The organism is Sinomonas humi, assembly GCF_000802235.1.
In the GTDB taxonomy this organism is placed as follows: Bacteria; Actinomycetota; Actinomycetes; order Actinomycetales; family Micrococcaceae; genus Sinomonas; species Sinomonas humi.
Genome location: NZ_JTDL01000141.1, coordinates 57672 through 114157, shown reverse-complemented (window position 1 = coordinate 114157; position 56486 = coordinate 57672). Strand labels below are relative to the sequence as shown.

Here is a 56486-nt window from a genome sequence, read left to right as displayed (position 1 = left end):
CGTCGACGGCGAGAACGATCCGGAGGCGGACGCCGAAGAACTCGAGCGCGTCATCGGCCGTGTCGACGGCGCGATCATCTTCGCGCCGCGGATGGACGCCGACAGGCTGAGGGCGCTGGATGCGGTCTCTCCCGTCGTCCTCATCAACCACGTAGCGGAAGGGCTGCCAGCCGTCATCCTTTCCGCGCCGGAAGGCGCCCGGCAGGCGGTCGAGCACCTAGCAGCGCTCGGCCACCGCTCGATCGCGTACCTCGCAAGCCTCGAGGACAATTACTCGAGCCAGGTGCGCCTCGCCGCAGCCGAGGAGGCCGCCGATCACCTCGGCTGCACCCTCATCGTCCTCACCCACGCGGAGCCCACGTACGCCGCTGGGGTCCGGGCTGCAGACCTCGTTCTCGCCGAGCCCGTCACGGCGGTGATCGCCCACAACGACCTCCTGGCGTTCGGGTGCATGAACCGCCTCGCCGACCGCGGTGTCGCGGCCGGGACGGACATCAGCGTGATCGGCTTCGACGACATCTGGCTCGCTTCCGCATCGCGGCCCGCGCTGACGACGGTGAACACGCCGTACGAGCGCGGAGGCGCCGTCGCCCTCCGCCTCCTCACCGAGCGGATCGCGGACCCGGCACGGCCCGCCAACACAGTGCACCTTTCCGGGGACCTCATCGTGCGCAACAGCACCGCGCCCGCCCCGGTCTCCGTGTCCTGATCCCCCTCCACCCATCCACTCCACCGTTCGCACGAAAGGCGAGAGCCCATGGCCAAGTTCAGCGGGATGACTGATCCCGACGTCAGAACCCCTGAGGAGCAGGCACGCCGCCTCAAGCGCGCGAAGAAGGCAGCCCTCGCGGCCTTCCTCGGCGGCGCCCTCGAGTACTACGACTTCTTCGTCTACGCGACTGCGGCGTCGCTCGTGTTCTCGAAGATCTTCTTCCCCTCGGGCAACCCGACCGTCGCGCTCATCTCCTCGTTCGCGACGTTCGGCGTCGCCTACGTCGCGCGGCCGTTCGGCGCCGTCGTCTTCGGCCACCTCGGTGACCGCCTCGGGCGCAAGAACACCCTCGTGCTCACGCTCGTGCTCATGGGCGGCGCGACGTTCCTCATCGGCGTGCTCCCCGACTTCCACGCGGCCGGCTACCTCGCCCCGATCCTCCTCGTGGTGCTCCGCCTCTGCCAGGGCCTCTCGGCCGGCGCCGAGACCGCCGGCGCCTCGGCGCTGACCATGGAGGAATCGCCCGTCGGGCGCCGCGCCTTCTTCCCCTCGTTCTCGATGAGCGGCATCTCGACCGGCATCGTGCTCGCCTCGCTCGTGTTCCTCCCGGTCGCGGCGATGAGCGAGGCGGACCGCCTCGCGTGGGGCTGGCGCATCCCGTTCTGGTGCTCGATCGTGGTCCTCGTCGTCGCCTACCTCGTGCGCCGTTCGCTCGAGGAGCCGGAGGTCTTCGAGGAGAAGGCCGAGCACAACGACCTCGTCAAGCTGCCCGTCGCGGACATGTTCGCCACGCACACGCCGCAGTTCATCCAGGTCGCCCTCATGTCCTTCGAGACCGTGACGAACACGTTCATGCAGTCGTTCGGCCTGGCCTACGCCGTCTCGGTCGGCATCCCCGCCTCGACCATGCTGTGGGTGAGCATCGTGGGCAACGTCGTGGCGATCGGCACCCAGCCGCTCGCGGCCATGCTCTCCGACCGCTTCGGCCGCAAGCCGCTCTTCATCACGGGCATCATCGGCTCGGCGATCCTGATCTTCATCTACTTCTCGTCGATCTCCACGAAGAACGTACCCCTCGTCTTCCTCACGAGCACGCTCATCACCGCTGGCACGTACGCGATGTCGAACGCAATCTACCCGGCTTGGTTCGCTGAGCTGTTCAACGTCCGCGTCCGCTACTCCGGCATGGCGATCGGCCTCCAGATCGGCATCCTCTGTGCGGGCTTCACGCCGCTGCTCGGCACGGCGCTCGTGGGCGGCGTTCCCTCGAACTGGGGCCCGGCGGCCTGGATCGTGGCCGGTTCGTCCGTGCTCGCACTCATCGGCGCAATCTGGGGCCGCGAGACGTTCCGGACGCCGATCCACGAGCTCGGCAACAAGGTCCGCGGCTCGAAGTAGGGATCTGGCCACTCGTCAAGAAAGAGGTGGCCTCTCGTTGGTGATTCCAACGAGAGGCCACCTCTTTCACGTCCCGTGGCCACTTCTCGCCCTACCCGTGGCCACTTCCCGCCTCAGGAGTCCTCAGATACGAGTGGTCAGCGGCCGTGCCTGTGCAGGAAGGCCGCGACTCTCTTGGGGAACTCCTCCGGATCGGTCGCGAGCTCTGGGGGCATCTCGCGCACGGGCGCGATGAGCGGTTGCAGCCCCCTGTCCACCGCGGTCTTGGCTGCGCGGAGCGACCCCTGCGCGAGCCCCGCCCACGCCTCGAGGAGGCCGCCCAACTCAGCGTCCACCTCGCCGTCGGCGGCAAGCGTGGTGACGAGGCCGACGTCGTGCGCCTCCTTGCCCGTCAGGATCCGGCCGCCGTAGAGCAGGTCCTTCGCCCGGCTGGGCCCCACCCGCAACGAGATCCGGGCCGCAAACGAGGGCGGGACGAGGATTCCCAGGCGCGAGATCGGCATGCCGACGCGCGCCGAGGCGGCAGTAAGCTGCAGGTCGCAGGCCAGCGCGAGCTGGAATCCGCCCCCCGCTGCAACCCCTTCTACGACGGCGACAGTGGGCACGGGAAGGTCCTCGATCGCGCGAAGCGCCTGCTCCATCCGCCAGAAGCGCTGCGTCACCTCGTCAGGGTCGGCCGCTTCCCATTCGCGCAGGTCGGAGCCCGCGCTGAACACGCCTCCGCGGCCGCGGACGACGACGGCCCGCACCGAATCCGCGGACGCGAGCTCCCGCGCGGCTCGCCCGAGATCATCCCACTGCCCCATGCCCAGGGCGTTGAGTCGCTCTCCGCTGCCGAAGGAGACAGTTGCAACGGCATCCGCGACCTCGACTGAGACGCCCTCCATAACGTGCGCCCCATTCCCCGTCACTGGACCGCACCCTGGGCGTGGAGACGGCCGATATCCGTAGCGGAAAGCCCCGCTCCAGTCAGGATCTCGTCGCTGTGCTGCCCGAGCAGCGGCGGTGGCATGCGCACCGACGCAGGCGTGCGCGTGAGCCGCACCGGGCAGTTCACGACCTTCAATGTCCCGGCCTCGGGGTGCTCGACCTCCGCGACCATTCCCCGCGCGAGCACCTGGGGGTCCGCGAGCGCCTGGTCCACGGTCTGGATGGGCCCAACCGGCACCCCAGCCGCGTCGAGCCGCGCGACCCATTCCGCCGTCGTCGCCCCTTGGAATTCTTGCTCGAGCAGGGGGATGAGCTCGTCGCGGTGCGCGACACGCAAAGGGTTCGTCGTGAAGCGGTCGTCGTCCGCGAGTTCCGGCCTGCCGAGAGCGGCGGCGAATTTCCGCCACAGGCTGTCGTTTCCGACGGCGACCATCACGAACCCGTCCGAGGTGGGGAAGGCCTGGTAGGGCGCGATGGTCGGGTGGGCCGAGCCGTAGCGTCGGGGCGTCTCGCCGCTCGCGAAGAACCCGCTTGCCACGTAGGTCAACCACGAGACCGAGCCGTCGAGCAGGCTGATATCCACCCATTGGCCCTGCCCGGTTCGCGTCTTCTCGTGCAGGGCCGCGAGGATCCCGATGACCGCCCACGTGCCGGCCACGAGATCGGCGCTGCTCACGCCGACCCGAACCGGGGCGCCGTCGGTCTCGCCCGTGACGCTCATGATCCCGCTCCGCGCCTGGGCGATCGCGTCGTAGCCCGCCCTCCCCGATTCCGGGCCGGTCTGGCCGTACCCGCTGATCGAGGCGTAGACGAGCCCGGGGTTTGCGGCGGAGAGCTCTTCGTAGCCGAGGCCGAGGCGCTCGGCAGTTCCCGGCCGGAAGTTCTCCACGATGACGTCGGCCTTGAGCGCGAGCCGCCGCACGGCGGCGAGTCCTTCCGGCGATTTGAGGTCGACCGCGAGGCTGCGCTTGTTGCGGTTGACCGAGAGGAAGTAGGCCGCCTGGCCGCCTTGGAAAGGCGGCCCCCAGTGCCGGGTGTCGTCTCCTTGGCCGGGCTGCTCGATCTTGATGACGTCAGCCCCGAGGTCCGCGAGGGTCATCGTGGCGAAAGGTCCGGACAGGATTCGACTCAGGTCCAGGACGAGCAGGTCCCGCAGAGGCCCGCTCGCACCTGGGGCCTCGGGCTGCGGCGCGGGCGCCTGTTCGTGCGGCCCGCGCGCAGTCTCGCTCACCGTCATACCGTCGTCGCTCCCTTCCGGGAAGCCCGCGACGTCCGCATCGTCACGCCGCCGGCCGCCGTCGTCGAGCGCCGAAGCAGCAGGAGCGACGCCATGCTCACCACGGCGCAGAAGATGATGTAGACCGAGATCCACGTGGAGCTGCCCGTGCCCTGCAGGATCTCCGCCGCGATGAGCGGTGCCGGGCCGCCGGCGATCACGCTCGCGAGCTGGTACCCGAGACCTGCCCCGGTGTAGCGGATGTCGGCGTCGAAGCTCTCCGCGATGAGCGCCGCCTGCGGTCCGTACTGGATGTCGTGGAAGATGAGGCTGACCACGACAGCGATCCCGATGATCAGGGCGTTGCCCGTATTAAGGAGCCCGAAGTAGGGGAAGGCATACAGCCCGGTCAGGACGATGCCAATGCCGTAGATGAGCCTCCGCCCGAACTTGTCCGAGAGGATGCCGAACACCGGGATGCTGATGAGGCCGAGGGCGGCCGCGATCAGGGTGTCCACGAGGATGGCGTCGCTGTTGAACTTCACGTGCTTGGTGGCGTACGTGATCACGAACGTGATGAACAGGTAGAACGGGGCCTGCTCCGACATGCGGACGAGGGCCGAGAGGAGGATCTCCTTGGGCTGCCGGCGGATCGCCTCGATGATCGGCGCGACCACGACCTTCTCGGTCTTGCGGAGCAGCTGGAACTCGGGGCTCTCGACGACGCGGAGCCGGACGAAGAGCGCGACGCCGATCAGGACGATGCTGGCAAGGAACGGGATCCGCCAGCCATAGGTAGCGAAGTCGTGACCGGTCGCCGCCGTCGTGATCCGGACGAGTCCGGTCGAGAGGATGAGGCCGAGGGGAACGCCCAGCTGAGGCCAGCTTGCGGCGAGACCGCGACGGCGCTCGTGGCCCCACTCCATGGCGATGAGCACGGAGCCACCCCACTCGCCGCCGACGCCGATGCCCTGGATGACGCGCAGCACGGTCAGCAGGATCGGTGCCCACAGGCCGATTGACTGGTAGCTGGGGAGGACGCCGATGAGCACCGTGCCGATGGCCATGAGGAGCAGGGTTACCATGAGCGTCGTCTTGCGCCCGATCCGGTCACCGTAGTGGCCGAAGATCGCCGCGCCGATCGGCCGGGCGACGAACCCGACGAACTGGGTGCCGAAGGCCGCGATCGTTCCTGTGAGCGAGCCCTCCCCTCCCGGGAAGAACAGCTGGGGGAAGACCAGGGCGGCGGCCGTTCCGTACAGGAAGAAGTCGTACCACTCGATGGTGGTGCCGACCACGCTCGCGACCGTCGCGCGGCGGGCTGCCTGCTGACGGGTTACTTCTTGAACACTCATCATTCCTCCATTGGCCTGATGTTCGATCCCGCGGGATCCGGGTGCGTTGCGAGTGGCAAGTGCTAGTTGGTGACGAGCGCGCCGGCTAGGAGCTGGCCCGCCCCCTCGATGGCGGGGCTGTGGCCGAGCGCCTTGAGGATTTCGTAGGCCGTAGCCGTGGCCGCCGTGACGACGGGGAGGCCGAGTTCGTCCTCCACCTGCTGGACCGAGGCAAGCGAGGGCATCTAGACGCATGCCGAGAGGACGACGGCGTCCACGCCTTCCCGGTCAAGCCGCCGTGCGATCCCGGGCAGCTGGGCGGGATCCAGGCGGCCGACCTCGAGGTTGTCGGCAACCTCGAGTCCGATGACGTCTTGGACCTGGATGCCGGACCCCTCGATGTACTCGCTGACCATCTTCGTCAGCTCGGGCATGTAGGGCGTGACCATGACGACCTTCCGGGCGCGGAGGTCCCCGAGGGTTCGCACGAGCGCGCCCGCGCTGCTCACCACCGCTGCCGGGTGGCCGTTCGAGCGGGCAGCTTCCGCGATGACGGACTCGGACTCCGTGTGAGCGCCGGGCCCCTGTGCCATTACGGCGACGAGGCACGCGTAGGCGATGACATCGACGTCGGCATCGGAAACGGAGACGGCGCAATCCGCAGCCTTCGAGACCATCGCCGCGAGTTCCTCGCGCGTGACGTTCTTGAGCGCTGCCCGCGCCGAATGGAAGGTGTAGGAGTGGCCCGTCGCCTCGGCCTGACGGCGGAAGAGCTCTGGCAGTTCGGTTTCCATCGTGATGTTGGAGCTTGGGACGATCAGGCCGATTCTGGACCTGTTCCCGAGTGAAGCGTCTGGCTGAGGTTGGATCACTGATTTCCCCGCGTCCTTGTACAGACTTCTATGAACCCGCATCGTTCTTGAACCCATATCGTGAGTTCTCGACCCATAATCCGGGTGTTGGCGTAAGCTGTCAATGGGTAACGAAGCGGCCTTTTCGGCGGCCTCGAATAGCATTTGCCTCAAAGCGGTCCGCGGGAATGGACGGTGAGCAATCCCATGGCAAGAGAATCGAACGGCGCTGGGGCGCCGCTCCTCGTGCTGAGCAAGGTGAGCGACATCCTCGACTGCTTCTCAGTAGAAGACCCCGAACCCACCCTCCAGCAGATCGTCCGAAGCACGGGCTTGCCCGCGAGCACGTGCCAACGCCTTGTCCAGAACATGGTGCGCGAGGGCTTCCTCGACCGCGAGGGGGACAAGTACCGGATCGGCATCCGCCTCGTTCGCTGGTCCGCGCCCGGAACCATCGGGCTCGACATCGTCCGCAGCGTCCGGCCTATCCTGCACCGGCTGCGGGACGAGACCGGCGAGACGGCCTGCCTTTATGTGCGGGACGGGATTCACCGCACGGTGGTCGCGGTCGCGGAGACGCGGCACGTCGTCATGCGCCCCTTCCACGTCGGCCAGGTCATGCCGATCCACGCGGGGGCTCCGGGGAAGATCTTTCTCGCCTTCGATTCGGAAGCGCGGGCCGAGCTTCAGGGCCAGGAGCTGACGAGGTTCACCCCCTCGACGCCCGTCACCTGGGCTGAGCTCGATGAGCAGGCAGCCCAAGCACGCGAGCAAGGGTATTTCGCCGCCCTCGGCGAACGGAACATCGACGTCGGCTCGATCAGCGCCCCGGTGTTCGACCACACTGGCGAACTCGCCGCCGTGCTCGGTCTCGGCTTCCCGCTCCAGCGGGTCCACGCGGACGACGTCGCAAGGCTCGGTCCCGCCGTCGCCCTCGCCGCGCGCGAGGCGAGCGAGGCGATGGGGTACGACACCCGCGAGCGCGTGCCGGACGACGACGCTCCCCCCGCCCGGCCCCGGAAGCGGTCGGCCGCGGGTCCCAGCCGGGTGTCCTGAAGCCAAAGTCCCCGCAACGCAGGTGCGCGTTGCGGGGACTTTGGCTTCAGCGGATATCAGTACTTGATGACCACACGGCCGTCGATCTTGGCGTGGTGCATCTCGTCGAACACCTGATTGATTTCCTTGAGCTCGCGAGTATGGAACGTCGGGTGGATGAGGCCGCGCCCGTAGAAGTCGAGGGCCTCGATCATGTCCTGCCGCGTGCCGACGATCGAGCCGCGGATCGTGAGGCCCTTGAGCACGATGTCGAAGATCGGCGCGGGGAAATCGCCCGGCGGGAGGCCGTTGAAGACGATCGTGCCACCGCGGCGGGTCATGCTGATCGCCTGGCCGAAGGCGGCCGGGTGGACGGCCGTGACCAGGACGCCATGGGCGCCACCCGTTGCGTCCTGAATGGCCGACGCCGGGTCCTCGGCGAACGCGTTGACGGTCACCTCGGCGCCGTGCTTGCGTGCCAGGGCCAGCTTTTCATCCGCGACGTCAACGGCCGCAACGCGCATGCCCATCGCGACGGCGTACTGGACCGCGATGTGCCCCAAGCCGCCGATGCCCGAGATCACGACCCACTCCCCCGGCCGGACCTCGGTCTGCTTCAGGCCCTTGTACACCGTGACGCCCGCGCACAGGACTGGCGCGATCTCGTATGGATCGGCGCCTTCGGGGATCCGCGCCGCGAACTTGGCGTCGACGAGCATGTACTCGCCGAAGGAGCCGTCCACACTGTACCCGCCGTTCTGCTGAGACTCGCACAGGGTCTCCCAACCAGTGCGGCAGAACTCGCACGTTCCGCACGCGGTCCACAGCCACGCGTTGCCGATGAGGTCTCCGATCGCGAGATCGGTGACGCCCTCGCCAAGCGCGACGACGCTGCCCACGCCCTCGTGCCCCGGGACGAGCGGAAGCTTGGGCCTGACGGGCCAGTCACCTTGCGCGGCGTGGAGGTCCGTGTGGCAGACGCCGCTCGCGATGAGCTTCACGAGTACTTGGCCTGGGCCGGGCGTGGGGATCTCGAGCTCATCGACGCTGAGTTCGTCGCCGAAGCTGTGGACGACGGCGGCTTTGAAGGTTGTGCTCATGGCGATGCTCCTTTGTATGGGGGGTTGTCTTCCTCTTGAGTGCTGCTTCCCCGCTTATGTGCTGCGGGCCGGCAGCACATAAGCGGCCAAGCGGCACACAGGCGCGACGGACGACGGCGGCGCGCACCGCCGTCGTCCGTCCTGCCTTGGTTTGGGGTGGGTGAGCCGGGCCTAGAAGAAGCCGAGCTTGTTCTCGCTGTAGCTGACCAACAGGTTCTTTGTCTGCTGGTAGTGCTCGAGCATCATGAGGTGCGTCTCGCGGCCGATGCCTGAGGACTTGTAGCCGCCGAACGCGGCGTGGGCGGGGTATGCGTGGTAGTTGTTGACCCACACGCGCCCGGCCTGGATCTCGCGCCCAGCCCGGTAGGCGACGTTGCCGTCGCGGCTCCAGACTCCTGCGCCGAGGCCATAGAGGGTGTCGTTGGCGATCTCGAGGGCCTCGGCATAGTCTGCGAACTTCGCAACCGAGACCACGGGCCCGAAGATCTCCTCCTGGAAGATGCGCATTGTGTTGCTGCCTTCGAAGATGGTCGGCTCGACGTAGAACCCGCCCGCGAGCTCGCCGGGGAGCTCTGCGCGGCGCCCGCCGGTGAGGACCTTCGCGCCCTCGGCCTTGCCGATCTCGATGTAGGAGAGGATCTTCTCGAGCTGCTCATTGGAGGCTTGGGCACCGATCATGGTCTCGGTGTCCAGAGGGTTGCCCTGCTTGATCCGCTTGGTCCGCTCGACGACGTCGGCCAGGAACTTTTCGTAGATGTCCTCCTGAATGAGCGCCCGGGACGGGCACGTGCAGACCTCTCCCTGGTTCAGGGCGAAGAGGGTGAAGCCCTCCTGGGCCTTGTCGTAGAAGGCGTCGTCGGCGGCGGCGATGTCGTTGAAGAAGATGTTCGGGCTCTTCCCGCCGAGCTCGAGCGTGACGGGAATGAGGTTCTGCGACGCGTACTGCATGATCAGCCGACCGGTCGTCGTCTCACCCGTGAACGCGATCTTGCGGATCCGCGGGCTCGAGGCGAGCGGCTTGCCGGCCTCGACGCCGAAGCCGTTGACGATGTTCAGCACCCCGGCGGGGAGGAGGTCGCCGATGAGCTCGGCGAGGACGAGGATGCTCGCCGGGGTCTGCTCCGCCGGCTTGAGGACGACGGCGTTGCCCGCCGCGAGCGCCGGGGCGAGCTTCCAGGTGGCCATGAGGAGCGGGAAGTTCCACGGGATGATCTGGCCGACGACGCCGAGCGGCTCGTGGAAGTGGTACGCCGTCGTCGTCTCGTCGATCTGCGAAAGCGAGCCCTCCTGCGCGCGGATCGCGCCCGCGTAGTAGCGGAAGTGGTCGACGGCGAGGGGCAGGTCCGCGGCGAGGGTCTCACGGACGGGCTTGCCGTTGTCCCACGTCTCCGCAACCGCGAGGAGCTCGAGGTTCTCCTCGATCCGGTCGGCGATCCGGTGCAGGATCAGGGCACGCTCGGCGGCGCTCCTCTGCCCCCAGCTGGGGGCGGCCTTGTGCGCAGCGTCGAGGGCGAGCTCGACATCCGCTGCCTGCGAGCGCGGGATCTCGCAGAACACCCGCCCCGTGACCGGGGTGATGTTCTCGAAGTACTGGCCCCCCACCGGCGCGACCCACTCGCCGCCGATGAAGTTCTCGTACCGGTCCTTGAAGGCGACCTTGCTGCCCTCGGTTCCCGGGAATGCGTAGACGGTCATGGCGAAACTCCTTCGTCTCTGGTTCCCCTTGCGGGGGCCGGTGGTGCCGGCGTTGCGACGAGCGTAGGAGTGCTTGGGTTGCGGGCGGGTTGCAACGGAAGGGGGCTGACGCGGCGAACGCGCGGCTGCGCCCCTGCCTTCAGGTCAGGGGCGCAGCCGCGGGTTCGATCAAGCGGTCGGCTGGTCCGCGACGAGCGGCCGATCCGACGTCGTCAGAAGGAACCCGACGATGCCGGCGACGGCCATTGCTGCGTTCAGCACGATCACATTGGTCCATCCGAACTGCTGGGCGATGATCGGGGCCACGGTCGGAACGATGGCTGCGGCTACGAAGCCCCACGCGTTCATCCAGCTGCCAACAGCGGCGGTGTAAGCGCGACCGATGTCAGTGGCGATCGTCCAAGCGAGCGTCTGGGCGACGCCGGCGCCTCCGAGGGCGGCGCTGAGCCAGATGACGCTGACGAGGACGTTCTGCGATGTGGTGCTCATGACAAGGCAAACGGCTGCAATCGCGAGCCCGGCGACGGCGACAAGATTCCGGGCTTGATACCGGCGACGACCCGAGGTCAGGAGCTTGTCGCTGACAACGCCTGCCACCATGACGCTGATCGTGATGGCGATGAACGAGATGCTGGTGAACCCGCCAATCGAGCCGAAGGGTACATGGAGGCCCTTCTGCAGGTAGTACGGCAGCCAATAGATGAAGAACTGGATCGTCCAGAGGGTGCCGAAGAATCCGAGCGCCAAGGCCCAGAAGGAGCGCTTCCGGAGGAAGAGCCCCCAAGGGGCACGTTCCGGGGAGGCGATCGTGTCGCTTCCCCGGGCAATGAGGTCGATCTCGGCCGCGTTCACGAGACGATGCTGAGACGGCCGGTCGCGCATGAACAGGTACCAGACTGCGGTCAGGATAAAGCCAAGAATGGTGCAGATGAAGAAGCCTGCTCGCCATCCGAGTGCTTGAATGATCGGGACCAGAAGGACGGCGCCGAGAGCCGGTCCGAGGAAGGCGCCGGCGTTCATCAGGGAGTTCGCCCGTCCACGCTCCTTCGAGGGGAACCAGTCGGCAAAGAAGCTGTTCGCCGCAGGGAAGACGGGGGCCTCGCCCGCTCCGAACAGGGTCCGGACCACCGCGAGCAGCAAGAAGGAGTTCGCGAGGCCTGTCGCCCCAGTGCACACGGACCATGCTAGGAAGGCGATCGTCATGGCCCGCCGCGTTCCGACCCGCCGGATCAGGACCGCACTGGGTATCTGGCAGACGAAGTAGCCGATATTGAACACGGTCGTCGCGAGCCCGAATTGAACCGGAGAAATGTGGAGCGCGGCCATTATCGGGCTCGCGGAGACAGAGAAGACGATCCGGTCAAGATAGGCGACGAAGCAGATGATGAAGATGATCGCGCCGCCGTACCACCGGATCTTGGTGCTTCGTTGCGCGACGGGCATCTCGGCTTGTGCCGGTGCTGCGAGCGTGCTCTCCTCATCGAGAGGCATAGGTGATTCCCTTCTCATGATTGCCGACCTGCCGGATCAAGGCCGTAGAGGTCGATAGTTGACGCTCCGTTGCGGAGTGCCGCGATGATGGACTCCTCATGACGCACGCGCTCGCCGGCACGCTCAAGGATGTCTGCCGTCTGTGCATGCGGAAGGCTGACGACGCCGTCAGCGTCTCCGACGACGAGGTCTCCGGGCCGCACGAGGACACCGCCGACCCGGACTGGCCGCCCGATCCAGCCTGGGAAGGCCTTGGCGGTTCCACGGATGGCGGTGCCACGCGAGAAGACCGGGAAGCCGAGGGCCTCCTGCTCGACACTGTCTCTTACCGCGCCGTCGATGACGAGGCCGCTTATCTCGCGGGCCATGGCGGCAACAGCCAGGATCTCCCCCCAGTGCCCGAAGTCCTTCCCGCCGACGTCCACGACGAGGATGCTTCCCGGCGGCGCCGCGAGGACGGCGTTATGCAGGGCGAGGTTGTCGCCTCCCACTCCCTGGACGGGAAACGCGGGTCCAGCCAGACGCGCACCCGGCCAAAGCGCTTGGATTCCGGGGTCGAGCGCGGCATCGAGCTTGGACGCTTCTAGCAGGGTGGCAGTTGTGTGGGAGGTTTGCAGCACGCTCATCGGCTGTCCCTCGCACTCTGGAGGGCGTGGTAGCCGAAGGACGTTCGAGCGGCCACGAGTGACCCACCCTCGATGGCCGCTTCCGCGATCGCGGTCTCGGTCCTCTCGATCTCTTCGGCGAGGGCGAGTACTTCCTCGACTCTGTTCGCCGGTATCACCAGCACCCCGTCAGCGTCGGCAAGCACATAGTCGCTTGGAGCAACTGCGACTCCGGCAATCTGCACACGGCCTTGCACCTCGGCGCAGCGTACCCGATCCTTCCCCGTCCGCATGAAGACCGCGGACGACCAGAGGGCGTAACCGGCTTGCTCGGATGCCGCGAGATCACGGCACGCACCATAGACCACCGTCCCGGCGACGCCTCGCGCCGCCGCTACCCGGCTCATGATCCCTCCCCAGACCGTGCAGTCGGTTCGAGCCGCATTCTCGATCACCACGACATGGCCGGCAGGGACCTCGTCGAGGAAGTCACCGACTGTCCCCCCGTGCTCGTCGACCGGCTCATATCTGACGGTGAAGGCCCGGCCCGCCGCTGTTCCCGTTGCAGTTCGCGGCGCGACTCCCAGAAGTTGGCCCGCTATGCCCAAAGCATCCAGGGCATCCGAGACCGCTGCCGTGGGGAGCGCCTTGAGTCGCTCGATGAGTGCGTCCTCGCTCAAGGCGGTCCGCTCCTCAGTGATGTAAGTCATGAAAGCCATCATCTTCCGTTAATTGATGAGAGGTCGAATGCCAATATGTGATGGAATGATGCGTCGGCTGGATACCGGCTGCGAGCCTTACTTCCCGAGACACGAGGACCGAATGGACATCAAGCAGCTCAACGCGCTCCTGGCCGTTGCCGAAACCGGCAGCGTGACACGGGCGGCTCAAGTGCTGCATCTCGTGCAGCCAGCCGTCACGCGCCAGATCAGAGCGCTGGAGTCGGAACTGGGTGTCCCTCTGTTCGAACGCAGCCGGAACGGGATGATCATCACGGAAGCCGGCGAGGTGCTGGTCGATCATGCGCGGCGCGCGGTGGCGGAGCTGGAGCGGGCACGGGCCGCAGTCCGAGCAGACCCTGGGATGGTGCGTGGGATCGTCAACGTCGGCCTCCTGGACAGCGTCACCGACCTCGTCGCGGAGCCGCTCGTTGCTGCACTGGCTCGCACGCATCCCGACATCGAGTTGCATATCTTCACCGCCTTCGCGGGCCATCTGCGCCGCTGGTTATACGACGGTGAGCTCGACCTAGCGCTCCTGTTCGGCGTCGCCGACCCCTCCGCAATCACCGTCTACCCGGTGGCCCGAGAGAAACTGTGGGCCGTTGCGCCTCGAGAAGCAGGCCTCGACCCACAGCAACCCATCCGGTTCTCCGAGGTCGCGGCCCACCCGCTCGTGCTGCCGACGCGGGGCAATGCACTCCGCACTCTGGTAGACGAGGCTGCAGCGCGCGCCGCTACAGAACCTCAGATCGGAGTTCAGACGAATTCGGCTCGGGTCCTCAAACAGCTCGTCGCCGCCGGCCACGGATGGACTGTCCTGCCTGCGGTTTGCCTCATGGACGAGCTGACCTCCGACGCCCTATCGATAGCCCCGCTCAACGACCCGGCGGCCACGCGGGACCTTGTCCTTGCAACACCGCGCACAGCGCGCCCAACGCCAGCCGTCGAGGCTGTTGCAGCCGCCCTCATGCACCTCCTGCACAGGGCAGTGGCCACCGGCACCTGGCCCTCAGTGAGTTGGAACGCCGACGGGCCGAACGGTGCGATTCACGAGCGTTGACCTTAAGGAGCTCAGCTAGCTGGGGCCACGCTCTTCCCCCTAGGAGAGTCACCTCGGCATCAAGCGAAGCCCAGTACCCGGGCGCCCCCCGCGCTCCCGCCCAGTTGTGTTCTCCCAATCGGTCGGGAGCCCGGCGTGTTGCGCGAGCCGCGGGTTTTGAGGCCCCAGAAGTGGGCTGGAACGCGAAGCCCCGGAGAAGTTGGCGTACCCGAAACGCCCCTAGAGGCCAGTTGGCGTACCCGAAACGAGGAGGGGGTTAGAGGGCCTTGACGGCCGAGAGCACCTTGGCGAGGGACTCCTTTGCGTCCCCGAACAGGAGCGTGGTCTGCGGCTCGTACAGAAGCTCGTTCTCGATCCCAGCAAAGCCGGGCCGCATCGACCTCTTGAGGAACACGACCTGACGAGCGTCCCCAGCCTCGAGAATTGGCATCCCGTAGATGGGCGAGCCGGGCGTGGTCTTGGCCGCCGGATTGACCACGTCGTTAGCACCCACCACGAGCGCGACATCGGCCTGCTTGAAGTCCCCGTTGACCTCGCTCATCTCCTTGAGCGACTCGTAAGGCACATTCGCTTCTGCGAGGAGCACGTTCATGTGACCAGGCATGCGTCCGGCCACGGGATGGATGGCGAACTCCACGTCCACGCCCCGTGACTCGAGGGCCTGAGCGAGTTCGGCCGCAGTGTGCTGCCCCTGCGCCACCGCAAGGCCATAGCCAGGAACGATGATCACCCGCTGCGCGTACCCGAGGAGCACGGCGACGTCCTCGGGATTCGACGAGCGCACCGGCCGTTCGCTCGCCACAGTCGAACCCGCGGTCGAACCTCCCTTGAACGCACCGAACATGATCCCGGAGACGCTCCGGCCCATGGCTGCAGCCATGAGTCGCGTGAGGATCGTGCCAGATGCGCCCACGAGCGTGCCCGCCACAACGAGGAGGACATTGCCGAGCACGAGCCCCGATGCCGCAACCGCGAGCCCCGTGAACGCGTTGAGCAGTGAGATCACGATCGGCACGTCGGCTCCGCCCACCGGGAGCACCAAGAGCACGCCGGCGACGAGGCCCACCGCGAGAACGACGACGGCGAGCCCCACCGAGCCCGTCGCCACGACGAGCGCGGCGGTTCCCACGGCCACGACGAGGACAACCCCCATGAGCACTGGCAGGCCAGCGAACATCACGGGACGCGTCGTCATGAGCTCTTGGAGCTTTGCGAACGTCACGCCCGAACCGGCGAACGAGATGGCCCCGACGAGCAGAGTGAACACGATCGCGACCCGGAGCCACGCGTTCTCGGCATGCGGGAGCTCGAGCAACGCAACGAGCCCCGCCGCGCCGCCACCCACGCCGTTGAACATGGCGACGAGCTGCGGCATCTGGGTCATCTTGACGCGCCGGGCCACGGGCGCAGCAATGGCCGCACCGACGACCATCGCACCGAAGATCCACGGCAGGTTCTGGAGGCGGCTCGAGAGGAACACCGTCACGAGCGCGACAAAGGCTCCGAATGCGCCGATGAGGTTTCCGCGGCGGGCATGCTTGGGCGAGCTGAGTCCCTTGAGAGCGAGGATGAAGCATACGGCGGCGACCAGATAGAGCAGCGCCGTCCAAGTCGGAGCGAGGACCGGGGAAGCGAGCATCACCTCGTACCGTCCTTCCCGGCGTCCGGCCCTGCAGCCTTCCGCCCCCGGAACATCTCGAGCATCCGGTCCGTCACAACGAACCCACCCACCAGATTGGCGGTCGCAAGGACGACGGCGAGCAGTGCCACCGCGAGGACCCAGCCGTCCGTCGCCTGCCCCGCGACGGTTATCGCCCCGACGAGGATGATGCCGTGGATCGCGTTGGCGCCCGACATGAGCGGCGTGTGCAGAATGCTCGAGACCTTCGAGACCACCTCGAAGCCAACGAACACAGCCAGTACCGTGATGGTGAGAAGCTGCACTCCATCCATCAGCCCGCCCCTCCCTCGATCTCCTCGTCTTCGACCACTTCGGCTGCCCCCGTCGCCGCGGTGAGCGCCGCGAGAGCCTGCGCCGTCGGCTCGTGCAGGACGCCGCCGTCGTGGGTCAGGCATGCTCCGGCGACAACTTCGTCGTCGAAGTCGGGAGCGATCTCACCCTCCCGCGTCAGTAGTGCGATGAAGTTGGCGACGTTCTTCGCGTACAGGCGCGATGCGTCGAAGGCCATAGCCGAGGCGGCGTCCTTAAGGCCGACGACGGTGACCTCGCCGGAGCCGTCGGCCGTCGGCACGACGACGTCCTCGCCCGCGACCGAGCCCTCGACGTTGCCTCCCGACTCCGCGGCCATGTCCACGACGACAGACCCGGGCCGCATCGCGGCGACCATCTCCCTCGTCACGAGGAGGGGTGCGGGGCGCCCGGGCACGGCTGCGGTGGTGATGAGGACGTCCGCTTCGGCAACGTGCGGGGCGAGGAGCTGGCGCTGGAGGACGGCGCGGTCCGCACCGAGCTCCCGGGCGTATCCACCTGCAGCTTCCGCCGATTCGAGGTCGAGACGGATGAATGTCCCGCCCATCGAGGCGACCTCGTCCGCTGAGGCGGGGCGGATGTCGTTCGCGGAGACCCGCGCTCCGAGACGCTTTGCCGTGCCGATCGCTTGGAGCCCCGCGACGCCCGCGCCGAGGACGAGGACACGCGCCGGCGGAATTGTCCCGGCAGCCGTCATGTAAAGGGGGAAGAATCGCGGGAGCCGAATGGCCGCCTCGAGCACGCAGCGATAACCGGTCACGAGGGCCTGGGACGTGAGCGCGTCCATCGACTGCGCGCGAGAGATCCGGGGCACGAGTTCGAGGGCGAAGGCCGTGACGCGCCCCTCTGCGAGCACCCGGACGGTAGGCAGTTCGGATGAAGGCGAGGCGAGGCCGACGGTGACCGTCCCCGGCTTGAGGCGGGCTGCCGCAGGCGGGTCGAGGGGGCGGACGTGGACGACGACGTCGACCGTCGCCGGATCGAGGGAAGGGGCGATCTGGGCACCTTCTGCGGCGTACGCTGCGTCCGGGTAGCCTGCCGCTGCACCGGCGCCTGCTTCGACGACGACGCCGAGCCCCAGCGAAATGAGCTGCTTCGCCGATTCTGGGGTCACCGCCACGCGCTTCTCACCAGGGATGCGTTCACGCGCGACGCCGACTTCCACTTGGGCCTCCCTCAACGCTGAGTCTTGGCTGCAGTGTATTGCGGACCGCTGGCGATCGCAGCGGAAGGCCCGGCCGCCTTCCGGCGCTATGGGCTCGTGTCCCACCTGCTCGTGTTCTGGACATAGAAAGTCAGGGAGGCGCTGAAGGAATATCCCCAGCCCGAGACCATGGCGCTCGCTCTGGCCCGAGCTGGCCCATAGCAGGATTGGTCTTGCTGGAGGATCTCGTTGACGATGGGTGAGGCACCGCCGATCCCGCTGTACCAGGAACCGTAGATCCTTGAAATCGTGGCATTGAACGGCGCGGAGCAAGCTGGCTCGAGCGGGCCTCAAAGGTAGTTTCCGAGACTGAACCGTCCCTGAACTCTCTCCGCACGGTAGTCACGCCCGAAACGTCCTTCTTGGTCCGCGTCGACCTCGGCGCCGCGCCTGTCATCGACTCGGGAAGAACTCCCTTCGAGAGATTATCGAGGAGCTTGTCGCGGACATCGTCCGGGATGCCGAGACGAGTGCTCACGGCCGTCACGTATTTTCGATCCGACTCGTCCAGGAAGCGGTCCGCGTCCGGGAGGTTAAATTAAGCCAAATTGCAGTCGCTGTTCAGCGGGCGGCCGGGGAAGCGACGCGTCGTCCGGAGGTTGCTCCCCGAACAGCGTCCGCGAACGTTTCGAGACAGGCAGCCCGACGCGGCGAGACGGCGCCGGGTTCGCTGGCGGGAGCAGCGGCTGGCCCGTCCGGATAGTGAAGGGCGAGGCCCTCCCGCAGGAGGCGGATCCCCTCGCTCCTCTGCTGCGATACGGCTGAGGAGCTGATACCGAACCTCTCTGCGACGTCCTTGACCGAGCTGCCCTCGAGGTAGATGGCCGTCACCACGAGGCGCAGGCGTTCGGGCAGCGAGTCCACGGCGGCACGGAGGTACCGCGTTCGCTCCCCCGCCAATGTCGCCTCCTCGGGGGCGACCATGTCCGCCACGAGCGTGTCGGAGATCGTCTCGTCGAGCGGACTCACCGTGCGAGCCGCGTCAGCCGCGGCTTCGTCGACGCTCTCCCGGCTCACGCCAAGGGCAGCTGCGATCTCGTCATGGGTGGGCTTCCGGCCGAGGCTGCTCGTGAGAGTCTCGGTCACGGCACTCACCGCCTTCATGCGCTTGCGTGCTCCACGGCCCGCCCAGTCCAGGGAGCGGAGCTCGTCCATGAGGGCACCGGTGATACGGCGGCGGGCGAAGGCCCCGAAGGGAACCCCTGTTGTCGGGTCGAACGACTCGGCCGCGAGCACGAGACCGAGCGAGCCCGCGGACGCCATGTCCTCGCGGGAGAGGTGCGTGGCCCGCGCGCACAGGTCCGAGACCAGGTAGCCCACGAGCGGGAGATGCTCCACGACCAAGCGGTTGCGTTCTTCGATCTTCACCTACACCCCTGCGAGACGAATGTCTTCAATGGAGCCCAAGCGTGAGACCCGCTTTCCCCCGCGCGTCAGGACTTCCGTTGGACGTGTCTATTGTGCGTGTACAACGGTCTTAGACATGTCTATTTGTAGGGCGTGTCGTGAGCATGACAACTGGAGTCATAGGATCGGCAGAAACTCGCAAATGCTAGGGTTGGGCCCGCTATGACAACCGAGCGCAACATCGCCATCGCCGTCACCGGCTTCGGAAGCATTGGCCGGCGGATCACCGAGATGTTGCTCGACCGGCGCGAGGCCTACAGGCAGCGGTACGGCATCGAAGCGCGGATCGTCGGGGTCTGCGGCTCATCCGCCGGCCTCGTCGACCCCTCAGGGCTTGAGCCCGAACGGCTCTACGCCCGCGAGAGCTTCGTGGCTGGACTGACCGGGGAAGCCTTCCTCGGCGGCGTGAAGGCGGACGTCCTCGTCGAGGCCAGCCCGAGCGACTACGTTACCGGCGGCCCCGCGCTGCACTACCTGCGCGGCGCCCTCGGCCGGGGAATGCACGCCATCGCCGTCTCGAAAGGGGCACTCGTCGTCGACCTTCGCGGGCTTCTCCGCCTCGCGGGCGCCCACGGCGGCAGCCTCCGGATGAGCGCAGCGGCCGCGTCCGGCCTTCCCACGGTCGACTTCCTCCAACACAGCCTTGCAGGCTGCCGGGTCCTCTCCTTCGAGGCGGTCCTCACCGGCACCGCGAACCTCGTCCTCGAGGAGATGATGAACGGCCTTCCCTTCGCGGACGCGCTGGCCCTCGCCCAAGACCGCGGCATCGCCGAGCCCGACCCGAGCTTCGACGTCGAAGGCTGGGACACTGCCGCGAAACTGGTCATCATCGCAAACGCGGCGCTCGGCGCCGACCTGCGCTTGGATGCCCTCCCGCGGGAGGGCATCGGCCGGATTGGTCCGGACGACGTCGCGCGGTGGCGAGCCGAGGGCCGCTCGCCGCGGCTGGTCGGCTTCCTCGAGTACGACGGCGAGTCCCCGGCCGACGACGACGGGTTCCGGGCCGGCGTCGAACTCAGGACTTACGGGCAGGACCATCCCTTCGCCCACCTGCGCGGGAGCATGAAGGGCTTCAGCGCGGTGACCGACGAGATGGGCGTGCTGACCGTCGTCGGAGGCGCCTCCGACCCTCGCGCCACGGCAGCCGCCGCGCTCAAAGACTTCGAACACATCCTGGCGGAGTGCTGAGGGATCACCAACGGTTGTCACTCATAGGAGCCGGGCCTAGCGTGGAAGAGCAGGCAAGAGCAGGATCCCGGATCGGAGGAAGCATGCCCAAGGCAGACAAGAGTGGGAAGGCCAAGAAGGACGAGCTCCCCTCAACGCTCCAGCGCTCAGACCGGAAGGCCCAGCAGACGTTCGCCAAGGCCCACGACTCGGCCGAGGAGACCTACGGCGACGAACAGCGTGCCCATCGCGTGGCCTACTCGGCCCTGAAGCACACTCATGAGAAGGTCGGCGACCACTGGGAGCCCAAGGAGGGCAAGGGCCCCTCGGACGCGCAGGCCGAAGGCGGGAGGAAGACATCCCGCCCCACGGCCGGAGGTGTGGACGCGAACGCGTCCAAGAAGCACCTCTACGAGCTCGCCCAGAAGCTCGACGTGCCGGGTCGCTCCAATATGTCCAAGGAGGAGCTCGTCGACGCGCTGCAGAAGGCCAACGACAAGAAGACGGCGGAGAGCCGGAAGAAGTAAAGCGGCCCATGTCTATACCGCCGACCCCCTACTTTCTGTTGGCAGAGGCGTCGGCTCAGCTGGGGCAGAGGCTTGTTTTCTCGTCCTTCCTCGAGGGCGGAACTCATGCGACGAGCATTCTGGCCAGCGACGGCGAATCGGATTATGTGATCCGCAGCTTCCCAGGGGAACCCTCAACCGTGCTGCGCGAAGTCGAGATCCTTGGTCGGCTTCACGCTCTCGGCGATTTGGTCCCGCGCCATATTTGCCATTCGGTTCGGGCAGGCTGGCCGTTCATCGTGACTACGAGGGTCGAGGGGGGCCATCCAGATCCCCAACTCTCCCTAAGGGCAATCGCTCACGAGATGGCAGCTGCCCTTGCCCGCATCCACGCGCTCCCCGGAAGCGGGCTCAGACCTGCGCCCGACGGGCCGCCGTCGGGCGATAGCGCTGTGGCAAGAATGGCGCGAGAGGCGTGGGGCAGTCTCGACCTGAAGGACCGGGTGCTCACGCATTCCGACTATTGGTGCGGGAATGCCTTGTGGTCGGGCGAAAAGCTCACGGGGGTAGTTGATTGGCCGGGTGCACGCCACGCACCAAGAGGGGTGGACGTGGCCTGGTGCCGTCTTGACCTGGTTCTCTTGGGCGACCCCTATTCGGCCGATATGTTCTCGGCCGAATATCAACAACTCACGGGAGCCACAATTCCCGACCTTTCGGTCTGGGACCTCCAGGCCGCGGCGAGCGCCTATCCGAGGGTCGAAGAATGGGCGCCGAACTACATCGGAATTGGCCGCACCGAGCTTGGTCCCGAGCTGCTGCGACGCAGGCTTGAGGAATGGTCAGCGGCTCTGATCAGCGAACAGGCGGACGCGCCTCGGCCGAGCGGTACGCTGCGATGAGCGAAGCAGTGTTTCCGCGCCAAGGGGCACCATGGCCCGGGATGACCCAATCGACGTCCAAGCCCGCGAGCCTCTCGATCGAGGCCGACGATCCAGCTTGGTCATCGGTAAAGGGCGCCGGCTGCGGACCCTCAACGCCCGTGAGCACGTGGCGTGTCGTGAGCTCGTCGCCGACGAACACGGCGCGTACCGCCGGCACGTAGACCGCGATGCTGCCCGGCGAATGGCCGGGCATTGCAATCACGCGGGGCGTTCCCGGCAAAGGCAACACGTCGCCGTCGTGAACTGGGGTTACCTCATGAAGCGGCGTTGTGCGAAATCCACCTTTGGTGATCGCGTAGGCGAAGAAGCGGACGACGGCGGCGAGGCGGCGCGGGTCCTTCGGCGTCGCCGGGGGCTTTGCTCCCTTCGCGCGGTCCGCATCCGGGGCCCCGATGTAAACCGGAATTCCAAGCTCACCGCGCAAGCGCTCGGCAAAGCCGATATGGTCGCTGTCACCGTGGGTGAGCACAATGCCTTTGATGTCAGAAAGCGGGCGGCCGAGCTGCTTTAGCTCACGGACGAGGTCACGGTAATGGCCGGGAAGGCCGGTATCGACGAGCGTCATTCCATCGTCGCCCACAATGATGTGGCAGGCGATGAGGTCGTTGCCGATACGGCGAAGCCGGGGTGCGAGTTCCACGATGGCTACGATAGTTAGCCAGCGGCGGTGCTGGCCATAAGAGGCGCCAGGCGTACCCGCGCACTCCGGGCACGGATCCGCCAGTAGGGTGACGGAATGGTGCCCAACGTGCTTGAAAGCGTTCGACTGACTTTGTCGGCTCCGAATGAGGGCGATGAGACGGCCATTTTCGAAGCCTGTCAGGACCCTGCGATCGCGCGGTTCGTTCCCATCCCTTCCCCATACGAACGGAGCGATGCGGGCAGGTTCATTCATTACGCTGCTGCCGCATGGGAGTCCGGCCAAGAGCTGACGTGGTCAATTCGGTCGCAGGGTGCGCTCGTCGGGATGACGAGCCTTCGGCTGAATGATGACGAAGCCGCGATCGGCTATTGGATCAGGGCAGGTGCCCGCGGGCGAGGCTATGCGAAAGAAGCGGTAAGTGTGGTGCTCGACTTCGGGTTCGCTCGGGAAGGGCTCAACCTCGCTCGCGTAGAGTGGCGGGCCGCTGTTGGCAACACAGCATCCGCGCGGGTGGCGGAGAGCCTCGGGTTCAGCTACGAAGGAACACTCCGACAAGGAATCCAGCTGACCTCGGGACGGCATGACTGCTGGATCGCAGGCCTTCTCTCCCAGGACGAGCGCAAGCCCAGCAGCTGGGGTGAATTCGGCCCGCGGCACATGTAGCGCCCGGTAATGGTCCCGGAGGGCCCGTTCCGAGCCGAGAGGTCGATGATCGATCCTTGGCAAATCCTTGCATTTCCGTTGCTGCCCTCAATCCTGGGGTCGTTTAGGATCGCCGTTACTGGGCGGGCGCGACTCGCAGTCTCTTATCTGAATTGGGGGAGCAAATGGTGGGAGAGAGCGGTGGATGGCCGCCTCAAGGCACACGGGTATTCGGTTCGTCGGCGCTGCCTCCGGGCTGGTACCCGGCGCCAGACCGCCGAGGACAGCTGTGGTGGGATGGGCGTTCTTGGATCGACACCCAACGGGCCCAGGCCTTCCCGGGAAGGGCCAAAGGAAGACCGCCACTTCGCCCCGGGGCAGCCGTGTACAACTGGGCGATCTGGCTCGTCGTGCTCGTGCCTCTCGCGAATGTGCTGCTCGAGCTCGCATGGAAGCCCACGCTCAGCTACCGCACCCTCGTCAGCAGTGGGCACATCGTCCGGATGCTCGAGCTGAACTCGGTCTTCACGCCGGTGTACTTCCTGATGCTTTTCGCGAGTTTCCTCTCCTACGTGCTCTGCGTCTGCTTCGCATATCTGGATTGGAAGAAGCTGGCCGCTGAAGGGGTCGTGAGGCCGTTCCACTGGGGGTGGGCCTTCCTCGCGCAAGCGGTGTATGTCATCGGCCGGTCCGTTGTCGTGCGTAAGGTCGCCCAGCGGGGCGGCCTCGCCCCGATTTGGGCACTGATCGCAACCACAGTCCTCGCCGTCGTCGTAGTCGGGGTCAAAGTCGCCGGGATGTTCCCGGTAGTTGCCAGTCCAATTCCCACCTGAGAGGAATTAGCTGGCCCTCCGGGCCCCTTCAACGAGGAGATTGATCGACCTCCTCGACAATTTGCTCCGCCCGCGATTCGCTCTGCGCTCGTACAAGCGCAGCCACTGCGCCACCGACGAAAGTATCGCCTAGGCCGATAGTCGTGGGCGTCGAGACATCTTGCAGGTCGAATGCTGGAACCACACAGAATTCCTCATTCCCCTGCAAGGAGTCGGCCAGCGACTGGCCGGCTGCGCTGCGTTGCCCGTTCGCGTCGAGGCGTTCCACATCATCACGGGTGGCATTGTCACCGTAGGCGTATCTCGCCCCTGAGGCGGCGGTTCCGCTCGCGAGCACGGCTCTCATCCGGCTGGCACGTTCCCCGTGGGCCAAGGCGAAGTGCCGCGTGTGGAGCACGATTGTGGGCGTCGGCACCCGCGCCGCGAACTCGCGCACAGAAGCGGTGAGATCGATCGGGTCCAGAAGGTCGACGGGTCGTTCAAGGGCGCCAATGAGTTCGTCTTCGTTGAGGCTGACGATGTCGACGTGCGGTGCAAGGGCGTCGAGGACGATCTGACTGAAGCCCGGGATGTGGAAACCCGCGTTCTCGTAGATGGTCACTGCTTCAAGCGGGAGGCTCTTCATGGCGGCGATGAGTTCCTCCAGCCGCGCGTCGAGCGTGTCGCGCTGTTGCATCGAGTTCATTCCCGAGATGAGGAAGACACCTGCACCACTGAGGGCTTCGGGCAGGTCGCGGCTGAGGCGGAGTTCGGCGTTGGGGTGGTCGCTTGGGTAGATGAGCCGATTTGCACTCGAGGCGACGACCTCCTCGTCGCCGATCCGAATTCGGGCGTTGGCGGGGTATTGGACGATCAGGTGGGGGTCGGTGGAGTCGTGTTCGGCGCTGCAGAGGTAGTCCACGTCTGCCGGCAGGAGACGACGCACGTCATCGTCGATGGACACGAGGTGCACCGTGCTCCCGATGCCCAGGCTGCTCATGGCCAAGGCCGCGCGGACCGGTGTGCCGCCGAGAGTGGTGCGGTAGCCGAATCGTGCAGCGAAACGCTCAATGACCTCCGGTGTTTCCACGAAATGCTCGCCCCCGGTTCCAGCCCGCAGGTGATGGAGGACGGAGAGGACGAGCGTCCGCTCCGAATCGATCACCTGCGGGGCGGTGGAGCCGAGGTCGACGATGCCGGACTCGGCGGCGAGGGATCCGAGTATCCGCGCATCCCAGTGGAGCTCGTAGTCGATCGTGCCGCCGAGCCCGAGTATCGTCGTCTTTGCCATCAGCCGACCAACGTTCCTGCCTCGCGCCCGGCCGGCCTCGATGCAGCTGCGAGTCCGTTGGCGTAGAGGTGTGCCTTGCCGCCAGCATCGAACAGGTCGATCTTCTGGGCGGCGACCCGCTTCATGGCCTCGGCGGCTGGAGGTTCGATAAGGTTGGGCTCGCGCAGCGAGCGATCTGCCAGGACTTCGCGCATAGCGTCAAAGTAAGCAACCTTGATGTCGCTGGAAATGTTGATCTTGTTGATGCCGAGCTTGACCGACTGGCCGATCTCGCCGTCGGGGTTGTTCGATCCGCCGTGCAGGACCAGCGGGATCCCCACGGTCCGCTTGATCTCGGTCAGCAGGTCGAGCTTGAGCTCGGGCTTGAGAGTCGATGGGTAGATCCCATGGCGTGTGCCAATCGCAACTGCGAGGCTGTCCACGCCGGTCCTCTCGATGAACTCGGCGGCCTGGGCAGGGTCCGTGTAGATAATGTCGTCCGTGCCGGCCTCGGCTTGGTCGTCAGTCTTGCCGATGGTACCGAGCTCGCCTTCGACGGAAAGCCCGACGGCGTGCGCCGAGTCCGCCACGCGCTTGGTGATGGCCACGTTCTCCTCGAAGGGCAGCATCGATCCGTCGATCATGACTGAGGTGAAGCCCACCTTGATGGCCGTGAGAATCTGCTCGTAGCTTCCCCCGTGGTCCCAGTGGATGGCGACGGGCACCGAGGAGCGGTGGGCCCGTTCTCGCAAGGCCAGGATTGCTTCGTGCCCGATGTGGGAGACCTCGTCAGGGTGAATCGCGAGGATCCACGGTGCCGCCTTCTCCTCGCAGATCTCGAAGAGCCCATTGCTCATCGCATAGTCGCTCACGTTGAATGCGGGAACTGCAAAGTTGTGGTCGTTCGCCACTGCGAGCAGGTCCTTGCCGTTGATCAGCACTTTGGTTTCTCCTTGTTGTTGGGCAGAAATCGGGCGTCTTCAGCGCCGCGTCATGATTTGACCGCGCCAGCGGCGAGGCCGCCGATGAAGTAGCGCTGGAAGATGAGGAAGAGGACGAGCACGGGGATGGAACCGAGGATGCTCATGGCCATGACCTCGTTCCAGAGGTAGTTGTTCTGGCCCATCAGCAGCTGGATCCCGACGGGGACAGTGCGCCTGTCGTCGGTCTGGGTGAGCGTCAGCGCGAAGAGGTACTCGTTCCAGGAGATCATGAAGGTGTAGAGGCCTACGGAGACCATCCCGGGCACCGAGATCGGAACCAGGATCCGCCAGAGGATGGACATCGAGCTGGCGCCGTCGACCTTGGCTGCCTCGTCGACCTCCTTCGGGAGGCTGTCGAAGTACGCAGTCATCATGATCACCGCGTACGGCAGTGTGAACACGACGTAGGTGATAATGAGGCCCTGATAGGTGTTGTAGAGCCCAAGCGCGACCATGATCCCGAAGAACGGGATCAGCAGCGTGATCGGCGGCACAGCCTGTACCCCGATGATGACGATGCTGATGATCCGCTTGAGCGGGAACTCATAGCGGCTGAAGACATAGCCCGTAAGGAGGGCCACGACGAGCGTTACAACCGTCACCGACAGGGCCACGATGTAGCTGTTGGCGAAGTAGCCGATCTCCACCGGGTCCGAAAACACGGCCAGGTACGGCGCGAACGAGAACGAGCCGTCGAACAGCTTCGGCGGGTACGCGAAGATGTTCGCGTTGGACTTGAACGAGCTCGAGAGCATCCACAGGACGGGGAAGCCTGCGAAGATGGCCCCGGCGGTCAGGCCGGCGTACAGCCCGGTTCGTGCCGCCCCCCGCCGGACTGCACGCCGGGAGGCCGCGGTCCTAGCCGTGGTGGGCGCCTGCTTCGAGATAGCGGTCATCACTGCGCCTCCTTGCGCTGGCGGCGGACGTAGAACACGGCCACGATGAGCGACGCCGCGAGCACCAGCACCGCGCTCGTGGACGCCATCGAGAACTGGTAGCTGTTGAAGGCAAGCTTGTAGGTGAAGGTGCTCAGCATCTCCGTCGCGCCCAGGGGTCCGCCTCCTGTTGTGGCCCAGATCAGGGTGAACTGTTGGGTTGTCCAGAGCAGGTCGAGCAGAGCCATGCTGTAGAGGATCGGCCTAAGGGCCGGGAGGGTGACGCTGGCGAACTGGCGGAAGAACCCGGCCCCGTCGACTCGGGCGGCCTCATACAGGTCGGTCGAGACGTTCTGTAGCCCGGCCAGCAGGCTGATCATGAAGAACGGGTAGCCGGACCAGATGTTAATCACCGTCACAGCGAGCAGGGCGGTCGATGCGGTCCCCAGCCATGGGACGGCATCGTGGACGACGCCGAGGCTCGTCAGGAGGTAGTTGATCACCCCGCTCGGGTCAAGCAGGAGCCGCCAGAGCACGGCCACCACCGATGCTGTGAAGATCCACGGGAGGATGTAGATAGCCCGGAAGATGGCCCGGGGCACCCGTGCCATGGTCTTAGAGTTCAGCATCATGGCGAACGCCATGCCGATCACCATGTGTGCGACCACGCTGGCGACGGTGAATACCAGGGTGTTCCCGGCGGCGCCCCAGAATGCAGGGCTGGTCAGGATCGTGACGTAGTTGGCAGCCCCGACGAATACGGGGTTAGGGTTCGTCACCACGTTGTCGTACAGCGAGTAGCCGATGACGATAGCGATCGGGACGACCATCAGGCCGAGGATGAGGAGCACCGTCGGGGCGATCAGGAGGTATGGCTCCAAGCGCTCTTTCAGCGTGCGGTGATGGCGTCGTGGGGCTGGAGCGGCGGCGCGCTTGCGCTGGTCGTTCTGCGCCATCGACAGGGATGAAGTCATAGTTCTCGTCTCCGTCCTGGCCGGCTGCTCACCGTGTGGGGCGCGCAGCCGGCGAGGGCTTCTCATGTCCGGGAGCAGCGGATCAGAACTGCTGCTTCCACTGGTTCTGGACGTTGGAGAGCATGGTGTCCGTAGACTCCTGGCCGGCCACCGTCTTCTGGAACTCGTTCAGGAAGTCGGTCATGAGTTGGTCGGCTGCGGGCAGCCCGGTGAATTCATTGACCGGCTTGCTCTTCTGGTAGATCGCGAACGCCTGCTGGAAGTGGGGGTCCGCTCCGGTGAAGTCCGGCTTCGAGGTCTTGTTGCCTGGGAAGCCGTTGGCCAGCGTGGAGAGCTTGGAGTTGTTCGTCTGGTCCATTAGGAACTGGACGAGCTTCCATGCCTCGGCAGAGTGCTGCGTCTTGGCTGAGATCCCGATCCCCCACGAGGCCGTGAGCATTCCCGGGGTGCCTGTGGAGCCATCCTTCACCGGCTGCGCCGAGACCGAGAACTTCAGGTTGGCGTTGCCCTTGGTGATCGTGTTGATGTGGGCGAGCGAGTCGATCATCATCCCGGCCCGGCCGTTGATGAAGTTCTCGACCTTGTCAGTCTCCTGCAGCGCGTTGGCGCCGGGCAGAACCGCGTTGGACTGTACGAGGTCTTTCACGAGGTTTACCGCGCCGGTGACGTCAGGGTTGTTCGTCAGGTTCGGCTGTCCATTGCTGAGCATGCTTCCGCCCGATGCCCACGCCCAGGAGAGGATGTCGTTCTGGACGCCGTTGGGGTTGGTGGTCCCGAGCGGGACAACCCATCCCTTCGCGGAACCGGACTGGCTGATCTTCTTCGCATCGGCTGCGAACTCGGACCAAGTCGTCGGCGGCTTGCTGATCCCGGCCTGGGAGAGGATCGCGTCGTTGGTGAAGAGCGGGTAGACGAAGTTGACCACGGGGATCATGTAGGTCGAGCCGTTGTAGCCGACCTGGCTCGCCAGATCCTTCGGATCGTAGTTCGCCTTCTTCATCGCGTCCGAGAGGTTCAGCAGTGCACCTTGCTTGTAGAGCGGGTTCACCCACGAGCCGTCCAAACCGACGACGTCGGGAAGCGTGCCCGAGGCAGCCTGCGAGATCGTCTGCGACTGCAGCGACTGGAACGGGGCGCTGATCAGCTTGACCGTGATGTTCGGGTTCTCCTTGTGGAACTCGTCCATCAGGTTCTGCAGCGCTCCCGAGGGCATTTCAGGGGCCCACCACTGCGAGAACGTCAGGGTGACATTCCCGTTCGAGCCCCCGCCCCCTCCGCCCGAGCCGCCGGCGCAGCCAGCCACCAGAAGCGCCACCGCCGTGGCTGCGGCAGCCACGGACGCCTTCCACGTGGGCCGCCTCCAGCGGCCCAGAGCACCATTGCCCATCATTCTCCAATCCGAGAGCTTTCAAAGAGTCCTTGCAAACCAATGCGTAAACATGCTTGAAACTACCGATTTGTGCTTGATAGTGCGATGTTATGCAGGTCTCTTCTTCTGTGGCAAGGGTTTTTCTTCCGATTCATGCGCATCCCATAGCCACTTCCGGGAGAAACCGGCAGAGTCTGGCACATTTCGGCAGCATCTGGTAGGAATGGGGCGTGGCCAACCGAACGAACCCCTCGACAGTGCGCCTGCCAGCTGGCCGAAAGGCCGAACTCGTCGCCTATGTCGCAGAGGCGGAGCAGGTCACCGTGGCCCAGCTCGCCCAGCACTTTGACGTATCGCCCGACACCGTGCGCCGGGATCTCCACCAACTGCACAAGGAAGGACTTGTCGTGCGCACCCACGGTGGCGCCGTGAGCGTCGACGCCGTGGCAGCCGCAGAGAAGAAGCTCGATGTGCGCCTCCAGCTCCACACGGACGAGAAGGAGCGCATCGGCGCCCTCGCCGCGACCCTGGTGTCGAGCAACTCCGTGCTGATGCTCAACGCCGGGACGACCACCCTCTCTGTGGTCCGGCACCTGAGTGAGCGGCATGGCCTGACGATCGCCACGAACAACCTCCGCATCGCGACCGAAATCTCGCCGAAGATCGTCCGCGACCTCTACCTCTTCGGCGGGTCGGTCAGGTTCGCCGGCCAGTCCACGGTCGGACCGGTGAGCCTCCAATCCCCTGGCGGCAAAGATCTCAGGCTGCGCTGCGACCTCGCACTCATCTCAGTCGGCGCGGTCTCGGCACAGGGCGGGTATTCGACCAGCAACCTCGCCGAAGCCGTGATGATGGGCGAGATGATGGACCGCGCCGCGCGCGTGGCCATCCTCGCCGACTCCTCCAAGTTCACCGAGCCGCTATTCGCGCAGGTCGCGGAACTCGACCGCGCCGACTACTTGGTGACCGACGCCGAACCGCCCGGCGAGCTCGCCGAGGCTCTAGAGGAATCCGGCGTCGAGATCCTTGTCGCCTACGCCGACCAAGCCCCCGATCGCCGAGGAATCGCCCAGTGACCCCCATGCTCCGCCCGCTGATCCTCGGGACGAACCGCCCGCCGGCGCGCTTCTACGCAGGCGGCATGCAGATCGACGCATTCCGCTCGCTGCCTTCCGGCCCCGACCACACTCCTGAAGATTGGGTGGCCTCCACCACAGCAGTCCGCGGCCAGTTTCCGGCAGGCCTGAGCATGCTTCCGGAGGGCAGGCTCCTGCGGGACGCCATCGCGGACGACCCCGAGTCCTGGCTCAGCGCCGCACACGTCGCGCGCTGGGGAGATGACGCGATGATCCTTGTGAAGCTCCTTGACGCAGGACAGCGGCTTCCAGTGCATGCCCACCCGGACGACGCGTTCGCCGCGGCAGAGCTCGCCTCCGCGCATGGCAAGGCCGAGGCCTGGTTCATCCTTGAGCCCGGCGTTGTCCACCTCGGGCTCCGCGAGGATGTCGATCGTGCCGAGCTCGCCCAGCTCGTCGAAAGGCAGGACACCACGGCGCTGCTTGGGCTCCTGAATGAGGTGGCAGTAGCAAAGAACGACGCACTCGTCGTCCCGCCGGGGACTCTGCACGCCATTGGCCGCTCCGTCCTGCTCGCCGAGGTGCAGCAGCCCACCGACCTGTCCATCCTGCTGGAATGGGACGGCTTCGACATTGACGGGGCGGCCGAAGGGCATCTCGGGATTGGCTTCGACCGCGCCCTCGAAGCGGTCGACACTCACGCCCTCGAGCCTGCCCGGCTCGCCGGACTGGTCGCACGCGGCGCCGTAAAGGGGCCCGTGCTCCCTGCTATCGCCGATGCTTGGTTCCGGCTCGACCGGGTCACGCGCTTCGCAGCCTTCGATGCGGGCTACGCGGTCATCATCGCTACGGACGGATCTTCCATGCTCCGCAGCTCTGTGGGCCAGCTCGCGCTCTCGAAGGGCGAGACCGCTGTCGTGCCTGCCTCTTCCGGGCCCCTTGCCGTCGAGACAGATGGCTCTGTCCTCGTCGCACGGCCCCCCGCACCGTGAGCGCGGCGACTGCACGCGCTGGCCAGCTCTTTAGGCGCGGCCTGATGCCCGAACGCGCGGTCGTCTCTGTGACCGAGTCGCGGCCGGAGACCGCTTCCGTCGCCGGTGCCCGGCTGGAGGTGCAGCTCGCCGGCGGCCTCAGCGCATCCGTCCTGCCAGAGCGCGGCCTCGACATCGGCGACACTAGCCTTGCCGGAGTCCCAATCTCATGGCGTTCCCCCATCGCACCCGACGCCTCGCCTAGCGCAGGCGTCGAGAAGTGGCTGGCGAACTTCACAGGCGGCCTGCTCGTCACCTGCGGCCTCAGGAACATCGGCCCCGCCAGTGCAGCCGAGCCCATGCATGGTGACTACACGTTCCTGAAGGCCAACCGAACCACCTGCTCTACAGAGGTCACCGCCGACGGGGCCACGGCGAGGATCTCGGGATCCTTGGACAGCGCCGGGGTATTCGCACCGACCTTGCGGCTCCGCCGGCAGATCACATTCACCTCGACAATCACGACCGACTCGATCGAAGTCACCGACCGGATCACGAATCTCGGCCCTGGAGATACGCCCCTGGCGCTGCTCTACCACCTCAACTTCGGGGCTCCCGTCGCCGTCCCCGGCACGACTCTGGAGATCCACGGAGTGGAGGCCGTGATCCGCGAGGACTGCCCCGAGGTTCCGCACTGGGATCGCCTGCCCGAACCGACAGACAACATCACCGAGGCCGTATGGGAGCACCGCAACATCAGCACCGACGACGGCGGTGTCCGGTCCGCGGCGGTCGTGTCCCCCACACATCGGGTCGACATCGCATGGACCGCCGACACACTCCCCCGCCTCTACCAATGGGTAATGCCAACACGCCGACGGTGGGCTCTCGGGATCGAGCCCTCGACAGCTCCCCTTTTCGGTCCCGACCGCACGCCGCCCGGCGGTGGAGCACCGATCCTGACGGCCGACGAGTCACTGACGACGGGCCTCTCGGTGTCCGTTCAGCGTCTGTGACCCGTCCGCTATTCCAGCTGAACACCATGGCGAGCTTGACCCGACGACGAGGACTTGATCGAGGTCGTATCCGCGCCCTGGAGAGGAGCGATTGGGGAAGAGATCTGGACAATGGCCGGAGAGGTCCCGGCGAGCATGCCCCGGACAGACCCCGGTGATTCAGGACGATCGCTACGACGCGACCAGTCGGTGATCGTCGCCGACCTGCCCCAACGGCGTTGCGGCAGCTACCGTTGGGCGCATGGCGGATTCTGAGATCCTGCACGTAGACGGCCCGGACGGCGCGCGGGAGGTCAAGCTGAGCAGCCCAGACAAGGTGCTGTGGCCCGGCGTCGATGGGCATGATCCCCTCACCAAGCGCGATCTGGCCCGCTACCTGATCTCGGTGGCAGCGCCCTTTCTTCGGCTCAACGGCGACAGGCCCATGACTCTGCAGCGCTTCCCGGAAGGGATCGACGGCGAGGAGTTCTTCTCCAAGCGGCCGCCGCGGGGCGCGCCTTCCTACCTCAGGACGGTGACGTGCACCTACCCGTCCCGTAGACGCCACGACCAGCTCGTGTTCGACGAGGCCGCCGCGCTCGCATGGGCGGCGCAGATGGGAACGATCACCTTCCACCCGTGGCCAGTGCGAACGGCCAATCTGGACAACCCTGACGAGCTGCGGATCGACCTCGATCCGCAGCCCGGACGCGACTTCCGAGACGCCGTCACCGCCGCCCTCGCTCTGCGTGAGGTCATGGCCGAGGCAGGGCTCACGGCCTACGCGAAGACCTCGGGGAACCGGGGCGTCCATGTGTACGCGCGCATCCGGCCCACGCACGAGTTCCTTCATGTGCGTCACGCCGTCATCGGAATTGCGCGCGAGCTCGAGCGGCGCATGCCGGAGCTCGTGACCACCGCATGGTGGAAGGAGGAGCGCGGCGAGCGGGTCTTCGTCGACTTCAACCAGGCCAACCGCGACCGGACGATCGCCGGCGCCTATTCGCCCCGGCCGCTGCCGCACGCGCCCGTCTCGACCCCGCTGACCTGGGATGAACTCCCCGACGCCGACCCCCGCGACTTCACCGTCCGTACGGTTCCCGCGCTCCTGGCCTCCCGTGGCTGCCCGTGGGAGGACATCGACGCCGCGCCGGGCGACATTTCGGGCGCACTCGCCTTATGGGATGCGGACCTCGCGCGCGGGCTCGGCGAGCTCAACTTCCCGCCGGACTACCCGAAGATGCCCGGCGAGCCGCCGCGGGTGCAGCCGAGCAAGCGGAAGGCGGACCGAGCCGACGAGGACTATTCGGCGCCCAAAGCGGAGCGCGACGCCGAGTGGGGCACCGCGATCGCTCCCCCGTACGGACCGATGCTGGCCAAGCCGGTCAAGAAGCTCCCGACCGGCGAGTACCTGTACGAGCCGAAGTGGGACGGCTTCCGTTCGATCGTGTGGCGATCGGGTGATCGGGTGGAGATCGGATCGCGCAATGCCCTGCCGATGACGCGCTACTTCCCCGAACTCGTCGAGGCGATCGTCGCAAACTTCCCCGACCACTCGGTCATCGACGGGGAAATCGTCCTCGTCGACCCGGACAGTGGCGACCGGCTCAACTTCGACGCCCTCCAGCAGCGCATCCACCCCGCGGCCTCCCGCATCGCAAAGCTGAGCGCCACAACGCCGGCGAGCTTCGTGGCCTTCGACCTGCTCGCCCTCGGCCAGACCAACTACGTGGAGCGTCCCTTCCGCGAGCGGCGCGCGGCCCTTGAGGAGGCCCTCAAGGACGCCAAGCCCCCGGTCTACCTCACCCAGGCAACCAAGGACCCCACCCTCGCCCTCGAGTGGTTCAGTAGGTTCGAGGGCGCCGGCTTGGACGGAATTGTCGCCAAGCCCCTCGGAGAGCTCTACGCCGAGGACAAACGCGTTATGTCCAAACTCAAGCACGAGCGGACGGCCGACTGCGTCCTCGCCGGGTACCGGCTCTACAAGGGCGAGCCCGACGCCGTCGGATCCCTGCTGCTGGGCCTGTACGACGCACACGGCAAGCTCAACTCGGTCGGCGTCATCGGGGCGTTTCCCATGGCCCGCCGCAAGGAGCTGTTCGAGGAACTGCAGCCGCTCGTGACCACGTTCGAGGAGCACCCTTGGGCGTGGGCGCAGCCCGCCGGGGGGCTGCCAGACAACCGCGACCAATCGGCACCGCGCACCCCTACGGCGGCGGCCCGCTCCCGCTGGAACGCAGACAAGGACCTCTCGTTCGTCCCGCTGCGGCCGGAGCGCGTCGTCGAGGTCAAGTACGACCATATGGAGGGCGAGCGGTTCCGCCACACCGCCCAATGGGTCCGATGGCGCCAGGACCGCACGCCGGAGTCATGCACCTACGACCAGCTTGAGGAACCGGTCAGCTACGACCTGTCATCGGTCCTGACCCGGGAGGGGCCCGCATAGCCCCCGCGGAGAGCCAGCCCCCGGCTCGGCCGGACCCTCGACCCGTCTGGTCATGAGTGGCAGATCGGCAAGCCGCCGGGTGAGGGGCCCCCATGCCGAGGCACGAGGTTGGCCTCAGCCCTCCGGCCTCAACAGCCCCTTCAGGATCGCCTCGGCGCCCGACGGCGCGTGGGCGGCTTCGCGGTTCGCGTCGGCTACCGCTTCGAAGATTTCCTCGCGCTTGATCGCGAGGTGGCGCGGGGCGTCGATCCCTATCCGGATGCCCTCGCTTCCGCGGCTCTCGAGGAACGTGATGACGATCTCGTCGCCGATCATGATCTTCTCGCCGGGTTTCCGGGTGAGTACGAGCATGGTTCTCCTTCCATGGAATGACGCGTCAGAGCACCGTCCGTGGTGCGCGCGAACCGTCCACCCAGCCTAAGGGGATCCCGAGGGCATTGACGGTCTCCGGCGTGCGAGTTTCGCCCGTGCCGACCAATGCGAGAGCGCTCACCGTCAGGCGTGCTTTTGCCGCCTCGACCCATTCGGCAGTCTCCTCAGCCTTGTGCCGCGCATCCACGGCGAGCCACACCTGATCCGGCCTCAGAGCCGCGGCGCGCCCAAACTGCGGAGCGAGCCGATCGAACCCCCGCAGCCCTAGGGCCGCGAGCACCGTGGTCCCGGATTCGACGCCTTCGGCCCGGGCGGCCACGGCGTCCCGAACGTCCTCGAGATGTGGCCAATCCCCCGACAGTCCGCCCGCGCTCACCAACGAGAACCCCTCAGGCAGGCGCGCCGCCATCGATTGGACCACCGCGAGCGCCGTTTCGCCCCGGCCGACGACAAGGACGAGGTCCCCCGCGCCGTCGAGGAGCACGGGGACGCGCTCCTCGGGCGCGTCCATCTGGGTCCGTAGGCGTTCGAGGAGCGCGTCGAAGTCCTCGGCCTCGGTGGAGACAGACGGCGCCGAGGGACGCGCACCCGGGGCGGCGGCCAGGAAACCGTCCTCGGCCCTATCCGCGTCCTCGAGCAGCGCGGCGATGCCCGCGCGGGCCTCCAGAGCGTGCGGGCCCAGAGCGTGCGGACCAGCGGGGTCCACTGAGGGCGCGAGCCTCGCGATCGGGGTCGGGACCGTCACGGTCGCCTCCACGTGGCGGCGGCCCATCAGCCCGCGGAGCCCAGGATCCAGCACACTGTCGGCGCTCACGATCCGCGCCTCCGGTCCGTACAGCTCGACGGCCTGACGCGTGACGTCCTCGAGGCTCGATCCCCTAAGCAGATACTGTTGCGGCGCCAAGGCGCACCACCCCAATGGTCTCGATATTCACGGACGTCGAGGTCACCTCTGCATACGAAAGCACTGGGACACCCGAGGGCGGCAGCGCCACGAGCTTCCGCACGGCGGCCCGGAGCACCGGCGCGCAGACGAGGGCTGGGCTCTTCCCCGCAGACTCGGCCGCGGCAACCGCGGAGCTGAGCGATGCGAGGATCGAGTCGAGCTTCGACTGCTCCATGACGAGCTGCGTCCCGCCTTCGGCCGGTCGGAGATCCTGCACGAGGCTTTGCTCGAGGACCGGTTCGATCGTGATGACGGTCAGCCTGTCCCCGTCCATGAGCCGCCGCACGAGCGCCGGCCCGATGGCGAGCCGCGCCGACTCGATGAGCCCCTCGGGATCGGTGGACGCCTTGGCCCGAAGGGTGAGTGCTTCGTAGATGCGGGTGAGGTCGTTGATCGGCACCTGTTCGGTGAGCAGGCCCTGGAGCACGCGGTGGATCTCGGCCAGCGAGAGCAGCCCCGGTGTGAGCTCCTCGACGGCGGCCGGGCTTGCACTCTTGACCCCCTCGGTGAGCACTCGGACGTCCTCGCGCGAGAGCAGGCGGGCCGCGTTGGCCATCACGATCGAGGAGAGGTGCGTGATCAGCACGCTCACGCGATCGATCACGGTCGCCCCGGTCAGCTCCGCGCTGTGCCGCATCTCCGCGGGGATCCACTTGCCCGCGAGCCCGAAGACCGGTTCGACGACGGCGGCCCCCGGCAGCGCGTCGAGGAAGTCGCCGAGGGCGAGGAGCTTGCCCGACGGCGCGGTCCCGCGGCCGGCTTCGACGCCGGCGATCCGGATGGCGTAGGTCGACGGCGGGAGTTCAACGGAGTCGCGCGTCCGCACCGGCGGGATGACGACGCCGAGGTCCATCGCGATCTTGTGGCGCAGGGACTTCACCCGGGCGAGCAGATCGTCCGCCGAACCGCCGACGAGGTCCACGAGGTCGGGTGCCAGCATGATCTCGAGCGGGTGCACACGCATCTCCTCCATGAGCCGCTGCGTGGGATCCTGCTCGGCCTCCCCTCCCCCGGCACCGCTCGCATCGGAGGAGGCATCGCCGTCGTGCGAGGGGCGTATCCGGCGGGAGGCGATGATGAGCGCGGCCCCCACGCCGAGGAACGGCAGCGGCGGCATGCCAGGCATGAGCGCCATGACGACGGCGGCGAGGCCGGCGATGAGGAGGGCCGTCCGGGACTGCGAAAGCTGCGTCGATGCGGCCTGCCCGAGGTCCGCCTCGGCGTTCGAGCGCGTGACGATCATGCCGGTCGAGACGGCCATGAGCAGGGCCGGAATCTGCGAGACGAGGCCGTCGCCCACGGTGAGGAGGGAGTAGGTGTTGAGCGCGTCCGTGATCGAGAGCCCGCGCTGGAGCATCCCGACGCCGAGCCCGCCGACGATGTTCACGATGATGATGACGATGCCCGCGATCGCGTCGCCCTTGACGAACTTGGAGGCGCCGTCCATCGCACCGTAGAAGTCGGCCTCCGCGGAGACCTCGGCCCTACGCTGCCGGGCGACGACGTCGGTGATCAAGCCCGCGTTGAGGTCGGCGTCGATGGCCATCTGCTTGCCGGGCATCGCGTCGAGGGTGAAGCGCGCCCCGACCTCCGCAACGCGCTCGGCGCCCTTCGTCACGACCACGAACTGGATCACCACGAGGATCACGAAGACGACCGCCCCGATGATGAGCGAACCGCCCACGGTGACCTTGCCGAAAGCCTCGATCACCTGCCCCGCATAGCCCTGCCCGAGGACGAGCCGCGTCGAGGCGACATTGAGTCCGAGCCGGAACAGTGTTGCTACGAGCAGGAGCGATGGGAACACCGAGAAGTCGAGCGGCTTCTTCACGAACATGCTCGTCAGCAGGATCACGAGCGCGAGCAGGACGTTGCACACGATCAGCACGTCGAGGAGCGCCGCCGGGACAGGCACAACGAGCAGCAGGACGATGCCGACAATCCCCACCGGGACGGCGAGCCGTGCCAGATTCCGGTTCACGCGTGTATTCCTTTCAAGCCGGGTGGAAGGGTATGGACACCCGCCGATCCGCCGCGGGCCTTGAGCGACATGACGAACGCGAGCACGCCCGCAACTGCTGTGTAGAACTCGACCGGGATCTCCTGGCCGAGATCGCACATTGCGTGCAGGGCGCGCGCAAGCGGAATGTCCTGCACCATCGGCACCCGCTCCTTCTCGGCCTCCTCGCGGATCCGCGCTGCGATGGTGCCTGCCCCTTTCGCGACAATGCGCGGCGCGGACTTGCCCGGCTCGTACTTGAGCGCGACGGCCACGTGCGTGGGGTTGACGAGGACGACGTCGGCCGCGCTCACCGCGGCAATCATGCGGTTGCGGGACATCGCGAGTTGACGCGAGCGCCGCTGGGAGCGGACGAGGGGATCGCCTTCGCTGTTCTTGTTCTCGTCCTTCACTTCGCGCTTGGTCATACGGGTCTTGGTGCGGTTGCGGCGGACGACGACGAAGACGTCCACCGCGGCGAGCAGAAGCCCTGCGGCGACGGCGAAGCGCAGAAGCGACCCGGCGCCGTCGTTCGCGGCTGCGAGGACGCCGGAGATCGGGAGGCCGCCCGCCGACATGAGCACGGGGACGAGCCCCTGCACGACACTCCAGAGGACGAGCCCCACGACGGCGGTCTTCAAGAGCGCCTTCACCCCACCCCACAGCGCCTGCGTCCCGAACATGCGCTTGAGCCCTGCGGCGAAGTTGAAATGCTCGAACGACGGCGTGAGCCGCTTCGGGTGGATTCCTCCCTGCGCCGCGGACCCCACAAGCACGGCGAGGAAGACGACGGCGGCGAGCGGCCCGAGCGTCGCGGCGATCGAACCGAGGCCGTCCGAGAGCGCCTGCACGGCCTTGCCTGGGTCGGGGCTCGCAACGACCCAGGTGACCGTGAAGAGCTGGGCCGTTCCGGCTTTCGAGGCGGCGTCGATCGTCGAGGGAAGCATGACGGCACCCGCCCCCACTGCGAGCCACGCCGTCAGGTCCTGCGAGCGCGAGAGCTGCCCCTTCGAGCGGACCTCGCGGAGCCGCTTGTCGCTCGCCTTCTCGGTGCGTTCCTGGGCGTCAGCCACTAGCCCACCCCCAAGACCGAGTTGACCGCCTGCTGCACGAGCGAGGAGACGATGCTCGGAAGCCCAAGGAAAAGGACGCCCGCCAGGCTGAGCGTGATGAGGACCTTGAGCGGGAAGCCCATCTGGAAGGCGTTGAGCGCGGGGGCGACGCGCGTGAGCAGACCCAGGCCCAGATCCGCGAGGAACAGGACCACCATGAGCGGCCCCGCGATCTGGAGGGCAGAGACGAACATTCCGGTGGTCGCGGCGGTCATGGCCTGCACGGGCTGGGAAAGATCGAGGCCGCCGGCGAGCGGGAGCGCATGGAATGAGCCGGTGAGCCCGCCGAGCACGAGCTGGTACCCGTCCGAGGAGAACAGGAGCGCGAGGGCCGCCATCTGGAGGAGTCGCGTGAACTGGGCGCCGTTGACGAGGCTCTGCGGGTCGTAGCCCTGAGCCATCTGGAAGCCGCTGCCGAGGTCGATCAGCGAACCCGCGGACTGCACGGCCGCGAACACGAGATACACGAGGAACCCGAGCGCTAGGCCCGTGACGAGCTCGAGCACGAGGCCCGTGACGAAGCCTGCGGTATCGCGCGAGCTGTAGCCGTCCTGCGCCCGGTTCGCGACGGCGAGCCCGAGCCCTACGCCGAGCATCCCCTTGATCTGGGCGGGGAACGCGTTGTGGGAGAACGGCGGCGCGATGAACAGGAAGGCCGTCATTCGCACTGCCGCGAGGATCACGGCTTCGATCCAGGCCTGGTCGATGGGGATGTTCATGGGCTCAGTGGGAGCCGAGGAGGGACGGAATCCGGGCGAACAGGTCGTTCGTGAAGCTGACCATCTCGGAGATCATCCACTGCCCGCAGACGATGAGCGCGATCGCGACCGCGACTGCCTTCGGCACGAACGAGAGCGTGGCCTCCTGGAGCTGGGTGATCGACTGGACGAGCGAAATAGCGAGCCCCACGACGAGGCTCGTCACGAGCACGGGCGCGGCGAGCTTCGCGGCGGCGAGGAGCGCTTGGAGGCAGATGTCGAGAACGGCGGCGGTATTCACGTCAGCCCCCCTGATAACTCTGGATGAGCGACGTGATGATGAGATCCCACCCGTCCACGAGGACGAACAGCAGGATCTTGAACGGCAGGGAGATCATGACCGGCGGGAGCATCATCATGCCCATCGACATGAGCGCGGCGGAGACGACGAGGTCGATGATGAGGAACGGCACGAAGATGACGAAGCCGATGATGAACGCAGCGCGGAGCTCCGAGATCATGAACGCCGGGATGAGGGTCTGCAGCGGTGTCGCCGCGGGAGAGGCTGGGTTGGTCAGGCCCGCAGCGCGCGTCATGAGCGCAATGTCCTCTTGGCGTGTGTGGGCTGTCATGAACTTCGAGAGCGGACCCGTGGCGGCATTGAACGCCCCGGCGAAGTCGAGATGCCCGTTGAGGTACGGCTGGATGGCGTGCGTGTTGATGTCGCTCACCACGGGCCACATGATGAACAGCGAGAGGAAGAGCGCGAGGCCCGCGATCACCTGGTTCGGCGGGACCGACTGAAGCCCGAGGGCGTTGCGGGTCATGGACAGCACCACGAAGATCTTCGTGAACGAGGTCATCATGAGCAGGAGCGCCGGGGCGACCGAGAGCAGCGTGATCCCGATGAGGGTCACGACGGCTGACGACGGCCCGTTGTCGGGTGAGTTGATCTGGAGGTTGAGCGTGCCGGAGCCGGTGGCGGTCGGGGCGGGCGAGGGCGTCGCCGGTGCGGTCGGGTCGGCGGGCCCTACGGGAGAGGTCGGATCGAGCGGGGCGTGCAGTCCCGCCGCATGACTCGCCGGAGAGGCGAGGAGCAGCAGGGCGTAGACCGTCACCGCGGCGAGGAGAACGACGACGGCGATCCGGCCGGCCCTGACTGCGAGGCCGTTGGGCGTCACTGCCGGCGCCCGCCGCGGAGCGCGTCAAGCGCCATCCGCCACGTCGCGGGATCGAGAGCCGAACCTGCGAGCGGCTGCGTCTGCGGGCGTCCCGCTCCCAACTGGCGCCTGAGCTCTCGGTCGAAGGCACCCCCGCCCGTGCTCTGGCGCACTTCGCGGCGAGTGAGCGGGGCGGCCAATTCCCCGACGCTGGGTGATTCGGTGAGGACGGGCGATTCGGTGAGGACGGGCGATTCCGCCAGGACAAGGGGTTCGGGGGCCTCCGCGCTGTGGAGGACGTTGATCCCGTGCTCCGTGACGCCGAGCAGGAAGCGCCGCCCGTCGGTGTCCACGAGGACGACCGATGCCTTGGGGCCCACGCTCTGCCGCGACACCACGGTGAGCGCCTTCGCCTTCCCGGAACCGCTCCCACGGCGAAGGCGCCGGTGCAGGAGCCACATGAGCCCCAGCACGGCGCCTAGCGAGACGAGGACCCGGAGGCCCAGGATGAGCGAGTCCATTCAGCGGGGCGCCTCTGCCACGTCGAGGATGCGCGTGATCCGCACCCCGTAGTCCTGGTCGACGACGACGACCTCGCCCAAGGCGATCTTGCGCCCATTGAGGAGCACGTCCACGGGCGCCCCGGCGGAGCGGTCGAGCTCGATGACCTTTCCCGGCTCCATCGAGAGCGCGTCCCGGATGCTCATCCGGGTGCGGCCGATTTCGACCGTGAGGGCCATCTCGACGTCGTGGATTCGTCCCAGCCGGGAAACGAAGGCCGAGGAATCGGCTGGAGCGGAAGGTGCGGCATCGCCGTCGTGCACTCGGATCGCGAACCAGCCGAAGGGGGCAGCGCCGTCGGAAATCTCGTAGACCGCGGTCTCCGGGTCGGCGAAGAGCCCGCCCGCGTCCCCTTCGGCCAGTTCGGAGAGCACGCCCCCTTGGAGCGCCTCGGCGGCGCGCTCGAATGCGGGGCGCAGGACCGCCGTCGTACTCGCCTGGGGGCCGCCGCCCGCCTCGGCGACGAAGTCCGTGGACGCGAGCGCGAGCGCGAAGTCGGCGGTGAGCGCTCCCACGAACGACGCCGAGACGGCGCGCGCGGCATGCGGGGCGGCGACGGCCGGCCCGACGGCGCCGGTCACCGCGAGTCCGGGGACCGGAAGGGCTGCCGCGAGGCGGTCAGCGGCGGCAGCGTGGAGGGCGAGGTTGCTCAAGATTCCTTCTCCTTCATGGGCGGCTTGCCCTGGGCGGCGTCCCTCGCGGACGGGACGATGCGCGCAGCGACGCGCGAACCCTTGCGGACGACCATTGCCTGGGCGAGGTTCTTGCCCCCGACGGCCACGTGGAACGGGTGGTGCTCCGGATGTGGGAGGGCGAGCGTGTCCCCGACGGCGAGGTTGAGGACCTGAGCCGGTGTCACCGCTGCGGGCTCGAGCCGGATGGTGACATCGATCGGCACCGCGGCGATCTGTCCCCCGACGAGCTCGCATGCGTTCGCACTGCTCGCCATCGGGTTGACGGCGCCGAGCTGCGGAAGGAGGGCGTCGGCGGGGATCGCGAGCGTGATCTGGGTGGCGGAGTCCCCGACGACGACCGAGAAGGCGACGACGATCATGAGATCCGTCGTGGCTGCGGCCTGAGCGAACTGGGAGTTGTACTGGATCGCCTCCAAGCGGGGCGTTCCTGCGAGAAGGCCCCCGAGCGAGTACGCGAGGACCTCGAGGCTCTCGTCCACGAGGCTCTTGATGAGCGCGTATTCGAGGGGCGTGAACTTGCGTTCGAGGCCGCTCTTGTCGCTGTGGCCGCCGAGCATTCGCGCGACCCAGCCGAGGGCGGCAGCCGTCGGGAACTGGAGGACTGCCTTGGCTGCGGTGCCCTCGACGGCGCACAGGACCATCGACGTCGTTCCGGGAAGCGTCGCGACGTATTCGTCGTACGTCTGCATGACTACCGACTCGACCGTAACCGTCGATTTGGCGCGGACCTTCGCCGTCAGCTGGGTGCCCCACTGTCTCGAGAAGCTCTCGAAGCCTGCCTCGAGGATGCGGCTGTGCTCGCGCGCGAGCGTCGTGGGACGGCGGAAATCATAGGCCTCGACGATTCTCGGGGCGATTGCTTCGCGGTCCTGCACGGTCACGGGGGCGACTATCGGCAGGGGCCCGCGGGAGGTAAGGAGACGCGGACGAATTCAGATTCGCCCCCTGCATACTGGGACCGTGAAGCCGCTCGTGATCATAGCCGTCGTCGTCCTGGCTTTCGCCGTCTCCTACGCGATCCAGCGCAAGCTGACGAGCATGTTCGACTATCACTGCCGGCGGTGCGACGCGACGTTCGCGCTGACCCCAGCCGCCGCGGCGGTTGCGCCGCACAGCATGGGGAAAAAGTTCGGGCGTTGCCCCAACTGTGGCGCGTGGTCTTGGCTGGAACCCGTTCCGAAAGAGCATTGAGCGGCCAAGGCGCCTCGACAGCCAGTGGTGTACGGTTGCTGGTTCGCACTCCCCAATGCAACTAAGGAGAAGACCACGTGGCTGACTACGACGAGCTACGCCCGGATGTCCGGGAGTCCCAAGAGGACTCCCTCGAGGCGGTCAAGTCCGCGAGCGCCCCTGATCCGCGCAGTGTCGTCCGGGACCTCGACGGCGACGAGGAGGGGGACGGTGTCCCGGGCGGGGAGCTGGTGGATGCAGAGCTCACCGTGCGGCTCGTGCCGCAGGGCGAGGACGAGTTCGTCTGCCAGTCCTGCTTCCTGGTCCGCCACCGTTCGCAGATAGCCAGAGTGGACGGCGACGCAGCGTTCTGCGCAGATTGCGAGGCGTGAGGCGCCTCGGCCCTCACACGTCCTCGAGGCCCGGCAGGCAGCCCTGCAGCGGAGGTGCATCGACCCCGCGGGGCGTCGGCTCGCCCAGCAGATCCTCGATCGAGGTCTGCCCTTCGAGCACCTGGGGAGCCTCGCTGATGTCCATGCTCATCAAGATAGGCGCCAGAGGCTTGCCGGTGCGGGAGCCTCGCGCCACTGGCGCACGATGCTTCCGGTGCCTAGCATGCTCGCCATAACGCGAGCCGTGGGGCCCCGCTCAGTCGGGGTTCAGCCCCACCTCTGACGAGCGGATAGGCAAGGAGTCGAAGCGTGGACACATCCATCGTGCTGGTTGTCGGCGGTACCGGTCATCTCGGTAGCCAGGTGGTCACGGCCCTGCTCGACCGTGGGAAGCAGGTCCGAGCCCTCGTGCGCCCCACGTCCAACGCGTCCCGACTGGCGGCGGCAGGAGTGGAGCTTGTGGGCGGGGACATGATGGACATGGACTCACTTGTGCGCGCCTTCGAGGGAGTCGACGCCGTGGTGACGACGGCGGCCGGCTACACCCACCACAGCGAGGGCGACACCTCGGACATCGATACCGTTGGAAACAGCAATCTCGTCGATGCGGCGGCACGCGCCGGCGTCCGCAGGTTCGTCCTCACGAGCATTCTCACGTGCGATCAGACACCTCAGATTCCGCACTTCTGGCACAAGAAGCTCGTGGAGGACCGCCTTGAGGAAAAGGAGGTCCCCTTCGTGGCTCTGCGTCCGGGGGCTTTTCTGGACCAGGTCACGAGGTTCGGCGGGGACCCCTTCGCGCAAGGCTCGCTTTCATGGATGGGCTCCCCCGACGTGCGGCTCACCTTCGTTCTCACTGCCGACCTCGCTGCCTACCTAGCAGCCGCCGTCGACGCGGACATCCCTGCGGGGGAACGAATCGACATCGGCTGGGACCGCCCGGTGAGCATGCAGGACATCGCGGACATTTCTTCCCGTCTCCTCGGCCGGAAGATCCAGGTGGCGCCGAGACCGAGCGACGCCAGCCCTGGGGCCAGCCGGGTCCCCCAGGACATGGCCGCGATGTTCGACTGGTTCGAGACGGGCCGCTACGTGGCAGACACCAGCCGCCAGGAAGAAGTCTTCGGGGTTCCTACGGCCGAGGACGCGGTCCGCCGGTTCATCATGAGCCTCGGACACCAGGTCGCCGGGTAGCCCGGGCCCTCTAGGCGCGAGCAGGCCAGGGAAGACGAAAGCCGTCCTCGACTAGAACCGTGGGCGTACGCGGCAAGAGGCAGCGAGAATCGTGTACACCGCGGCCTCACTGTCCGCGATCTGCTCGACTTGCGTACCTTCAAGCCAGGCCCTTAGCCGACGACGCTGGACTCGACCGCCACGTTTCAGGGGCGTGCGTGAAGCCGCGCCTTCGACCGCTGGAACTGGCTCAAGCCACGACTTTGTCTTGACTTCCGGCTATATCCGCCCCGGAGGAGCCGGGGGCCCAGACGGCTCGGAGTCCTGGTTCCGGAAGCGGGTGGAGCTGCTGCGGCTCGAGTACGCCCCGAAGGACCCGGCGGACCGGCTCGAGCATGCCTCAGGGGACCAGTGGCCAGGTGCAGGCTGGGACGAGCGGTGCAGGCGCGGTCTGCTAGGGCTTGGGCTTGGTGAATACATCCGCGCCGAAGGCTGCGAGTCCGGGCTGGCCAGCGAAGCCGAGGTGGCCCTTGCCGTCGGATCCTCCGGTCGTGATGCCCAGGAGATCCTCATAGCTGCGCAGGGCAGAGTAGTGGTTGTAGGGCGTGGCGTTGGTGCTCCCGGGGGTAATCCACTTCGAATTAAGGAGCACCGCGCCCACTCGGCCGCCGCCTGGGTATTGGCCGGGACCGGTGGGGGCGGGAAGAATCCCGAATGCTGTCGCAAGGGGCGGGTAGCCGGGGTTGGCGCTGTCCGGGCCGGGCTGTTCGTTGCAGCAGGCGGAGGTGTCGGACGTGCTGGCCTCGTCGAAGGTCACGACGACGAGCATCTGGCCGTGGCGGTAGGCTGGGGAGTTCAGGATGAGCGGCATCCAGTGCTTGAGCCACAGGTCCGCCCCGACGAGACCCCCGGCGTGGGTGCCCTCGGCATTGGTGCCCACACAGGTCGCGTCGTGGCCGTCGTTGCAAGTGTTAGGCGTGACCATCGCGAAGGCCGGGGTGGTGCGCTCCTGGGCGAGGTCGGCGGCGAGGTGTCCGGTGAAGACGTCTCCCTGGGGCCCAGCCGTGACCGTCCCAGAGGGTACGACGTGCTGGGCGCAGTAGGAGGCGTTGTCGGTCACGGAGTGGAAGAAGAGGAAGGGCACATGGCGGATCGCGTACTGGTCCGTCGTGGTCGCCTTGTTGGGGAAGGTCCCGTCGGCGGCGGGGTGGGCGCAGTCGGTCCCGCCGAGCGGATCCGGGGTGCCGTAGTCCCGGGCCGGGTCGTTGCCCATGTCCTCTGCGTACTGGCGCCACGCCATACCTGAGCTGTTCTGGGCGCGGGGCAGTGCGTCGAGCTGGTTTCCGATCGTCTGGACGGCGGAGGGGTAGACGCAACCGCTGCCGTCGACCTGGCCGGGGTACTTGGCCTGGTCGGGATTGGGTGTGCCCGGGGTGACATCGGTGTAGGTCGAGGCCAACGTCGTCGGATTCGTGATGCAGTCGTTCCCAGAGACCGTATTCGGGGCCTGGCCGGAGATCTGGGCGAGGTAGTTGTCGGTGCTGAAGTGGCCCGTCGCGTAGTAGTTCGTCAGCAGCTGCCCCTGGGGCACCAGGACTTCGTTGAGGTATGTGGCGGGGGAATCGGGGCCGAAGGACGAGGCGTAGTCCTCGTTCTCGAGGTCGATCACGAGCACGTGCTTGATCGCGCCGGGCGGCACTGGCGCGCTCGCTCCGCTCCCCGGGGAGGCGCTAGAGATACCCGCCGCGGTGACCAAGGTGATGGCCGCCCCTATGGCGGCGAGTGAAAGTCGTGGAAGGCGCAGCATCGTTTCCTCCGTCGTCGGCCCTCTGCCCGCCCCATTGATGAGGCCCGTCTAGGGGTGATCAGTCTTCGTTGACATGCCAGGCCATCCTACAGAGCTTACTTACTGGTTCGTCAAATACCGTGCCTACGGCGGTAACCAGTCATGATCGCGCAGGGCAGAGGGCAAGGGGGTCAATGCGTGCAGGCGGCGTCTGCACAATTGGGTCAGCCCCGTCCCACGCGGCGGCGCGCAGGAGCGGATCGCCGTCGGCATCCCGGAAGCACCCATCGTCCGCGGGCTCGGCCCTCGTCCGCGCCGCCCTACCGCCCAATGGCCCGCCAGCCCACGCTCCCCGGCCTTCCGCGATTGCCGGAATGCGGCCCGGGATCCCGGGTCAGAGGGGCGGATCTTCTGGGCCTGCGAGCCCTTCTGGCCCTGGCCGACCTCGTACTCGACCTTCTGGCCCTCCTCCAGAAAGCGGAAGCCGCGCGCGTCGATCTCTGAGTAGTGGGCGAAGAGGTCGTCCGAGCCTGTAGCCATTCTTGCTGCCTTCGCCGCTGGTGCGGTGGCCACAGTTTTCGCGGCCGGTTCCCACGCCGGTCCTTCGTGGCTCATCCCATGTGTGGCGGGTCACGGGCCGGCAAACGGTCGCGAGCAAAGAGCGAGGGTCCGCCACTACTCGAGCCCTCAGTCCGACCGTCCCCGCACGAACGGCGTACCCGCGGGGGGCGTGCGGAGCTCCCCGGCCAGCATCCTGGCCTTCGGGTTCTGATCGTAGGCGAGCAGTTCGAGCGCGCGCCGGCCACCGCGGGTCCAGTGCTGGACGGCGCGTGTCCCCTCAGGCAGGAGCACGTTGTCCAGCCGGTAGCCGCTGAACTCGACATCGGCGAACACCGCGCCCGAGAAGTCCACGGCGTGCAGTGGCCCCGCCGTCGGCTCCCCGGGCAGCTCCCGGCCGTCGAAGAGGACTTGCCGCACTTGCCCTGCGAAGAGCATCTGGCTAGTCCCGACTACCGATGGGCCACACCCCGCCCTTGAGCGGGTCAGGCCCGCTTGCTCCGATGGTCCAGGCACGCGCTAGAGCGCCGTAGCCGCGGTCGGCCACCGCATGCTCCGCCGATGCCAGATCGGCAAGGCGGGGGTCGTCGGCCACTGCGCGGCTGAGGATGTTCAAGTGGTGGGTCAGTTCGTACTGCAGCTGCGTTCGAAGGCGACGACTCTCAGAGGAAAGCGGCGTTCCGCCTTCGTCTGCACGTTCGACTGCCGCCACGGCTTCCGCGGCGCGGTAGGACTGCGAGTGGACAAGCCGACGGGGGAACACCCAGCTAGTCGCCCAGGTAACTGCTACGGCGCTCAGTGCGCCGATGACAGTGTCGATGGCGCGTTCGGCGAGGAGCGGGGTGACGCTGCCTCCTGGAGCTGCGGCCGCGACTGTCAGCAGCGCCATTGGGGTGATGGCGATCAGCGCGAGCGCATAGTTCAGGGGCAGGAGCAGATACTGGCCGACCATGCATATGACAACGACTGCCGCGGACGACCACGGTGAGGGATGGGCCGCGGATACCACCCATACAACGCCCACGCCGAGAAGGGTCCCCACAGTACGATGCGCAGCCTTGCGCGTCGCAGCGACCCTATCTGTCCACTGGTTGATCACGATCGTCGCGGCCATCAACGCCCAGTAAGGGCGGCCGATGCCCACCGCCTCGCTGATCAGACCCGCCATGCCTGCGGCGACCGCCATCCGCCAACTCGTGAACCATTCGACAGAGCCAGCGCGAAGCGCGTGACCCAGCAAGTACCGCCATCCGGGTCTTCCGCCCCACGCAGGCGCCGGCGTGGAAAGCTCGGGCAGGTCTCTCGCATCACCCTGAGCTTTCAAGATCGCCCGCGCGAGTCCACGCTGGATGCTGGCCAGATCTTCGACCAGTTCTCGATGTCGGAGGCCGCGGTTCGCCGGCCACGCGGAATGGAGGGTCAACCATGCGTTATTTACTGCCTGGCATGCGGCATCGCGTGCCAACCGTTGCGCTTCGCCGCCGCCTCCGTTGCCCCGTAGGCCGCGGTAAGTCCCTACCGCTATGCGTGCGTGGGCGAGCGCGCGTCGCTCAGGTGCGTGCGGCGAGAAGACGAGGGGAACGAGGAGGAACACGGACGTCAGCAACGAGGCGACGAGCGTGACTCCCACGATCCTCCAACCCAGTTGGGCGTCGGCGCCGAAGAACGCACCGATCACAGCGGAATAGATCACCATCACCGGGCTAGGCCCGCGGGTGAGCAAAAAGGCATGGTAGATCACGCTTGCGACAAGAATAACCAGAGCGCTGAACGGCACGAGGGCCCACCCGTACGGAGCGACAAGCACCCCGGCCGCCATCGCCAAGGTCAGCGAGCCCGACACCAGAAGGCTGTTCCGCACCCGCGCCCAGAGCGGGCGGTCCGCCTCCCAGAAAGTAGTCATCGCGCCGAGCATCGAGATCAGTCCCAGCTGCGGGGAGAACATCAGACAGCAAACCAGAACCGTCGCTGTCGAAATGCCCGCAGAGATCAGATTCGGCGTGATCGTCCCCGTGACGTGCCGCGGTGCGAAGAACGCTCCTGCGACCGAGCCCGCTTTCCGCCACGACGACAGGCGCAATGACACACAACTCCTCAGCCGGGCTGGTGTGCAGCCTATAAAGTGGACGGTTCTTACATATATTATATTAGCTTTTGTCTCTGCTCCCTCTGGCCACGTCAAGAGGCGAATGAGCTCGTATGAGCACATCCGGCGATGTCACGGGAGGGGCCGTCGCCCGATCACTGAGGTCCGATCCGATGTCCTCGACGCTGCTGCGAAGGTGCTCCTGTCGGACGGATTTGGCGGTTTCACCATGGAGAAGGAGACCGCGCCGCAGGCGTCAGCCCCACTAGGCCGTTCAGGCATTGGCCCTCACGCCGCACGCTCGCCCTCGATGCATACTTGCACGCGGTCAGAGATGTACCGGCTGCCCGCGACACCGGGCAGATCGACGTGAATTTGGGGCGCATGCTTGTAGCGTTCGTTCGTTTCGTGAGCCGGAAGCCACCCGCAGCCGTTCGCTCAGCTTGTCGGCGCCGCCCAGACGGACGCAGAGCCCGCAGCCCAGTTCGAACAGCATTACTTCGGCCCGCGACGCCGCGAAGCCTTCGGGTTCCTCGTCACACCAAAGCAGCGCGGGCAGATCAAGCCGGAAGCCAATATCCGCGTACTCGTCGACCTGATTTGGGGCGCGTGCTACACCCGCCTGCTGCTCCCCCACCTTACCGAACAGCTCACTGAGGACTTTGCCCGGCAGGCGGTCAAACAGATATTGACACCGGAGCTGCGCTGCTTACGGGAGCGGGAAGTTCCTTGCAAAGCCGCCTAGAGCCGCCGTCACGCAGAACAAAAGCTTCAAATGTTGTCGTGCGATGAAGCCCCATAGCCAGCTGGCTACACGCTGAAGGGTTTCAGAGGGCGGATGCGTTCGACACGAGCCCTACGTCAAGTAATCCGGGCGGCCCTTTCACTGCTCCTCACTTTGCACTCACTCCCTAAGCCTCCATCTTCTGGAGGATGGTGGCGGAGATTTCCTCGACTGACATGGAGGCGGAGTTCACGTAGGGGATCCGGTTGGAGATGTACATCTCCTCGGCGTTGCGCAGCTCCCAGGTGCACTGGGCGAGGGAGGCGTAGGTGCTCTCCGGTCGGCGCTCCTGGCGGATCTGGCTCAGCCGCAGCGGCTGGGAGGTCAGCCCGAAGCACTTGCCGGCGAAGGGGCGCAGCGGCTCGGGCAGCGACCGGCTGGTGAAGTCTTCGTCGACGAGCGGGAAGTTGGCGGCCAGGATGCCGTGCTGGAGCGCCAGGTACATGGTCGTGGGGGTCTTGCCGCAGCGTGAGGGAGCGATCAGGATCAGCTCTGCCCGTTCCAGGGCGCGGATGGACTGCCCGTCGTCGTGCTCGATGGCGTATTCGACGGCCATCATGCGCAACTGGTAGCGGACGGCGTCGCCGAGGCCGTGCGCCTTGCCCGGTTCCCCGCTCGCAGGGGTGCCGAGGGCGTGCTCGAGCTGGGCGACGTGGGCGCCGAGCAGGTCCATGAAGTGCCCGTTGCAACGGGAGAGGATGGAGCGGATTGCCGGGTTCACCGCTGTGGAGAAGACGATCGGCCGGGAGCCCCCCGCGGCGGCACGGTCGACGGCCCCCACCACCCGGGCGGCTTCCTCCTCCGTGGTGATGAACGGGATGGTGTGCCGTTCGAAGGCGTGGCCGGGGAACTGGGTCAGCAGGGTGTTGCCCAGGGTCTCGGCGGTGATGCCGGTGCTGTCGGAGAGGAAGAACACCACGGGACCGGAACCGTGCCCGGCCCCGATGGCGTCTTCCCTGTGCGGCTCGGGCATTCAGGCCCCGGGGCGGCTGCCGGCCCTGGCCAGGCGCAGCCAGGTCTCGGTCACGGCGTCGGGGTTGAGCGAGATGGAGCTGATGCCCTGCTCCACCAGCCACTCGGCGAGGTCCGGGTGGTCGCTCGGGCCCTGGCCGCAGATGCCCACGTACTTGCCCCGGGCCCTGCAGGCTGCGATGGCCATCTCGAGCAGCTTGGTGACGGCGGGGTTGCGTTCGTCGAAGGATCCGGCGACGAGGGCAGAGTCCCGGTCCAGGCCCAGGGTGAGCTGGGTCAGGTCGTTGGAGCCGATGGAGAAGCCGTCGAAGTGGTCCAGGAACTCGTCGGCGAGCAGGGCGTTTGCCGGCAGCTCGCACATCATGACGATCTCCAGGCCGTCCTGCCCGCGGCGCAGGCCGTTGGCCGCGAGCAGCTCGGCGACCCCGCGTGCCTCCTCCAGGGTGCGCACGAACGGGACCATGAGTTTGATGTTCGACAGGCCCATCTCGTTGCGGGCGTGCCTGAGCGCCTCGCATTCGAGCTCGAACGCCTTCCGGAAGGACTCCGAGAGGTACCGGGAAGCGCCCCGGTAGCCGATCATCGGGTTCTCCTCCTCGGGCTCGAACGCGCGCCCCCCGAGGAGATTGGCGTACTCGTTGGACTTGAAGTCCGAGAGCCGGATGATCACCGGCTCCGGGGCGAAGGCCGCCGCGATCGTCGCGATGCCCTCGGCCAGCCGCTTCACGTAGTACTCCCTGGGGCCGCCGTAGGCGGCGATCCTCTCTTCGATCTGCAGGACCGTGTAGTCGGAGAGGGCAGCGGGGCGCTCGATCTCCCCCGCCAGGGCGAGCAGGGCGTTGGGGTGGATCCCGATCTGGCGGTTGACGATGAACTCCAGGCGTGCGAGCCCGACCCCGGCGTGCGGGAGCTGGGCGAAGCTGAAGGCCTGCTCGGGGGTGCCGACGTTCATCATGATCTTCACGGGCACCGCCGGCATCGCGTCCACGGTGCTCTCCTGCAGCGAGTAGTCCAGCAGCCCCTCGTAGACCCGCCCCGTCTCCCCCTCGGCGCATGAGACGGTGACCGGGGCCCCGTCGGCCAGGACCTTGGTTGCGTTGCCGGTGCCGACGACGGCCGGGATGCCCAGCTCCCGGGCGATGATCGCCGCGTGGCAGGTCCGGCCCCCGCGGTCGGTGACGATGGCGGCGGCCTTCTTCATGATCGGCTCCCAGTCCGGGTCGGTCATGCTCGCAACCAGGACGTCCCCGGCCTGGAACGAGGCCATCTGCCCCAGCGAGGACAGTACGCGCACCTGCCCCGCGCCGATCCGCTGGCCGATCGCCCTCCCCTCGGCCAGCACTGTGGAGCGCTCGTTGAGCGTGTAGCGGGAGACGGTGCCGGCGGCCCTGCGGGACTGGACGGTCTCGGGGCGGGCCTGCAGGATGTACAGCTGCCCGTCCACCCCGTCCTTGCCCCATTCGATGTCCATCGGGCGCCCGTAGTGGGCCTCGATCGCCACCGCGTGCCGGCCCAGCTGCTCGACCTCGGCGTCCGTGAGGCTGAACCGGGCCCGCTCGGCCTGCCGCACGGGCACGAAGTCGACCGTGCGGCCGACCTCCCCGGCGTCGGTGTAGGTCATCTGCACGGCCTTCTCCCCCAGGCCCCGCTTGAGGATCGCCGGGCGCCCCGCGGCCAGGGCCGGCTTGTGCACGTAGAACTCGTCAGGGTTCACCGCCCCCTGCACCACCGCCTCCCCGAGGCCGTAGGAGGAGGTGATGAACACGGCGTCGGCGAAGCCCGACTCGGTGTCCATCGTGAACATCACCCCGGACGCGCCGAGGTCCGAGCGGACCATCCGCTGGATCCCCGCGGAGAGGGCGACCTCCGCATGGTTGAACCCGTGGTGGACCCGGTAGGCGATGGCCCTGTCGTTGTAGAGCGAGGCGAAGACCTCCTTGACCGCCTCCAGCACATTCTCCACGCCCCGGATGTTCAGGAAGGTCTCCTGCTGGCCGGCGAAGGAGGCATCCGGCAGGTCCTCGGCGGTGGCGCTGGAGCGCACCGCCCAGGAGACCTCCCCGTCCCCTCCGTGGCCCTCGGCCAGCTCGGCGTAGGCGGTGCGGATCTGCTCCTCGAACCCGGCAGGGAACGGGGCCTGGCGGATCAGGTCGCGGATCTGCGCGCCGGCGGCGCTCAGCGCGGCGACGTCGTCGCTGTCCAGGCCCTCCAGGATCGCGGCGATTCGGGCATCCACGCCCGATTCCCGCAGGAAGCCCCGGTATGCGTCCGCGGTGGTGGCGAAGCCGTCGGGGACACGGACCCCGGCTGAGGCCAGGCTGCTGATCATCTCCCCGAGGGAAGCGTTCTTGCCTCCAACCTGGTCAAGGTCGTGCAGGCCGAGTTCGGAAAACGGTATTACGTCAGTCATGAAAGGTGCTCCTTCTTTGGGGCATGCCTCATAAGCGCTGGGAAACGGTGAAGCAAGACTCCCCGAGGCAGGCGGCGGAAACAAGCAGGTGTGACACGGGCAACAGGAGGCGGGGGTCATCGGGAGTCATCAAGATTGGCCCAACTAGGTGGTCGGCACTTCCTTACCCGGGCTGGCGCCCAGCGCTGCTGATCGCCCGGTTGAGTTGGGCGGCCAGAGGCCGCCATTGCCAGAGCTCGTAGGACACGACGACAGCGGCCGACTAGGCCAGGACCACAAGAAGGCATGCCCGGAGCGGCCAGCCAGCTGTAGCCAGGGCGATCGCGGCCAGCGGCGCAAGGAGCGTCAGGATGCGCATGAAGTTGCGGGAGGGTGCCGAAACTAGCCACGAGTGCAGTACGAAGACGCAAGCTGTGAAGAGGAGCACCGGGAGGCCGATCGCCAAGATCACGGCGACGACACCAACGGGGACGCCGCCGCCATAGACGTATCCGGTGACGTTCAGGCCAGCACCTACTGCGGAGGACCTCCGCGCTATTCCATTTCCCCGACCGATGTCTCCCTGCTCGATGTCGCTTAGTCTTGGGCAGGCCACCACGGGCTCGCCGGAGCCATGAAGGTGGCGCCGAAAGGCTGCACCATGAAATCCGGCAGCACCATTTCCCCCGACATCAGCATGCGCTTGCACTCTTCCCGGAAGAGCGAGGGGCTCCCGTCCATCTCGTAAAGAGCTAGGTGCCCCTCATTCGGGACCTCGACTCCGGGCAGTGGCTTCGTCTCCGCCGGGAGGAAGCGCTGCGCGCGGAGCATCCCTGGGACGGACAGAATCTGCGGAATGTGCACCTCGTCGTACCACGCGTTGTAGGTGTCCCAATCAGTCGTGTGGGTGCTCCATGCGAAGAAGAGGTGCCGGTCGTCGAGGCGATCTGGGTCTGGGTCCCACGACTCCCCGTAATGGATCTTGCTCACAGGCTTGAGGAACAGCGCCTTGAACGGTTGCACCATGAAGTCGGGCAGCACCATGTCGGCTGAGATGAGCATCCGCTTGACCTCTTCGCGGAACGCATCAGGCTCCCGATTGAGCTCGTACAGCGCCAAGTGGCCCCAGTCGATCGTCTTGACGCCGGGGAGCGGCTTCGTGTCGTCCAGGACGAAGCGCTGCGCGCCCACCATGCCTGTCGTATCCATGACCTGCGGGATGTGCTCTTTGTCGTACCAGACGTCGAACGTCCCGCGGTCGCTCGTGTACGTGGACCAGGCGAGGAATAGATAGCGCTCCCCCGTCGCGGCGGTGTTGGTGTCGTTGGTCATAGCTTTCCTCTCAAGTTCGGCAGTCGGTGTATTAGTTGAGGCCTCAATGAGTGGCGGTCCCCCCGTGAAGGCCCGGACCGATCAGGATCTGCTTAAGCTCTGTGAACTCCTGAATGCCCTCAGCCCCACCTTCGCGGCCCCATCCTGAGCTGGCACGCCCACCCCATGGCGCGGTGACATCCGGGCCGAAACCATTCAGCGCCACCGACCCAGCCCTAATCCGGCTCGCGCATTCGAGCGCGGCCTCCCGGTCCTGCGTGTAGACACTCGCCGCGAGCCCCAACTCTGTGTCGTTCACGAGCGAAATCGCGTCCTCGAGATCTGAATACGCCATGACGGCGGTGATCGGGCCGAAGACCTCGTTCCGGGCAAGGTGGGAATCCCGGGCGACGTTCGTGACGATCGTCGGCTCGAAGTACAGGCTCCCCTCGCGGCCCTCAGGGGCGCCGCCTCCGAAGACCACCTTGCCTCCCTCGTCCAGCGCCCGCTCAAGGAATGCCTGAGTGCGTTCAAGCGCCGCACGATTGGCCAACGGCCCGATGGTGGTCTGAGGGTCGAGCGGATTGCCAATGACGAGTTTGCCCCACGCCGCGCACATGGCGTCGACGATCTCATCGTGCCGCTGGTCCGGGACGAGCACGCGTGACAGGAGAGCGCACACTTGGCCGGTTCCCGACGTCGCACCGGGAGTGAGGCTGCGCAGCGCGTGATCGATGTCTGCATCCGGAAGGATGACGGCGGCCGACTTGCCGCCCAGCTCGAGGTGGGTGCGCGCGAAGCGAGGTGCGGTTGCCTCGATGATGTCCCGGGCAGTCGACTGGCCACCGGTCAGTGACACGAGGTCCACACGCGGATCGCGGGTTAGCGCCCGACCGACGTCAGTCGCTCCCGAGAAGATGCTCAACGAGCCGGGCGGGAGCCCGGCCTCGCGGGCGCATTCCGCGACGAGGCGCATGATGAGGTGCGACTCCGAGGCTGCCTTGACGATGACGGGGCATCCCGCGAGCAGGGCAGGGATGATCTTAGTGGCCATGGTGACGAGTGGACCGTTGTACGCGAGGATGCCGACGACCACGCCGGCCGGCTCGCGACGCACGAGCACGTCGCCCATCGGCCCCCGCCGCCGCTCCTCCCGCAACGCGTCGGCCGCGGCCTCGATAGACGCATTCCAAGCACCCACGGCCCCGAACTTGTGCAATGTTCGGCTGTACCGGATGGGCATACCTGCCTCGATAGCCCACAGGAGGCCCATGTCGCCGAGACGGGATTCGAAGAGGTCGCACATCCGGCGGATGGCCTCGATACGTTCGTCTGGTGAGGTCTGTCCCCAGCCGGTCCGGCCTTGTTCGTGCGCGGCGGCCACGGCAGCGTGGCCTTGGTCGATGCTCGGAAGCGTGACCTCCGCGACAACCTCTCCGGTCGACGGCGAGACGACCGTCTCGGTCCCGCCCTGGCCAGGCACCCATGTGCCGGCGAGATAGACCTCGCCGAGTCGGGACCCGAGGGTCTGAGCGACAGCGGTCTGCATGCTGTGGTCTCCTTCGCTTGTCCTGCCCACCAAGAACTCCGGCCTGACGGGGTATCACATATTTTATACGGACGGTTAGAATGATGGGAAGGAACCATATTTTTCATATGATTCCGAAATGAGCACGAGGAGGCGCAATGGACTCGATGCGCTCACCTGCAGCGCAGCGTTTGTCTTTCGAGACGGGCGATCTCGACGCCGCGCGGGAGCAGGTCGCCCTCAACTTCGCTGACCACCATCTCGCTGTGCAAAGCAGCAGGTCCCTCGACTTCAAGCTCGATCTGACCATGTCCTCCCGACTGTCCGTCGGTCTCCTGACCTACGGCGCGCAGATCTCCATCGATGCCCCG

At 66.9% G+C, this 56486-nt stretch carries 57 protein-coding genes and 1 pseudogene (2 of these 58 cut by a window edge); 18 read left to right on the top strand and 40 right to left on the bottom strand.

Features of this window, described 5'->3' with window-relative positions; genetic code table 11:
* Window positions 1–709, top strand: the 3' portion of a protein-coding gene (locus LK10_RS16200; protein ID WP_043125823.1) for a LacI family DNA-binding transcriptional regulator. It extends 269 nt beyond the left edge of the window; the window shows 709 of its 978 coding nt (coding positions 270–978); its start codon lies off the left edge, out of view; it ends in the stop codon at window positions 707–709.
* Window positions 710–757: 48 nt separating this feature from the next.
* The gene (locus tag LK10_RS16195; RefSeq protein WP_231567805.1) at window positions 758–2110 is read left to right on the top strand and encodes an MFS transporter; all 1353 of its coding nucleotides are present in this window, start codon (window positions 758–760) and stop codon (window positions 2108–2110) included.
* A 137-nt stretch (window positions 2111–2247) separates the two neighbouring features.
* Here the strand turns inward: LK10_RS16195 and LK10_RS16190 are convergent, their stop codons facing one another.
* From LK10_RS16190 to LK10_RS16175, 5 genes are read right to left on the bottom strand one after another with little or no spacing between them, the layout of a single operon-like run.
* Window positions 2248–3021 carry an enoyl-CoA hydratase/isomerase family protein gene (locus LK10_RS16190; protein ID WP_197061965.1) on the bottom strand — a complete coding sequence of 258 codons (774 nt, stop codon included), beginning with the start codon at window positions 3019–3021 and terminating at the stop codon, window positions 2248–2250.
* Entirely contained in the window at window positions 3018–4277 is a 1260-nt protein-coding gene (locus tag LK10_RS16185) for a CaiB/BaiF CoA transferase family protein (RefSeq protein ID WP_081998612.1), read from the bottom strand. Before LK10_RS16185 ends, LK10_RS16190 begins: the two co-directional genes overlap by 4 nt.
* Window positions 4274–5614 (bottom strand): MFS transporter, encoded by a 1341-nt coding sequence (locus tag LK10_RS16180; RefSeq protein ID WP_043125822.1) that lies wholly within the window; start codon window positions 5612–5614, stop codon window positions 4274–4276. The genes LK10_RS16185 and LK10_RS16180 overlap by 4 nt, the downstream gene beginning before the upstream one ends.
* Window positions 5615–5673: 59 nt before the next feature.
* Entirely contained in the window at window positions 5674–5835 is a 162-nt protein-coding gene (locus LK10_RS23080) for a hypothetical protein (RefSeq protein WP_408021465.1), read from the bottom strand.
* A complete protein-coding gene (locus LK10_RS16175) occupies window positions 5836–6504 on the bottom strand; it encodes a maleate cis-trans isomerase family protein (RefSeq protein ID WP_408021466.1) in 669 nt (222 codons plus the stop codon). It abuts the gene before it with no gap.
* A 132-nt stretch (window positions 6505–6636) separates the two neighbouring features.
* On the opposite strand from LK10_RS16175, the gene LK10_RS16170 reads away from it, so the two are divergent.
* Complete coding sequence (locus LK10_RS16170; protein WP_231567804.1) at window positions 6637–7497, top strand: IclR family transcriptional regulator; 861 nt, start codon at window positions 6637–6639, stop codon at window positions 7495–7497.
* Window positions 7498–7553: 56 nt separating this feature from the next.
* Here LK10_RS16170 and adhP read toward each other — a convergent pair whose 3' ends face one another.
* From adhP to LK10_RS16145, 5 genes are all read right to left on the bottom strand, one after another.
* Entirely contained in the window at window positions 7554–8576 is a 1023-nt protein-coding gene (gene adhP, locus LK10_RS16165; RefSeq protein ID WP_043125820.1) for an alcohol dehydrogenase AdhP, read from the bottom strand.
* A gap of 171 nt (window positions 8577–8747) precedes the next feature.
* Window positions 8748–10271 carry an aldehyde dehydrogenase gene (gene adh, locus LK10_RS16160; protein ID WP_043125817.1) on the bottom strand — a complete coding sequence of 508 codons (1524 nt, stop codon included), beginning with the start codon at window positions 10269–10271 and terminating at the stop codon, window positions 8748–8750.
* Window positions 10272–10439: 168 nt separating this feature from the next.
* A complete protein-coding gene (locus tag LK10_RS16155; RefSeq protein WP_043125815.1) occupies window positions 10440–11762 on the bottom strand; it encodes an MFS transporter in 1323 nt (440 codons plus the stop codon).
* Window positions 11763–11776: 14 nt separating this feature from the next.
* Window positions 11777–12388, bottom strand: a complete 612-nt coding sequence (locus tag LK10_RS16150) for an RraA family protein (protein ID WP_043125812.1) — start codon at window positions 12386–12388, stop codon at window positions 11777–11779.
* Window positions 12385–13077, bottom strand: coding sequence for an RraA family protein (locus tag LK10_RS16145; protein WP_043126058.1), 693 nt, complete (start codon window positions 13075–13077; stop codon window positions 12385–12387). The genes LK10_RS16150 and LK10_RS16145 overlap by 4 nt, the downstream gene beginning before the upstream one ends.
* A 112-nt stretch (window positions 13078–13189) precedes the next feature.
* Between LK10_RS16145 and LK10_RS16140 the strand changes: the two genes are divergently transcribed.
* Window positions 13190–14149, top strand: coding sequence for a LysR family transcriptional regulator (locus tag LK10_RS16140; protein WP_043125810.1), 960 nt, complete (start codon window positions 13190–13192; stop codon window positions 14147–14149).
* A gap of 256 nt (window positions 14150–14405) precedes the next feature.
* Here LK10_RS16140 and LK10_RS16135 read toward each other — a convergent pair whose 3' ends face one another.
* The 4 genes from LK10_RS16135 to LK10_RS16120 all read right to left on the bottom strand — a co-directional run bounded on the left by LK10_RS16135 (window position 14406) and on the right by LK10_RS16120 (window position 18711).
* On the bottom strand, window positions 14406–15788 hold the full coding sequence (locus LK10_RS16135; protein ID WP_043125808.1) for an NAD(P)(+) transhydrogenase (Re/Si-specific) subunit beta: 1383 nt from the start codon (window positions 15786–15788) through the stop codon (window positions 14406–14408).
* Window positions 15788–16102: an NAD(P) transhydrogenase subunit alpha gene (locus LK10_RS16130; RefSeq protein ID WP_043125806.1), complete on the bottom strand. Its 315-nt coding sequence runs from the start codon at window positions 16100–16102 to the stop codon at window positions 15788–15790. Before LK10_RS16130 ends, LK10_RS16135 begins: the two co-directional genes overlap by 1 nt.
* Complete coding sequence (locus LK10_RS16125; RefSeq protein WP_043125804.1) at window positions 16102–17304, bottom strand: Re/Si-specific NAD(P)(+) transhydrogenase subunit alpha; 1203 nt, start codon at window positions 17302–17304, stop codon at window positions 16102–16104. Before LK10_RS16125 ends, LK10_RS16130 begins: the two co-directional genes overlap by 1 nt.
* Before the next feature lie 600 nt (window positions 17305–17904).
* On the bottom strand, window positions 17905–18711 hold the full coding sequence (locus LK10_RS16120; protein ID WP_052207470.1) for a sigma-70 family RNA polymerase sigma factor: 807 nt from the start codon (window positions 18709–18711) through the stop codon (window positions 17905–17907).
* Between the two features lie 201 nt (window positions 18712–18912).
* Between LK10_RS16120 and LK10_RS16115 the strand changes: the two genes are divergently transcribed.
* The 3 genes from LK10_RS16115 to LK10_RS16105 all read left to right on the top strand — a co-directional run bounded on the left by LK10_RS16115 (window position 18913) and on the right by LK10_RS16105 (window position 21325).
* The gene (locus LK10_RS16115; protein ID WP_043125801.1) at window positions 18913–19938 is read left to right on the top strand and encodes a homoserine dehydrogenase; all 1026 of its coding nucleotides are present in this window, start codon (window positions 18913–18915) and stop codon (window positions 19936–19938) included.
* Between the two features lie 83 nt (window positions 19939–20021).
* The gene (locus tag LK10_RS16110; protein ID WP_043125798.1) at window positions 20022–20444 is read left to right on the top strand and encodes a ChaB family protein; all 423 of its coding nucleotides are present in this window, start codon (window positions 20022–20024) and stop codon (window positions 20442–20444) included.
* Between the two features lie 8 nt (window positions 20445–20452).
* A complete protein-coding gene (locus LK10_RS16105; protein ID WP_052207469.1) occupies window positions 20453–21325 on the top strand; it encodes a phosphotransferase family protein in 873 nt (290 codons plus the stop codon).
* Here the strand turns inward: LK10_RS16105 and LK10_RS16100 are convergent.
* Window positions 21279–22007 carry an MBL fold metallo-hydrolase gene (locus LK10_RS16100; protein ID WP_043125795.1) on the bottom strand — a complete coding sequence of 243 codons (729 nt, stop codon included), beginning with the start codon at window positions 22005–22007 and terminating at the stop codon, window positions 21279–21281. The two genes, LK10_RS16105 and LK10_RS16100, sit on opposite strands and share 47 nt — an antisense overlap.
* Before the next feature lie 96 nt (window positions 22008–22103).
* Between LK10_RS16100 and LK10_RS16095 the strand changes: the two genes are divergently transcribed.
* Both LK10_RS16095 and LK10_RS21020 read left to right on the top strand, forming a co-directional pair.
* Window positions 22104–22673 (top strand): GNAT family N-acetyltransferase, encoded by a 570-nt coding sequence (locus tag LK10_RS16095; RefSeq protein ID WP_043125794.1) that lies wholly within the window; start codon window positions 22104–22106, stop codon window positions 22671–22673.
* A 362-nt stretch (window positions 22674–23035) separates the two neighbouring features.
* Window positions 23036–23485, top strand: coding sequence for a hypothetical protein (locus LK10_RS21020; protein ID WP_052207468.1), 450 nt, complete (start codon window positions 23036–23038; stop codon window positions 23483–23485).
* Between the two features lie 28 nt (window positions 23486–23513).
* On the opposite strand, the gene LK10_RS16085 is transcribed toward LK10_RS21020, so the two are convergent.
* The 5 genes from LK10_RS16085 to LK10_RS16065 form a co-directional block, all read right to left on the bottom strand.
* Window positions 23514–24755 carry an ADP-dependent glucokinase/phosphofructokinase gene (locus LK10_RS16085; RefSeq protein ID WP_043125791.1) on the bottom strand — a complete coding sequence of 414 codons (1242 nt, stop codon included), beginning with the start codon at window positions 24753–24755 and terminating at the stop codon, window positions 23514–23516.
* On the bottom strand, window positions 24755–25675 hold the full coding sequence (locus tag LK10_RS16080) for a ketose-bisphosphate aldolase (RefSeq protein ID WP_081998610.1): 921 nt from the start codon (window positions 25673–25675) through the stop codon (window positions 24755–24757). Before LK10_RS16080 ends, LK10_RS16085 begins: the two co-directional genes overlap by 1 nt.
* Before the next feature lie 50 nt (window positions 25676–25725).
* Window positions 25726–26613 carry a carbohydrate ABC transporter permease gene (locus tag LK10_RS16075; protein ID WP_081998609.1) on the bottom strand — a complete coding sequence of 296 codons (888 nt, stop codon included), beginning with the start codon at window positions 26611–26613 and terminating at the stop codon, window positions 25726–25728.
* Window positions 26613–27566 carry a carbohydrate ABC transporter permease gene (locus tag LK10_RS16070; RefSeq protein WP_081998608.1) on the bottom strand — a complete coding sequence of 318 codons (954 nt, stop codon included), beginning with the start codon at window positions 27564–27566 and terminating at the stop codon, window positions 26613–26615. The genes LK10_RS16075 and LK10_RS16070 overlap by 1 nt, the downstream gene beginning before the upstream one ends.
* Before the next feature lie 82 nt (window positions 27567–27648).
* Complete coding sequence (locus LK10_RS16065) at window positions 27649–28902, bottom strand: ABC transporter substrate-binding protein (protein ID WP_231567803.1); 1254 nt, start codon at window positions 28900–28902, stop codon at window positions 27649–27651.
* A 263-nt stretch (window positions 28903–29165) separates the two neighbouring features.
* Between LK10_RS16065 and LK10_RS16060 the strand changes: the two genes are divergently transcribed.
* The 4 genes from LK10_RS16060 to LK10_RS21545 all read left to right on the top strand — a co-directional run bounded on the left by LK10_RS16060 (window position 29166) and on the right by LK10_RS21545 (window position 34423).
* Window positions 29166–30011 (top strand): DeoR/GlpR family DNA-binding transcription regulator, encoded by an 846-nt coding sequence (locus tag LK10_RS16060; protein WP_197061964.1) that lies wholly within the window; start codon window positions 29166–29168, stop codon window positions 30009–30011.
* Between the two features lie 5 nt (window positions 30012–30016).
* The gene (locus LK10_RS16055) at window positions 30017–31003 is read left to right on the top strand and encodes a class I mannose-6-phosphate isomerase (protein WP_043126035.1); all 987 of its coding nucleotides are present in this window, start codon (window positions 30017–30019) and stop codon (window positions 31001–31003) included.
* Window positions 31004–31047: 44 nt separating this feature from the next.
* The gene (locus LK10_RS16050) at window positions 31048–31998 is read left to right on the top strand and encodes a DUF4432 family protein (protein ID WP_043125787.1); all 951 of its coding nucleotides are present in this window, start codon (window positions 31048–31050) and stop codon (window positions 31996–31998) included.
* A 241-nt stretch (window positions 31999–32239) separates the two neighbouring features.
* Window positions 32240–34423, top strand: a complete 2184-nt coding sequence (locus tag LK10_RS21545) for an ATP-dependent DNA ligase (protein ID WP_043125785.1) — start codon at window positions 32240–32242, stop codon at window positions 34421–34423.
* 114 nt (window positions 34424–34537) lie between these two features.
* Here the strand turns inward: LK10_RS21545 and LK10_RS16040 are convergent, their stop codons facing one another.
* The 10 genes from LK10_RS16040 to LK10_RS15995 are packed head-to-tail and all read right to left on the bottom strand — an operon-like array spanning window position 34538 to window position 42847.
* Entirely contained in the window at window positions 34538–34774 is a 237-nt protein-coding gene (locus tag LK10_RS16040; RefSeq protein ID WP_043125781.1) for a carbon storage regulator, read from the bottom strand.
* Between the two features lie 25 nt (window positions 34775–34799).
* Window positions 34800–35699 (bottom strand): hypothetical protein, encoded by a 900-nt coding sequence (locus LK10_RS21010; RefSeq protein ID WP_156144215.1) that lies wholly within the window; start codon window positions 35697–35699, stop codon window positions 34800–34802.
* Window positions 35674–37722, bottom strand: a complete 2049-nt coding sequence (locus LK10_RS16030; RefSeq protein ID WP_043125778.1) for a flagellar biosynthesis protein FlhA — start codon at window positions 37720–37722, stop codon at window positions 35674–35676. Before LK10_RS16030 ends, LK10_RS21010 begins: the two co-directional genes overlap by 26 nt.
* On the bottom strand, window positions 37719–38813 hold the full coding sequence (locus tag LK10_RS16025; protein WP_043125775.1) for an EscU/YscU/HrcU family type III secretion system export apparatus switch protein: 1095 nt from the start codon (window positions 38811–38813) through the stop codon (window positions 37719–37721). The genes LK10_RS16030 and LK10_RS16025 overlap by 4 nt, the downstream gene beginning before the upstream one ends.
* Window positions 38813–39571 (bottom strand): flagellar biosynthetic protein FliR, encoded by a 759-nt coding sequence (locus LK10_RS16020; RefSeq protein WP_043125774.1) that lies wholly within the window; start codon window positions 39569–39571, stop codon window positions 38813–38815. The genes LK10_RS16025 and LK10_RS16020 overlap by 1 nt, the downstream gene beginning before the upstream one ends.
* Window positions 39572–39575: 4 nt before the next feature.
* Window positions 39576–39851: a flagellar biosynthesis protein FliQ gene (gene fliQ, locus LK10_RS16015; RefSeq protein ID WP_043125771.1), complete on the bottom strand. Its 276-nt coding sequence runs from the start codon at window positions 39849–39851 to the stop codon at window positions 39576–39578.
* A 1-nt stretch (window position 39852) separates the two neighbouring features.
* Window positions 39853–40731, bottom strand: a complete 879-nt coding sequence (gene fliP, locus LK10_RS16010) for a flagellar type III secretion system pore protein FliP (protein ID WP_043125768.1) — start codon at window positions 40729–40731, stop codon at window positions 39853–39855.
* On the bottom strand, window positions 40728–41231 hold the full coding sequence (fliO, locus tag LK10_RS21005; protein ID WP_052207466.1) for a flagellar biosynthetic protein FliO: 504 nt from the start codon (window positions 41229–41231) through the stop codon (window positions 40728–40730). Before fliO ends, fliP begins: the two co-directional genes overlap by 4 nt.
* Entirely contained in the window at window positions 41232–41924 is a 693-nt protein-coding gene (fliN, locus tag LK10_RS16000; protein WP_231567802.1) for a flagellar motor switch protein FliN, read from the bottom strand. It abuts the gene before it with no gap.
* Window positions 41921–42847, bottom strand: a complete 927-nt coding sequence (locus LK10_RS15995) for a flagellar motor switch protein FliM (protein ID WP_052207465.1) — start codon at window positions 42845–42847, stop codon at window positions 41921–41923. Before LK10_RS15995 ends, fliN begins: the two co-directional genes overlap by 4 nt.
* A gap of 79 nt (window positions 42848–42926) precedes the next feature.
* Here LK10_RS15995 and LK10_RS15990 point away from each other — a divergent pair, with 79 nt between their 5' ends.
* Both LK10_RS15990 and LK10_RS15985 read left to right on the top strand, forming a co-directional pair.
* On the top strand, window positions 42927–43157 hold the full coding sequence (locus LK10_RS15990; RefSeq protein ID WP_156144214.1) for a hypothetical protein: 231 nt from the start codon (window positions 42927–42929) through the stop codon (window positions 43155–43157).
* A gap of 77 nt (window positions 43158–43234) precedes the next feature.
* On the top strand, window positions 43235–43528 hold the full coding sequence (locus LK10_RS15985) for a DUF4193 family protein (RefSeq protein WP_043125764.1): 294 nt from the start codon (window positions 43235–43237) through the stop codon (window positions 43526–43528).
* A 13-nt stretch (window positions 43529–43541) separates the two neighbouring features.
* Here LK10_RS15985 and LK10_RS22890 read toward each other — a convergent pair whose 3' ends face one another.
* Complete coding sequence (locus LK10_RS22890; RefSeq protein ID WP_269429522.1) at window positions 43542–43673, bottom strand: hypothetical protein; 132 nt, start codon at window positions 43671–43673, stop codon at window positions 43542–43544.
* A 164-nt stretch (window positions 43674–43837) separates the two neighbouring features.
* Between LK10_RS22890 and LK10_RS15975 the strand changes: the two genes are divergently transcribed.
* Window positions 43838–44722 (top strand): SDR family oxidoreductase, encoded by an 885-nt coding sequence (locus LK10_RS15975; RefSeq protein ID WP_043125759.1) that lies wholly within the window; start codon window positions 43838–43840, stop codon window positions 44720–44722.
* Between the two features lie 433 nt (window positions 44723–45155).
* Here LK10_RS15975 and LK10_RS15970 read toward each other — a convergent pair whose 3' ends face one another.
* From LK10_RS15970 to LK10_RS15955, 4 genes are all read right to left on the bottom strand, one after another.
* Window positions 45156–46508 (bottom strand): alkaline phosphatase family protein, encoded by a 1353-nt coding sequence (locus tag LK10_RS15970; protein ID WP_043125757.1) that lies wholly within the window; start codon window positions 46506–46508, stop codon window positions 45156–45158.
* Between the two features lie 123 nt (window positions 46509–46631).
* On the bottom strand, window positions 46632–47027 hold the full coding sequence (locus LK10_RS23135) for a cold shock domain-containing protein (RefSeq protein WP_081998607.1): 396 nt from the start codon (window positions 47025–47027) through the stop codon (window positions 46632–46634).
* Between the two features lie 147 nt (window positions 47028–47174).
* Window positions 47175–47483: a hypothetical protein gene (locus LK10_RS15960; protein ID WP_043125754.1), complete on the bottom strand. Its 309-nt coding sequence runs from the start codon at window positions 47481–47483 to the stop codon at window positions 47175–47177.
* Between the two features lie 4 nt (window positions 47484–47487).
* On the bottom strand, window positions 47488–48948 hold the full coding sequence (locus LK10_RS15955) for an FUSC family protein (RefSeq protein WP_197061963.1): 1461 nt from the start codon (window positions 48946–48948) through the stop codon (window positions 47488–47490).
* Window positions 48949–49570: 622 nt separating this feature from the next.
* Here LK10_RS15955 and LK10_RS23075 point away from each other — a divergent pair.
* Window positions 49571–49876 (top strand): annotated as a pseudogene (locus LK10_RS23075) (TetR-like C-terminal domain-containing protein); the annotation flags it as partial.
* A gap of 166 nt (window positions 49877–50042) precedes the next feature.
* On the opposite strand, the gene LK10_RS15950 reads toward LK10_RS23075, so the two are convergent.
* The 5 genes from LK10_RS15950 to LK10_RS15930 form a co-directional block, all read right to left on the bottom strand.
* Window positions 50043–50888 (bottom strand): pyruvate, water dikinase regulatory protein, encoded by an 846-nt coding sequence (locus LK10_RS15950; RefSeq protein WP_043125749.1) that lies wholly within the window; start codon window positions 50886–50888, stop codon window positions 50043–50045.
* Window positions 50889–53297: a phosphoenolpyruvate synthase gene (ppsA, locus tag LK10_RS15945; RefSeq protein ID WP_043125747.1), complete on the bottom strand. Its 2409-nt coding sequence runs from the start codon at window positions 53295–53297 to the stop codon at window positions 50889–50891.
* A gap of 262 nt (window positions 53298–53559) precedes the next feature.
* The gene (locus tag LK10_RS22020) at window positions 53560–53895 is read right to left on the bottom strand and encodes a hypothetical protein (RefSeq protein ID WP_156144213.1); all 336 of its coding nucleotides are present in this window, start codon (window positions 53893–53895) and stop codon (window positions 53560–53562) included.
* Complete coding sequence (locus LK10_RS15935) at window positions 53874–54608, bottom strand: hypothetical protein (protein ID WP_043125740.1); 735 nt, start codon at window positions 54606–54608, stop codon at window positions 53874–53876. Before LK10_RS15935 ends, LK10_RS22020 begins: the two co-directional genes overlap by 22 nt.
* Before the next feature lie 43 nt (window positions 54609–54651).
* Window positions 54652–56136, bottom strand: a complete 1485-nt coding sequence (locus tag LK10_RS15930) for an aldehyde dehydrogenase family protein (RefSeq protein WP_052207463.1) — start codon at window positions 56134–56136, stop codon at window positions 54652–54654.
* A 137-nt stretch (window positions 56137–56273) separates the two neighbouring features.
* On the opposite strand from LK10_RS15930, the gene LK10_RS15925 reads away from it, so the two are divergent.
* On the top strand, window positions 56274–56486 hold the beginning of the coding sequence (locus tag LK10_RS15925) for an AraC family transcriptional regulator (protein ID WP_043125738.1). 777 nt of this gene lie beyond the right edge of the window; the window shows 213 of its 990 coding nt (coding positions 1–213); the start codon lies at window positions 56274–56276; the stop codon falls past the right edge of the window.

Bases quoted from the DNA above. Each gene is read 5' to 3' on its own strand.
- LK10_RS16195 (WP_231567805.1), top strand. From the start codon at position 758: ATGGCCAAGTTCAGCGGGATGACTGATCCCGACGTCAGAACCCCTGAG.
- LK10_RS16185 (WP_081998612.1), bottom strand. From the start codon at position 4,277: ATGACGGTGAGCGAGACTGCGCGCGGGCCGCACGAACAGGCGCCCGCG.
- LK10_RS16180 (WP_043125822.1), bottom strand. From the start codon at position 5,614: ATGATGAGTGTTCAAGAAGTAACCCGTCAGCAGGCAGCCCGCCGCGCG.
- LK10_RS23080 (WP_408021465.1), bottom strand. From the start codon at position 5,835: ATGCCCTCGCTTGCCTCGGTCCAGCAGGTGGAGGACGAACTCGGCCTC.
- LK10_RS16175 (WP_408021466.1), bottom strand. From the start codon at position 6,504: ATGCGGGTTCATAGAAGTCTGTACAAGGACGCGGGGAAATCAGTGATC.
- adhP (WP_043125820.1), bottom strand. From the start codon at position 8,576: ATGAGCACAACCTTCAAAGCCGCCGTCGTCCACAGCTTCGGCGACGAA.
- adh (WP_043125817.1), bottom strand. From the start codon at position 10,271: ATGACCGTCTACGCATTCCCGGGAACCGAGGGCAGCAAGGTCGCCTTC.
- LK10_RS16155 (WP_043125815.1), bottom strand. From the start codon at position 11,762: ATGCCTCTCGATGAGGAGAGCACGCTCGCAGCACCGGCACAAGCCGAG.
- LK10_RS16150 (WP_043125812.1), bottom strand. From the start codon at position 12,388: ATGAGCGTGCTGCAAACCTCCCACACAACTGCCACCCTGCTAGAAGCG.
- LK10_RS16145 (WP_043126058.1), bottom strand. From the start codon at position 13,077: ATGACTTACATCACTGAGGAGCGGACCGCCTTGAGCGAGGACGCACTC.
- LK10_RS16140 (WP_043125810.1), top strand. From the start codon at position 13,190: ATGGACATCAAGCAGCTCAACGCGCTCCTGGCCGTTGCCGAAACCGGC.
- LK10_RS16135 (WP_043125808.1), bottom strand. From the start codon at position 15,788: ATGCTCGCTTCCCCGGTCCTCGCTCCGACTTGGACGGCGCTGCTCTAT.
- LK10_RS16130 (WP_043125806.1), bottom strand. From the start codon at position 16,102: ATGGATGGAGTGCAGCTTCTCACCATCACGGTACTGGCTGTGTTCGTT.
- LK10_RS16115 (WP_043125801.1), top strand. From the start codon at position 18,913: ATGACAACCGAGCGCAACATCGCCATCGCCGTCACCGGCTTCGGAAGC.
- LK10_RS16110 (WP_043125798.1), top strand. From the start codon at position 20,022: ATGCCCAAGGCAGACAAGAGTGGGAAGGCCAAGAAGGACGAGCTCCCC.
- LK10_RS16105 (WP_052207469.1), top strand. From the start codon at position 20,453: ATGTCTATACCGCCGACCCCCTACTTTCTGTTGGCAGAGGCGTCGGCT.
- LK10_RS16095 (WP_043125794.1), top strand. From the start codon at position 22,104: ATGGTGCCCAACGTGCTTGAAAGCGTTCGACTGACTTTGTCGGCTCCG.
- LK10_RS16085 (WP_043125791.1), bottom strand. From the start codon at position 24,755: ATGGCAAAGACGACGATACTCGGGCTCGGCGGCACGATCGACTACGAG.
- LK10_RS16075 (WP_081998609.1), bottom strand. From the start codon at position 26,613: ATGACCGCTATCTCGAAGCAGGCGCCCACCACGGCTAGGACCGCGGCC.
- LK10_RS16070 (WP_081998608.1), bottom strand. From the start codon at position 27,566: ATGACTTCATCCCTGTCGATGGCGCAGAACGACCAGCGCAAGCGCGCC.
- LK10_RS16055 (WP_043126035.1), top strand. From the start codon at position 30,017: ATGCTCCGCCCGCTGATCCTCGGGACGAACCGCCCGCCGGCGCGCTTC.
- LK10_RS16050 (WP_043125787.1), top strand. From the start codon at position 31,048: ATGCCCGAACGCGCGGTCGTCTCTGTGACCGAGTCGCGGCCGGAGACC.
- LK10_RS21545 (WP_043125785.1), top strand. From the start codon at position 32,240: ATGGCGGATTCTGAGATCCTGCACGTAGACGGCCCGGACGGCGCGCGG.
- LK10_RS16040 (WP_043125781.1), bottom strand. From the start codon at position 34,774: ATGCTCGTACTCACCCGGAAACCCGGCGAGAAGATCATGATCGGCGAC.
- LK10_RS16020 (WP_043125774.1), bottom strand. From the start codon at position 39,571: ATGAACATCCCCATCGACCAGGCCTGGATCGAAGCCGTGATCCTCGCG.
- fliO (WP_052207466.1), bottom strand. From the start codon at position 41,231: ATGGACTCGCTCATCCTGGGCCTCCGGGTCCTCGTCTCGCTAGGCGCC.
- LK10_RS22890 (WP_269429522.1), bottom strand. From the start codon at position 43,673: ATGGACATCAGCGAGGCTCCCCAGGTGCTCGAAGGGCAGACCTCGATC.
- LK10_RS15970 (WP_043125757.1), bottom strand. From the start codon at position 46,508: ATGCTGCGCCTTCCACGACTTTCACTCGCCGCCATAGGGGCGGCCATC.
- LK10_RS23135 (WP_081998607.1), bottom strand. From the start codon at position 47,027: ATGGCTACAGGCTCGGACGACCTCTTCGCCCACTACTCAGAGATCGAC.
- LK10_RS15960 (WP_043125754.1), bottom strand. From the start codon at position 47,483: ATGCTCTTCGCAGGGCAAGTGCGGCAAGTCCTCTTCGACGGCCGGGAG.
- LK10_RS15955 (WP_197061963.1), bottom strand. From the start codon at position 48,948: ATGACTACTTTCTGGGAGGCGGACCGCCCGCTCTGGGCGCGGGTGCGG.
- LK10_RS15950 (WP_043125749.1), bottom strand. From the start codon at position 50,888: ATGCCCGAGCCGCACAGGGAAGACGCCATCGGGGCCGGGCACGGTTCC.
- ppsA (WP_043125747.1), bottom strand. From the start codon at position 53,297: ATGACTGACGTAATACCGTTTTCCGAACTCGGCCTGCACGACCTTGAC.
- LK10_RS15935 (WP_043125740.1), bottom strand. From the start codon at position 54,608: ATGACCAACGACACCAACACCGCCGCGACGGGGGAGCGCTATCTATTC.
- LK10_RS15930 (WP_052207463.1), bottom strand. From the start codon at position 56,136: ATGCAGACCGCTGTCGCTCAGACCCTCGGGTCCCGACTCGGCGAGGTC.